Here is a 57,307-nt window from a genome sequence, read left to right as displayed (position 1 = left end):
GAAGGTTAGCGACGGATCGTGATGGAATCGAGATATGTTCGGCCGAATCAGGTAAGTCATCAGCGGCCGCCCGACCTGTTGGGCGGAATCACAAGCGTTCGAGGCGATTTCGGGAGTGCCGAGCCCGGTACGGAGAGAGCTGCTGCGGCACCGCGGTTTTCGGATCCGGCTCTGGCCGTCGCGGACGCGCCGATTTCCGGAAGTATCGGATCGAACCCCGGCCGTCTCGAACGCACCGATTTGCGAAGTATCGGATCAATCCCGGCCGTCTCGAACGCACCGGTTTGTGAGGTGTGTGACGCAGCGCCGTCCGCGCATTTCCGGCGCTGCGTCGAGATCACCCTAGATCCGTTCGCCCCGCCCTGAGAAGCCCCCGCCGACGCCCTCTGGACGGTTCATCGGCACCCGTGCCCATGATTGGGACCTCGCACAAATCGTGTCGGCGCCCCGGCAGAGGGTACCGGTGTCATGAGCCGAGAGCCAGGAGAGTAAACCTGTGAGGTGTCCCATGAGATCTTCTGAACGCCTGTGCGGCGGACAGCACCGCCGATAGCATCGAACGCCGCGCTGCCGCACGGCGTCGCGACGAGTTCGAAGGACTACACCATAAATGAGCGGTACGCGAGAAAAGCTGGACGAGCTGCGGGGACTCCTGGAGCTCGCCGAGGAACCAGCCGGCGAGGCCGGCATCGCGAAACGCAAGAGCAAGGGCATCCCCAGCGCGCGGGAACGGGTGCGCGCACTGCTGGACCCGGGCAGTTTCGTCGAGATGGGCGCCCTGGTGCGCCAGCCCGGCACCTCCGGAGCCATGTACGGCGACGGTGTGGTCACCGGCCGGGGCCGGATCGACGGCAGGCCTGTCGTGGTGATCGCGCACGATCAGACCGTCTTCGGCGGATCGGTCGGTGAGATGTTCGGCCGCAAAGTCGCCAAGGCGCTGGATTTCGCCACGGCCAACGCCTGCCCGGTGGTCGCGATCAACGACTCCGGTGGCGCCCGCATCCAGGACGCGGTCACCTCCCTGGCCTGGTACGCGCTGATGAGCCGCCGCCAGGAGCGGCTGTCGGGCTTCGTGCCGCAGGTGTCGATCATGCTGGGCAAGTGCGCGGCCGGGTCGGTCTACGCACCGGTGAACACCGACATCCTGATCGCGACCGAGAAGTCGTACATGTTCGTCACCGGCCCCGAGGTGATCAAGGAGGTCACCGGCGAGGAGGTGACCATGGAGGAGCTGGGCGGCGCGCAGGCGCAGGCGGCCAACGGCACCATCCACCACGTCGCCGCCACCGAGCAGGAGGCGTTCGACTGGGCCAAGACCTATTTGAGCTATCTGCCGTCGAGCTGCCTGGAGCAGGGCCCGGTCGTCAACCCGGGACTGGAGCCGCAGGTCACGCCGCACGATCTGGAACTGGACTCGATCGTGCCCGATTCCGATCGGGAGGGCTACGACATGCACGAGATCCTGCTGCGCCTGTTCGATGACGGCGACTTCCACGAGATCAGCGCGACCACCGCGCAGAACCTGATCACCGGTTTCGCCAGGGTGGACGGGCGCAGCGTCGGGGTGATCGCGAACCAGCCCCTCGTGCTCGGCGGCGCGATCGACGCGAAATGCTCGGACAAGGCGACACATTTCATCCGGCTGTGCAACGTCTTCGGATTGCCGCTGATCTTCGTCGTGGACACCCCCGGTGTGCTGCCCGGCGTGGAGGAGGAGCGCAGCGGGGTGATCAAGCGCGGCGGGCGGTTCTTCCGCGCGGTGATCGAGGCGACCGTCCCCATCGTGACCGTCGTGGTGCGCAAAGCCTACGGCGGCGGCTACGCGGTGATGGGCTGCAAGCAGCTCGGCGCCGACATCAGCCTGGCCTGGCCCACCGCGCGCATCGCCGTGATGGGTGCGGAGAGCGCGGTGAGCATCGTCGGCAAGCGCCGGCTCGCCGAGGTGCCCCCGGACCAGCGTGCGGCCGCGCGGGACTTCATGATCGAACAGTACAACGCGACCGTCGCCACGCCGTGGATCGCCGCCGAGCGCGGCTACATCGACGCGGTGATCGAGCCCTCGCAAACCAGGCTGGAGATTCGCCGCGCGCTGCGCCTGCTGCGCGAGAAAGAGGCGAGCGCCGAACCGAACCCACGCAAGCACAGCCTCTTCCCGGTCTGAGCAGCCCTGCGGTCGCCTTAGGTTGTGTCACAACATAACTGGGCTTACGTGGTGGAATTTCCGGTGATCCGCGGGGAATCGGGCGGTCCGGCACGCCGATGCCTTAATCTCGGAGGCAGTGCCGGGCCGCTTCGTTCGCCGCGATGTGGTCCGGCACGCGACGTGCCCGCTGTGCCTGTTCCCTACCCTCGCCCGGCGGGCACGCCGCACCGAGGCTCAGCCGTGGCCCCAGGTGAGATCGGCGGCCACCCACTCCGACTCCCATTGCCGTAGCCGCCGCCGATCGAGTCCGCGGCGAACCAGCAGGTAGCTGCCCGCGAGCACGACCGAGACACCCAACACCGCACCGGCGGTGAGCATCACCGCCTTACTGGCGGGCTGGGTGGCCGACGGCGGCTCCACGATCGCACCGGCTTCGTTCAGCCAGATCGGCACGATGGAACCCGGCTCCACCACCGTGGTCGATTGATAGTCGCCGGTGCGCTCCACGCCTTCGGCGTCCTTCCACGACACCCGCGCGGGTATCACCGGCGCGTACAGCGGCGCCTTCCCGGCTTCGACCACGGTGGCGTCGACCTGGCGCAAGCGCGCCGTCTCGGCTTGCACCACGGCCGTTTCCACGCGATACACCCGGCCTCCGACGGTGACCGCCAGCACGGGAACGACGATCAGGAACACCAGGGCGAGCAGGACCGCCACCCCGGTCTGCACGCGGTCTTCCCTGCGGCGCAGCGGGTTTCGGTCCAGACCGACGCGGCGGCACGTCCGGCGGTACATGTTCACCGACGGGGTAGACATGACGGTGACTCCTCGTTACGGAATTCGGCGGTGAGGATGACGAGGGTGTCGAAGAACTCTTCGACGAGGCCGGGCAGACCCATCGGATCCGGACCCGCGGCCCAGCTCTGCAGCGCCGCGAGCAGCATGCCCGCACCGGCGCCGACAGCGACGGCCGGACGTGGATCGGTCAGCGGATCGACGCCGAGCCGCACCGCGATGATTCGGACCGATTCGCGCTGTCCCTCGATGCGGATGCGCTGATAACCGGCGAACAGTTCGGGTTCGTCGTCGAAGCGCTGGAACAGTGCCCAGCGGCGCGCCAGCAGCGCCGCGCGGGAGCCACCGTACTCGGCGGCGAGCCAGTCGTGGACAGCGTTGCGATAGGCGATCAGGGGCGGTTCGGCTGGGGGACGACGGCGCAGCGCCTCGTTGAACAGATGGACGTCTTGATCGACATCACCGAGAATCGCCGCCTCGATGGAGGCGAAATGCCTGCTGAACGTGCGCCGGGTGACACCGGCGCGCAGCGCGATGTCCTCGACGGCCACCGCGTCCAGTCCGCGCTCGGTGAGCAGGTCGAACGCGGCGCGCGACAGCGCCTCACGGCTGCGCCGAGTGCGCAGCCGACGGCCGTCCAGACCGACACCGTCGTCGCCCATGAGCACATGATACCTCTTATTGTCCCGACGGGACAATACTTTGCCCGACCCCGGCATGCGCATCACCTCGCCGAGGAAATGCCCGATCCGGGCAGGTCGAATCACCCCGCCGCGCCGGAACTCGGCGTGTCACGCCCGGCGTTTCCGCCCAGGGCGGCCGATCCGCCGCAAGCGCGCAGCGGTATCCCGCCGAGGCGGAATCCGGTCATCCCCGCATGCGGTCCACGGGTTCATCGACGGTCGGAACGACACCGTCGCGCAGGAGCTGGAGCAGCTCGCGGGAATGCTCCGGCGGCGGCGCGAGCACCAGAAGCTGGTTCAGCACCGCGTAATACACATCCAGGTCGGCGATCTTGTCCAGATAGAGTGCGCTGGTCAGCTGCTGGAGATAGACGATGTCGGGCAGATCGGCCTCCGCGAAGCGCAAGATGGTGAACGCCCCGTCGGTGAGCGCCGGACCGCCCACGTCGTCGGCCAAGATCTGGACGGTGATGTTCGGCTGGGCCTCCATGCGCAGCAGATGGTCGAGCTGGGCGCGCCAGACGGTGGAGCCGCCGATCCTGCGCCGCAGCGCGGCTTCCTCGATGATCACCCAGAGCTGGGGCGGATGCGGGCCGGTGAGAATGTCCTGCCTGCGCATCCGCAGCGCGACACGACGCTCGATCGACTGCTCCGACTCGCCCGGATGGGACAGGGTGAGCAGCGCGCGGGCATACTCCGGCGTCTGCAGCAGCTCCGGGACCGCGCGCGGTTCGTAGCTGCGGATCCGGCGCGCCGCCTGTTCCAGCCCCAGGTAGGTGTCGAACCACTTCGGCAGCCAATCGTTGTCCCGCGCCCACCAGCCCGACGCGTTCGCCTGCTTGGCCAGTTCCAGGTATCGCTGCCGCTCCTCCGGATCGGTCACTTGGTAGAGGTTGAGCAGGTCGACCAGATCACGTTCCCGGCAACCGGTGCGCCCGAGTTCCAGCCTGCTGATCTTCGAATGCGACCCGCGAATGGCCTCGCCCGCGTCCTCCCGGGTGAAGCCGCGGGACTCGCGCAGACGACGCAGGCGACCACCCAGGACCATGCGTAGGACCGTGGGCCCGCCACCGGGCACGGGATTGGCACCGGCCGGCCCGGTGTCCTGTCGGGGCTTCGAAGCACGCATGCCCCGAGTCTGCCATGGACACCCAGTCGTTATCCATGGTCGAAAGTCCCTGTACGGACTGGTATTCGGGTTCGGCCAGGTCCGGCATTCCGGTCAGAACCGACCCGAGGGCCGCTCCACGATGTGCGGCTCGCGCTCGCGCAAGACCGCGACGAGTTCCCGGGTGTACTCCGGCGGCGCGGCGTGCACCGACAGCAGATTCGCCACCGCGCGGTAGGCCGCGAGATCGGCGTCCTTGTCCAGGTACAGCGCGCCGGTGAGCTGCTGGAGATACACGATGTCGGGCAGATCCGCCTCGGCGAAGCGCAGCATGGTGAACGCGCCGTCGGCCAGCGCGGGGCCACCGACATGGTCGGCGAGCACCTGCACCGTGATGTTCGGCGCCTCCGCCGCCCGGAGCAGGTGCTCGAGCTGGGCCAGCCACACCTGCGATCCGCCGATCCTGCGCCGCAGCGCGGCTTCCTCGATGATCAGCCACATCTGGGGCGGGTCCGGCCTGGTCAGGATCTCTTGGCGGCGCATACGCAAGGCCACGCGCCGCTCGATGGACTCCTCGTCCTCGTGCGGGTGCGCGAGCACGAACAGTGCGCGGGCGTAGTCGGGAGTCTGCAGCAGCTCCGGGATGACCCGCGGTTCGTAGCAGCGGATCAGCTGCGCGGCGTGTTCCAGCCCGAGATAGGTGTCGAACCACTTCGGCAGCCAGTCGGTGTCGTGATGCCACCATCCCGAGGTGTTCGCCTGCTTGGCCAGGCGCTTGAACTCGGCGCACTCCTCCTCGTCGGTGACGCCGTAGAGCGCGAGCAGATCGACCAGGTCCCGTTCCCGGAAACCGGTACGCCCCAACTCCAATCGGCTGATCTTGGAGTGCGAGCCGCGGATCGCCTCGCCCGCTTCCTCGAGCGAGATACCGCGCGCCTCACGCAGCCGCCGCATCCGCCCGCCCAGGATCATCCGCAAGGCGGTCGGGCCACCCTCCGCAACCGGAGTCGTTGCGCGAGCGATGGATTCGTTTTGAGGCCGCACTACCGAAGCACGCATGCACCGAGTCTCGCATGCGCCGCGCCCACACTCCAGCACCGCACCCGCCGAATCGCAGTGAATGCGCAGGTGTAAGCACATCCGCAAGATCATCGACAGCAGCGTTGTGACACCTGCTCGGCTCCGGCGAGGCGGCGCTGCGTGTGCTCGACGCCGACGCCGCGCCGGTCCCCGACGACCTCTCGGCAGCGATGGAACGCACCGACGTGAGGATCGGCGATCGCGCAGCGTTCCGCTCTCGCCCGCAAGCCGCGGAAACGGCATGCCTGCCCGGTGTTCACCACGGCAGACGACGGCCAGGTCCGGATACGTCTGGACACCCGGGATGCCGCGATGGCCCGGTCTTCGGCGTGCGATCTCCTGTACGCCGCCGCGACGGCACTGGCACCCGCGCTTCCCGCTGAGGCCGGGCAGACCGGTTCAGCGCAGCAGCACGTCCGCCGTCGCGCGACCGAACAATTTGCGCTCACCACAGGTCGCGGTCAACGCGATGGTGGCGGCACGGCGATCGGGATCCAATTGCTTGACGCGGCCCTGGAATTCGATCGTGCTCGCCTTCGCCGCCTGGACCGGGGCGAAACCGGCGAACCGCACCCCGTACCGCGTCACGGCGGCCGGATCACCGAGCCACGACGTGAGATATCCGGCGCCGAGGCCCATCGTCAACAGCCCGTGCGAGACCACGTCGGGCAGACCGGCGCTGCGAGCGACCACGTCGCTGAAGTGGATCGGATTCGAATCACCGGACACCCCCGCGTAATTCACCAGATCACCACGAGAGATCTGGACGGCGCGCGGCGCGAGTTCCATGCCGACGGACAGGTCCTCGAAAGCGGGAACGGTTCGCGGCGTCCGCGGCTCGTCGGGCGAATCCGGCTGTGCCGTCTCCTCGAAGCACTCGATGAGACCGCTCTCCTCGCCGGTGCTCCGCGCGGCCGCAGCGTCCGACCGGTCGGTGGTCGACTGACCGGTCATGATCACGCCCTCGACCGCCGCGCGCAGATCGGCGGCGATGTCCACCCCGGTCTGCGCCACCGCCGTGGTGTGCGCGGTCTGCAACACTTCCTTGTACTGGTTGCTCAGCACGTTCTTGGTGACCATGAAGTCCTTGTCACCGAACTGCCGGAACGACTCGATGTAGGAGTCGCACCGCACCTCGTCGCCGGCGACCATCGGCCGGTGCAGCTGGATGGACTGTTCGGTCTGCAGCACCTGGCCGAGGTCGTAGCCGCTGAGCACGGACTCGAACATCTTGCGCTGCATCAACATGAGGACGATCGAGGAGAACGTCAACGGCGCGACGAGCCCGTCGAAGCCCAGCCGCAGTGCGGCGTCCTCGTGCCGGTGCGCCGGATGGCCGTCCTGCAGCGCTCGCGCGAACTCCCGGATCTTCTCGCGGCCCACCTCGTACGGGTCGGTCAGGCGGTAGTGCCGCCCGACCAGTGCCTTGGCCTGTTCGGACGCGGTGGTCGTGATGTCGTTCATGTGCCTCTCTCGAGAATCGGGCGTCACCCCGCCCAGACCGGCACACGGTACCGAAGCCGCGACGACGCCGCACAGCACCCTCGCCAGAGCTGGGCATACGAACCGACGGGTCGAAGGGGGACACACAGTGTTCATCGCGATCGCAGGCCCACCGCGTTAACCTGCGCCCTCCCGGCGCCGTCACACGGTCAGCACTCGTCGGGCGCCCGGACCCCCTGCAGCCTGTCGTCCAGCCAGACCATGGCCTCCGGATAGCCGAGCGCTCCCGCGATGATGTGCTCACCGAGCACACTACGGTACACAGCGGGTACCCCGAGACGGCACTGCTCCAGATAGAGATTGCGCGCGCCCTCGGCCGGGATCCAGAACTCCTGCTCCCCGTTGTAGATGTACAGCGGAGTCGCCGACCGCATGCCTGCCATCTTGGTCACCCGATAGATGTCCGCGGCCAGCGCGGAATGCAGCGGATCCGGGAAGTTCGCGGCGATGTCGATCGGCAGCATCAGCAGGCCGATCGCTCCGTAGCTGCTGCCGCACATGTTCTTCACCGGCGAGGTGGCCACCCACTGGGCGAGATTGTTCATCCTGGCCAGGATCTCCGGCCGCTCGCGGCCGATTCCGAAGACCGCGCCCATGAATATCGCGGAGGCGAGATTGCCGTTCATGCTGCGCGCCAGGATCTCGTAGTCGGCGGGCACCCCGCCGAGCGCGGCGCCGACGATCACGTCCGCCAATTCCGGTGCGTAGCCGTCGATCAACTTCACCGCTCCATGCGTCGCGATCGCGCCGCCGGAATAGCCCGCGAGACCGAACTTGGCGGCGCCGAACTCCTCCGGCAGCAGATTGCGCACCGCCCTGATCGAGTCGAGCACCGCGTGACCGGCCACGAACGGTTCGGCGTAAGCCATCGACGGACCCTCGTGGTCCGGGATCAATACGGCGTAACCGCGCAGCGCCGCCACGTGTGTCGTGGGCGGCAGGAAATCGGTGAAGCTGGTGTCCGGGTTGAGCCCGTGCGCGAGTGTGTATCCCGGTGTGCAGGTGCGCCCCAGGGCGTCGATGGGCAGATTGTTCACCACCACCGGTCGAGGCCCTCGCCCCGGCCACGGGGCGGCGGGAACGACCAGCGTCGCGGTGGCATATGACGGCCCGCCGTGCGCGTCCGCCGTGCGGTATTTCACCAGCTGCGCGCGCTGGATCGGCATCAGCATCAACGGCGCGGTCGTCGCGGTCACGTCGCGCACCTCGATGACCTGCCCCTCGGCCAGTTCGTCCAGATTCGCGGGCCGCAGGTCGAAGATCGGGTCGCCGACGGCGGAGGGCAGCGCGGCCGAGCGCAGCGCCGCCAGCGACGGCGACAGCGTAGTCGCCTCGTGCGCAGGGAAATTCGGCTCCGGCAGCGGCGCGATCGGCGGTGGCGGGATCACCTGATCGATGAGCTGTTGCAGGCCGGGCAGCAGGCCGCCGCGCGGCGGTAGCGTGCCCGACACATCGGGCAGCGGCGAGGCGGGCGGCGGCTGCGCGGCGGCGGGGACAGCCAGAACCGAACTGGCGGCGAGCAATGTCACAGCAATGGCACGCGAAATTCTCATGGCACACGCCTCTGGGTGCGAACGGCAACGTCGTCTGGCACCCGGGCGCTCTGGCCGCGACCCTCGAAATGTCCCCTGTCAGACCGAGAGCCAGGACGTCAGGCTACGTCAGCGCCCGTGACTGGACGCAGTAAAGCGTCCGAGTTGTGTTGTCGCGTATCCATATCGCAACAACCGGCCGAGACCCGTATCCGGAGAACGGGTCCCGGCTCGGCCGTCCGCGTAGCGTCGCTCAGCAATTGCTCGGCGCGGGCTCTCCCCGGAAACGGGCGTCCAGCCAGTTCAGTGCCGCGGGAATGCCGAGCACTGCCGCGGTCAGATGGTCCGGAACCGGGATCTCCTCGGTCTGCACCTTGGCACCCGCGGCACACCACCGCTTGTCGGTGTTGACCACCGAGTCGATCGGAATGAGCCCATCGATGGGCGAATGCCATTCGAACACCGGCATCTTGGGCACACCGTCGTAGAGTTCGAGGCTGTTCTCCTCGACCACGGCGCGCGCGGTGTCGTCGTTGATCATCGAAGTCGTCTTGGCGAAGTCCAGCGCACCGCGACCGGCCCCCGTCGAGAGGATGTCATTGGTGCAGCTGTTGGCGATCTGCGCGCGGGCGGCCAGGCCACGCTCGTTCAACTGGTCGCTGAGCGGGAAACGCGTCGGATACTCGCGCTCGAGCCCGAATCCGGCGGCGAATGCGAGCCCGAACACCGGGTGCGGATTCAAGCCGAGCCCCTCGAGCATCTTCACCAGATTCATCGGCACGCCGCCCATGGCCGCGCCCGCGATCTCCAGCTCCGGTGCGTACTTCGGCTGCAGAGCCGCCGCCCACGCGGTGGCCATTCCGCCGCCGGAGTATCCGACCATCGCCACCGGGCTGCGCTGCACCCCGAGTTCGGCGACCTGCTTCACGGCGCGAATCCCGTCGAGCGTGATCTGCCCGCCGAGCTTCGCGGCGCCGTAGGCGAAATTCGGCCCGAGATGGTCGGGCAGCGCGACGCTGTAACCGCGCGCGAGCAGGACGTTCCAGCCCGGCGCCTCACGCACGACCAGATTCGGGTCACCGGTGTAGAGCACCCGTGAGACCGAGCATTCCGAGCCGAGCCCGTTGATGATGTGCTGGAACGACAGCAGCGGCCCGTCGGCGCGGTGCGACTTGGGCGTCAGCACCGTGGTGGTCGCGGCGATCGGTTTGCCCTCCGAGCTCGTCGACCGGAATCGGACCACGGTCACCGTGGTCTCCGGGAAGATCGCCAGCGGAGGCATCACTCGGGTGGCGATCAGGTCGCCGGGCTTGCGGTCGGCGATGTCCGCCGGTGTCGCGTAGAAGGGATCCGGATCGGGCTCGGGGTACAACGGTGCGCTGGTTGCCGCACCGGCCATGCTCGCGACCAGCGTCAGGCCCGCGGCCATCGCTCCGATCGCACGTGCGAGACGTCGTCGCCCCACTCCCCTACCCAGCGAACGTGGGCCCTGACTCATCGACGTGTGCCTCCTGAATCGTTCAACGCTATGAAGCAATCCTTGGCAACATCACGCGTGCAGGACACAACTCGACGCGATCATGTTGACAATTCACAAGTTTGGGGTGACCGGACGGTGATCGCGGCGCGCCCCGGCTGGTGACTGTACCCCACCGACCCGGGTCCGTTCTGTGACATTTCCAGCCGATAACCTGGAACATGTTCTCACCAGTGACGGCCCTCTACCGTCGGTCCTACGGCGCGGCTGCCGCGCCGGCCGGAAGGAGACGGTGGCATGGACGGCACTGCGCGCAGACTCGCTGACCGCGACGACACCCAGGACCCGCCCACCCAGCGGATCACCGTCTACTTCGACGGCCCCACTCCCGACGACGCGCTGATCCTCGAGTACGCGGCGACTCACACCGAAGCGTGGGAGTTCACCTCGGCCGCCGCACACGCCGGGCTCACCGTCACCGTCGACGGCCAGGTCCGTCCCGGCCTGCGCAGGCTACCGTGCCGATCGCTCTGGCGCTGAGTACGCGGGCTCAGGGCCGATCGAGCACACCGCGCAGGAACGCGAGCGCGTCGGGAAACGCTTCCCGCGCCGCGCCCAGATGATCGCCGGGATAGAAGCCCACCCGCAGATCGGTGCCGGAGGCGCGCAGCTCCGCGATCAGCTCGAGCGTCAGCGGCGCGGGCACCTCGAGATCGGTCAGCCCCTGACCGAGATACAGCGGCACGGTGTAGTCGCTCGTCGGTACCCGCAACATCGCGCGCACCGCGGCCAGCAGCGCGGGGTCGTCCAGCGGCCGCGACAGCATGGCGCCGATGCCGATGCCGGACACCTGCGCGTCCGCCTCCACGGCGCAGTCCGCTTCCACGACGCGCAGCACGTCTCGGCCGACCGGTGTCAGGTAGCTGTCGATGTCCAGCTCCGGCGCACTGGCCCGCAATCCGGCCAGCAGCATGCCGAAGTAGGTCGTCGTCTTCTGCAGCGGCAGCCGCGGCAGCCAGGGCCCGGCCAGCGGAAACACCAGATCCAGATTCGACGGGGTGCCGGTCGCGGCCGCACCGCGCAGATCGAGCTCCGGTGCGTCGCCGGGTGCGAGGTGGGCGGTGAACAGCGCCGCGTGCCCACCCTGCGACTGACCGAACACCGCCCAGCGGGTGCCGAGCGAGGGGGCGACCGCTCGTGCGGCGCGTACGCCGTCGATGATGCTGCGGGCCTGCGCGGGACCGTCCAGATACGGATGCACGCCGGGAGTGCCGAGTCCGACATAGTCGGAGATCACGACCGCGTATCCCGCCCGCAGCAGTTCCGGATACACCGACGTCAGGTAGTAGTCCCGGGCCTGCAGCGTGAACGCGCACTCGTCGGCGATCCCTGACGTGCCGTGCGCGTAGGCGATGATCGGCCAGCCGCCCTGCGGCGGAGCACCTTCGGGCAGGTACAGCACTCCGGTGCTCAGCATCGGGCCGCGCGGGCCGCGCGACCAGTACGTCAGCCGCTCGGCGGTGGTGGCTCCCCGCACGTGCAGCCGCCCGGCCAGCTCCACCAGATCGGTGACCGTGCCGGGCGCCTCGCCCACCCGCGCGCCCGCGGGTCCGGCCAACGCGACCGTCACCGAGACCACGACGCCCGCCGCCCCCACCATGATCCGTCCACACCGCACCGACCGACTATCCCCACCCGCGGCCGTAGCGGCAAGCCACCACAATCGGTGGCCCGCCCGGGCGACGTCGCCGTGGCCGCTCGGGCTCGCTAGGCTCGGTTGAGCACGCCGGAAAGCGGTGCCGAGGAGAACACAGGAGGTTCGACCGTGGCGCAGCGGTACCCGCATCGCCTCGTCACCGGGCGCCGCGCCGCAGTGCTGCTCTCGGCAGGCCTGCTGCCACTGGCGGTGGCCTGCGGAGCCGAGGAATCCACGCCTCCGGCGAACACGACCGCGGGCACGACGACGGCCACCCCGACCGCACCGGCGTCGACACCACTGGCCGCCGTACCGTCCGTCGACCCCTACGCGGGACAGCCGCTGGTCGATCACGTCACCTGGACCGAGACGATCGACGGGCCGCGGCTGCTCGTGTTCCCGACGCAGGCCGGTCGGCAGACCACCTTTCCCGGCTCGGACGAACGGGCGTGGCAGGAAGTCGTCGCCCGATCGGCGGACGCCGACGCACCCGGCATGCGCGACCAGTTCGTCTGTCACTGGGCGTGGGCGCGGCTGGTGCAGCCGAACAAGCCGAGCTGGAACTTGGAACCGTGGCGCCCTGCGGTCGGCTACCAGGCCACCGTCGAAGCGCGCTGTAATCCCGGCGGGCCCGAGCGCTGAGCGCGGGCGCCGCCCCGACCGGAAGGAGCGATCCATGCGCGTCGTCATCGCAGGCGGACATGGGAAGATCGCATTGCTGCTCGCCCCCTTGCTCACCGAGCAGGGCCACGAGGTCGCCGCGCTGATCCGCAATCCCGAGCACGCGGACGACGTGCGCGGCACCGGCGCCGAGCCCGTGCTGTGCGACTTGGAAAATGTCGGCACCGACGAGCTGGTTGCGGTCGTAAATGGCTGCGAAGCGGCGATTTTCGCCGCAGGCGCGGGGCAGGGCAGCGGCGTCGAGCGGAAGTACACGGTCGATCTGGGTGGCTCGGTCCGGCTGGCCGAGACGGCCGAGCGCACCGGGGCGCGCCGTTTCCTGCAGATCTCCACGATGGGCGCGGGCCGCCCGCCCGCGGCCGGCTCCGACGAGGTGTGGGCGGCGTACGTCGACGCCAAGACCGAGGCCGAGAACGATCTGCGCGGCAGAGATCTCGACTGGACCATCCTGCGGCCCGGCCGCCTGACCGACTCCCCCGGCACCGGGCTGGTGACGCTCGTCCCGCCCCCGCTCGAGCGCGGCGAGGTCTCCCGCGCCGACGTGGCGGCCGTGCTGGCCGGACTGCTGCCCGCCGCGCCCACCGCCGGAACAACGCTCGAACTGATCTCGGGCGGAACTCCGATTAGCCAGGCAATAGCGCAACTGGCCGACTGAACCGTCGTGAACCTCGCTACCGCCCTTGCCGATTGACGCCAACGGTCACGATGGGAGAACAACCGTGTTCAGTCGTATCGTCTCGATGAAGATCCGCCCCGGTTCCAGAGCGGAGTTCCTCGCGGCCATATCCCGCAGCGCCGACGCGTCGGTACGGACCGAACCCGGCTGTCTGCGCTTCGACATCTGCGCAGATCGGGTGGACCCGCACCGATTCTTTCTCTACCAGCTCTACACCGACGACGAGGCGGCCGAAGCGCATCGTTTCACCGAACACTTTCTCGCCTGGCGGGCCGCGGCGGACCAATTCGTCGAGCCGGGTACACAGATCGACTACAGCACGGACGTCCTATTCGGCCGCGACTGAATTTCGCTCGGCGGGCACCACGTCCGCAAACTTCCGGACGCGAATTGCCTGCGCGCACGTGCAATCGATCGTGCAGATGTGCTTGCATCTGAAAGGTACAGCGACATAAACTCGGTCCCGCAACGCTTTACAGGGGACCACCAGGGAAGGCCGCGTGGGCGAGCCGAAGGCCGAAGCCGCCGTGGGTTTGCCGCCGCCAGTCGAAACAGGGGCGTTCGAATGGAACAACCACTTACCGGCGGTCGGTTCGGATCAACCGACACCGCACTGGCCGACCAGCCAGCGAACGGTAGACATATGAGCACATCGACGGCCCGCAGCGGCCACAGCAATACCGCATCCTCCCGAGAAACCGCCATGGCATACGTTATCGATGCCGTCGAATCCACCGGGGCGGCAACTAGGGACGATTTCGATATCGAGCGAATAGTCACCACCGCGCACGCGATGGCCGACGACTGGGATCTCGCGACATTGCAGTCCGCGACATTCTGGCGAATCGCCTCGAGCTTCATCAAGCAGTAGCGAATCAGCCTCGTCGTCCGAGCCCGGCGAGTATTGAAAATTTTGTGTCACGAGCACTTTTGTCGCGTCGCGCCCGACGCCGGTGCGTATCCACCACGATGCACCGACGCCGGGCTCCGGCCCATGAGGACAATTTTTCCGGCGAACCACCGCCGATGATTACAGCGCGCAAACGAGTGGCCACCTCCGATATCGGAGGTGGCCACTCGGCTCAGCGGGTCTTGCGGCTGTGCGCTACGCCGCCGCGCGATCTCAGCGCCCGGCGGCGTACTTCTCCATGATCTCGATCGACTTCTCCGGACGCTCGGCCTGCACGCTGAGCCGGTCCATCACCGACAGATACAGCGCCAAGTCTTGCCGTCGCTCGAGATAGAGCGCGCTGGTCAACTGTTCGAGGTACACGATGTCCGGCAGTTCCGACTCGGCGAAACGCAGGATGCTGAAGGAGCTTCCCGCCGCGGCGTGCTCGCCCGCGGTGAACGGCAGCACCTGGATCGTCACGTTCGGCAGCTTCGCCAGCCGCACCAGGTGCAGCATCTGCTCGCGATGCACCTGCGGGCCGCCGACAGGCCGATGCAATGCCGCTTCGTCGAGCACCGCCCAGACCACCGGAGGGTCCGAGCGGAAAAGGATTTCCTGCCTGCGCTGACGCACCGCGACCCGCCGATCCGTGTCGGCGTCCTCGTACCCGAGCGCCACGACCGCCCTGGCGTATTCGGGCGTTTGCAGCAGGCCGGGAACAAGATGCGACTCGTAGGTGCGGATCTTGCTCGCGGCCTGTTCGAGACCGAGGTAGGTGCCGAACCACTGTGGCAGCAGGTCGCTGTAGCGATGCCACCAGCCGGGCTCGTTGGCCTGCCTGGCCAGTTCGAGGAACGACTCGCGCTCCTCGGGATCGTGGACTCCGTAGAGGGTCAGCAGGTCGCGGATGTCGCGTTCCTTGAAGCCGGTACGGCCCAACTCGAGACGACTGATCTTGGCGTGCGATCCGCGGATCGCATCGCCCGCTGCCTCGCGGGTGATGTTCCTCTTCTCCCGCAGCTTGCGCAGCTGGCCGCCCAACGCGATGCGTAGCACGGTCGGACCACGTTCCGCGACAACGGATTGCACGTGACCATCGTCATCGGGTTCAGCGATCATCGAGTTCGTCTCCGATACTCCGGGGGTTGCCCACAGTGTGTCACATCCACATGTCGTGAGACACACCGCACCGACCGCTAATGTTACCGCTCAGCTAGTCAAATAGTCGAACTCTCCGGCCTTCGCGCCGCGAACGAACGCATCGATCTCCGGACGGGTGTAGACGAGCACACCGCCCTCCGGATCCCGCGAGTTACGTACCGCCACCTGGCCGTTGGCCGTTTCGGCCACCTCGACGCAGTTGCCGCTCGGATTACTGAAGGAACTCTTACGCCAAGTTCCGACGATCTCGTTGGTGGATGTATCCGACATCTTCCCACTCCTCGGTTACCGCAGTTAGGCGATTCGGTTCGTGCAGATGCACGTTCAAACGTTCTTGCATTTGCACTGACACGGGACGATAGCACGAAGTTCGCCCTCTGCGCGCCCGCAGATTCGGACCATTCGGTCGGGATTGTGAAACGGGGTCGAGTCGACACCGAAACACCCAGATCAGCTCACCGATCCGACCCGCTTGCGGGGAACGAATCTTGTACTGTCACAGTGCACATCGGATGTACCAGTCATTCGCGACACCCCCACGCGCCCACCCGCACGGCCGTGCCGCGGACACCGTTTTTTGCGAGGAGTCCAACCCCATGCCCGAAGACCACAGCCCCCTCATCCGGACCGACATCCCCCACTCCGCGCGGATCTGGAACTACTGGATGGGCGGTAAGGACTACTACGAGATCGACCGCATCGCAGGCGACGCCGGAATCGAAGTCGACCCGGACATCACCACCATGGCGGTGCAGTCGCGCCAGTTCCTCATCCGCGCCGTGCGTTACCTCGCCGGCGAGGTGGGCATCCGCCAGTTCCTCGATATCGGCACCGGCCTGCCCACCATGCAGAACACCCACGAGGTCGCCCAGAGCGTCACGCCCGACGCCCGGATCGTCTACGTGGACAACGACCCACTGGTGCTCACGCACGCGCGGGCGCTGCTCACCAGCACCACGCCCGAAGGCGTGACCACCTATGTCGACGCCGACTACCACGATCCCGAGCGGATCATCGCCGACGCCAAGAACGTCCTGAACTTCAACGAGCCGATCGGCGTGATGTTCATGGGCGTGCTGGGCCACGCGAAGACCTACGACGAACTCCTGCGCATCGTGCATACGGTGCTGGGCGCCGTACCGTCGGGCAGCCACCTGGTGATGTGGGACGGCACCGACGACAGCAAGGCCTATGTCACGCTGTGCGAGAACTACACCGGCACCGGCGGCACTCCTTATGTCCCGCGCCCGCAAGCTCAGATCAAGGCCGTCTTCGACGGCTTGGATCTGGTCGAGCCGGGCTTCGTGTCCATCACGCAGTGGCGCTCGGGCGACACCGAGGTCGGCGAGGCCCGTCCGATCTCCGCCTACGGCGCGGTCGCTCGCAAGCCGTAAGCCCCCTGGACACCAATCCGCAAGCGCCACAGCGGCGGTCGCCGGTCTCGCACCGGCGGCCGCCGCCGTTTTTTCTCTGACCGATCGTGCAGATGTACTTGCATCTGTAAGCGACGCAGGCATAGACTCGAACTCGAAATCGGGGAGGTACGCAGGGAGTTCGAGCCCGCGCACCAGCACGACGACCTCCCCGCCGCATGTTCGGACGCGAGGGGTAGTCGAATGATCGAGCCATTTCGAACTCCCCACCGGGTCGCGGTGATCGATGGCGCCGGTGCCGAATCTCTACGCCGGCTCCCGGCGCCCGAGTTCTCCATGTCCGACTGCGCGGTGGAGCCCCGCGGCCTCACCTACCGGCAGGCACGCGACATTCTCTACGTCCATGAGGTCCACGGCCCGCAGTGCAGGCAGTGGCTGGCGGCCGCCGCCTACCTGTCCGCCGGGCTGGACGACGAGTAGTCCTCATCGCTTGGCGCACAGCTGATTTCGCTTCTGCGCTGATCTCACTCCAGCGCCTCGACGCCGTGCGCCCAACCGCCGGGTCACGATCGCTCTCGCGGGATACGGCGAGCTCCTGATCGATCTGACAGATCACTCCCGGTAGGCACGCACCTTTCGTATAGTGATCGATCGACTCGGGCGCGATTTCTCGCACGCCTGTCGTGGCATTTGGAGCGAACTCGTAATGACCTACTCCGCGTTGGATCTGTCCGCCGACTCGTCCGACTCGGTGCTGGAAATCGGCGGACAGCCGGCTTCGGTGCCCTTGCAGAACACCGACAGTGTGGCCTCGCGCATGGTCGGATACTTCGAGAACTTCATGGCTCCCTGCCGGACGCTGCCCGGGGAGCAATTACGCGGAGACGTCACGCGACTCACCCGCAGCTGCCTCGAGCTCGCTGCCGAGATGTTCGACCGGCGTACCGTGCCGGACGAGCAACAGCTCGGCCCGGTGCGGGCGGCGGCCGCCCGCTGGGCCCGCGAGGGGGTGCCGCTGAGCACCATCCTGCGCGCCTACCACGAGGGCCTGCGCATGGCCTTCGGTCTGGTCACGGCGCGCGCCGAGGCCGACGATGTCGATGAGATACTGGTCGCCGCCGATCTGCTGCTCGAGCTGCTCGAGGCGATCACCGCGGCGGTGTCCGACGCCTATGTCGACGAACAGCACCTGGTCGCCAAGGAACATCAGACGGCGACGCAGACGCTCGCCTCGGCCCTGCTCAGCGGTCGTGGCAGCTCGGCTCTGGCACGGCAGACGGGCATTCCGATCGCGGAGTCGTATCAGGTTGTCGCCCTGTCGGTTCCAGAACATCCGGACGAGTGCGATCCGCGCGTCGACGGAAACGTCGCGGCGCGCCGCAAGCTGCGGCGGTTGCAGTCCGAGCTGGCCACCGTGTTCGCCTCCCGCGCGCTCGCCCTGCTCAGCGCCAAGGGCGGCACCCTGCTCATCCCGTTGGGCGAGGAGGGCGACACCGCCCTCACCGATACGACGCTGGGGCTGCTGGCCGAGGCCGCCGAGGTCCCGCTCACCGCGACCGTCGTGCCGACCGACACCGAGCAGATCCCGGAATCCGCCGATCAGGCACACGAGCTGCTCAATCTCGTGCGGGTGGGCGCCAGACCGCCCGGTCTCTACCAGATGTCCGATCTCGCCGTGGAATACCAGCTCACCCGCAGTGGCCCGGCCACGCGGCGGATCGCGACCATCCTCGACCCGCTCGACGCCCATCCGGAGCTGTTCGACACCATGCGCGCCTACCTCGGCAACGACATGAACCGGCAGCTCACCGCGCGCCAGCTCTACGTGCACCCGAACACCGTCGACTATCGTCTGCGCCGCATCGCCCAGCTGACCTCGATCGACCTGGCGACCTCGGCAGGCATCTCGCAGGCGGCGATCGCCCTGCTGGCCCGGGACCTCGACGGCAGCGTCGCGCGGCGGCTGTGACGCCCGCACCGTGACCCGATCGTGGCCTGTAACGGATTCGTGCTGGTCACCGAGCCGCGAACTTGCGATCCTGGTAGTGCCGCGACGTCTGGATGGTGGAATATGCGAATTTCGGAGATCCTGCGCAGGAAGGGCAGCGACGTGGCCACCGTCGCACCCGACACGACGGTACGCACGCTGCTCGCCACCCTGGCCGAGCGGAACATCGGCGCCGTCGTCGTCTCCCCGGACGGCGACACGATCGCCGGCATCGTCTCCGAGCGTGATGTGGTCCGCAGTCTGCACGCCCGCGGTGCGGACCTGCTGGACACGCCGGTCTCGGCGATCATGACCGCCGAGGTACGGACCTGCGCACTCGACGACCGGGTGGACGGTCTGCGTCGCATCATGACCGACCACCGCATCCGGCACCTGCCCGTGGTGCACGAGGGCAAGCTGGTCGGCATCGTCAGTATCGGCGATGTGGTGAAGAGCGCGATCTCCGAACTGGCGACCGAACGCCAACATCTCGTCGAGTACCTGCAGGGCAAGTACTAGACCTCGCTCACATTGCCCAGGTCGGCCGAGAGCCAATGCTCCGGGCGCAGGAACACCGCGACCTGCTCCCCGTAGGCCTCGGCCGCCTTCAGGTAGGCGTCGACGGTTTCGGCCGGGAGGTACCGCGCGGCCATTTCACGGTGCAGCTCGTCGGTCATCGGAGTGATCCGGGTGACCGAGCCCTCCACACTCACATACCGGACAGTGGGCTCGACGCGCTGCACCATCAGACCGAACCGGCCGGTCTCCCGGAGGTAGCGCATCTTCTGTGATTCCGGGCCGGTCAGGATCCAGATCTCGCCGCCGGGCCGGTACTGGTACCAGATCGGGACCGTCAGCGGGCCACGGCCGGTACCCGCGGCCACCGAGAACGCCGCGACGTGCGGCTGCGCGAGGAACTCTTGACGTTCTTCCACGGTCAGGGGCATGTCCTCCAGGCTAGTCGAAAGCCGTTGTCCACGAGAAAACTTCGTAGTCCGTACCGAAAATGCGTATCGTGGGTGACGTCCGAGTTACCGGTGAAGGGAGCGTCACATTGCGGTCCCCCGCCCCGAGATCGCCGGTGACGCGCGCGGCAGCGAAATCCCGCCCACCCCAGACGCCGCCGTTCGCGCCTGCTTCGGTGCGGTCACTGTTCCCGGCGCTCGCCGACGCGGCCGAGGTCTACCTGGACAGCGCCGCCACCACCCAGAAGCCGCTGCCGGTGATCGAGACCATCCAGCGCTACCACAGCTACGGCACAGCCAACGTGGGCCGCGGCACCTACCCCTGGGCCACCGGACTGACCGCCCGGATCGCCCGCGTCCGGGAGCGGACCGCCGCGTTCATCGGCGCGGAACACCCGGACGAGGTGGTCTTCACCGGCGGCGCCACCGCGGCGCTCAACGCCGTCGCACTGTCCTGGGGACTGGCCGCGCTCGCCGACGGTGATCAAATCCTGTACAACGCGAGCGATCACGCGTCGAACGTGTATCCGTGGCAGCACCTGCGCGGGGTGCTCGCCCGGTTCGGACGCCGGATCGAGCTGATCCCCTACCGGGTGACCGGCGCCGGTGAGGCGGACACCGAGGACATCCTGGCCAAGGTCACCCCGCGCACCCGGCTGATCACCACCGGGCATCTGCACCACGTCTTCGGCGCTGTCAGCACCCTGGAGGAACTGCGCGGCCGGATCGACCCGGCCGTCCTGCTGTGCTTCGACTGCTCGCAGAGCGGCGGGCATCTCCCGGTCGACGTGACCGCGCTCGGCGCGGATTTCGCGGTCTTCGCCGCGCACAAGATGTTCGCAGCGCCGGGCACGGGCATCCTGTACTGCCACCGGCGGGTGCACGACCGACTGGTGCCGTTCCTGCCCGGCGGCAATTCCGGAATCGACACCGACCCGGACGGGCTGCGGCCGGGGCCGATGCCCGCGCTGCTGGAAGGCGGCACGCCCGATATTCCCGGCATTCTCGCCCTCGGCAGTGCGCTGGAGGTGCTGGAGTCGTTCGGTCTCGATGCCGTCGCCGCGCACAACCGTGCCCTGACCCTGCGCCTGATCGACGGACTGCGCTCGGTGCCCGGCCTGGAGTTCCTGCCCGGCCCGGCGTACGCCGCGTGCGAGGTCGGCTACGGGATCGTCTCCTTCACCCTGGACGGGATCTCGGCCACCGACGCGGGATTCGTGTTGAGTGAGCTGGGCTTCCTGGTGCGCACCGGCGCGCACTGCGTTCCCGCCGCAGCCGGCGGCGCGGGCTCGGTGCGCGTCAGCACGCACATCTACAACACGCCCGACGAGATCGACCGGTTCGTCGCGTGCGTGCGGACCATTGCCGAGGAGGTCACGTGAGTATCGACATCCCCCGCTACGACCGGCGGGCCGCGTCCAGAGTGCTGGCCGACTTGGCGCAGCCGGGGCTGTTCACCGCACCGGCCCCCGCTCCCCCGCCGCAACGGCTCGAATTCACTTGCGCCGCACTGGGTCCCGAGCCGGGTAGCCATCTCACCTATTCGCAGCGACTGTACCTGGAACGTTTCATGCGGCCGTGTCGCGCGGATCAGGTGACCAGCGCGACGCACCGAATCGCGTGGACCGACAGCGCGGGCATTCCGAACACCGGGCACTTCCGCGCCGACGGCCTCGGCCCCTCGGTGCCGATCGCGGTGCGCGAGACGGTGCTGGCACTGTGGCGCCAACTGGACACCGATTCCGCTTTCGCCGCGCGCGCCGCGGCGCTCGGACCGAGCGACCACGCGGTGCTGGCGGGGACGACCACCGATCACGATCCGCGCGACATCTTCCGGGTCGGCATCGAGGCGGCGGGACGCGTGCTGACCCAGCACGCACTGCTGGCGGCGCAGACTCCATACCGCGATGCCGCCGAACTCGCCGTGGGCCTACGCGATTCCGGGATATTCGCCGCGGTGGCCACGCGATGGTTCTGGGAGTTACAGGCCTCGACCTATCGGCGCGGCATGATCCCGGCGACCCTCGTCGCACAACCCGACGGCACCGTGCGCTACTCGGCGGAGACGGTGACGACCCTGCGCGCGATGAAGGACGCCACGATCGCCGACGCGCACGCCGTGATGGAGCGCGCCACCACCGGTGAAGGTCTCACGGTCGCGGAGGCGATCGCCAAGTACCACGACGACCTCGACCTGATCTCCCGGCAGTACGCGCTGCTGCCCGCCGGTGTCCATCCCGCCTGCCTGGCGGCCACACCGCATCAGCTCGACAGCGGGCACTACAGCATCCTTCCGCCGCTGGTGGACCGGTTCGTCGCGGCATTCATCGAAATCGCCGGTCGCTGCGAGGTCGCCGAGGTGCGCGCCGAACTCGACGAGGCCGTCGCCGACCGCGCCGCCACCGCCGAGGATCAGGTGTTCTACGTGCCCGATATGACCTGTAAGCACTGCGTGCGCACGATCGGAGGGGTCCTGGAGTCGATGGACATCCGCGTGGTCGAGATCGACCTGGACAGCAAACGGGTGGTGGCCGAGTTCCGCAGCCCGCGCAATCGGGCCCGGGCGTTCGAGGCGATCCGGGACGGCGGCTACAACCCGGTCGCGGAGCGTCCCGACAGCGTGGCGCGGACCTCGGACACCGCGCCGTCGGAAGCCGCCGTATGACGCCGTGGCCGCCGGCATTGCCTGCGAAGCTGCATCCGATCGTCCGCGACTTTCTCGACAGCCCGGACGCCGTGGCGGACACGCTGACGAAATTCGGGTCCCCGGTGCACCTGGTGTTCCCGCAGGTCTTCTCGGAGAATCTGGTCCGCCTGCGCTCGCCGTTGCAGCGGAGCCTTCCCGGGCATCGGATCTGCTACGCGCACAAGGTGAATCAGTCGCGCGCGTTCGTCCGCACCGCAGAACGCGCGGGCGTCGCCATCGATGTCGCCTCATCGCACGAACTGTCCAGTGCCCTCGGCGCCGGATTCGATCGGGCGCGCATCGAGGTCACCGGCCCGAAAGGGGAAGCCTTCCTCCGCGACCTGGTGCAGCGCGGGGTGACGATCAACGTCGACAACCTGTGGGAGTTGCGCCGCATCGCCGAACTCGCCGACGGGCCTGCGGAAATCCGCGTGCTACTGCGGGTTTCCGGTTTCGATCCCGGCCAGGTGAGCCGGTTCGGCGTGCCGGTCGCGCACGTCGAGCAGGCCTTCGACCTGTTGTCGGCGCAGCGGGGGCGCATCGCCTTCCTCGGCTTCGCTTTCCACCTCGACTCCGGCGATCTCGGCGAGCGCGTCCGGGCGGTCGACGCCTGCCTGCGGTTGATCGAGCAGGCCTACGACCGTGGGCTCTCCCCTTCGGTCCTCGACATCGGCGGCGGATTCCGTCAAGTGTTCACCGCCGATGCCGAACGGTTCGACGCCTACGTGCTCGCGCTGCGCGAGTCGCTGCTCGGCCGTGCGGAGCCGATGAGCTGGGGCAGTAATACCTTCGGCTATCACGTCGCGGGCGGCGCCGTGCACGGCACGCCGGTGTTCCACAAGTACGCCAACACCGTCTCCGCCGACCGCATGCTCGCGGATCTGCTCGGCGCGCCGCTGGAGCGGCACGGGGGCCGCACGGTGGCGCAGGTGGTGGGCGACAACCTGCTGGAGGTGTGGCTGGAGCCGGGAAAGGCGCTGGTCGATCACGCAGGCGTCACGGTGGCCGCGGTCGAGTTCGTCAAGGAGGTCGCCGACGGCAGCGTGCTGGTGCATGTCGACCTCAGCCGCGATTCGGTGACGCCCGCCGACCAGGAGGTCATGGTCGATCCGATCCTGCTGCCTCGCACGGGCGTCGGGCTCGACCACACCGGCGAGAACACGGAGGGTCCGGTCGGCGTCTACTTCGCCGGACGGCTGTGCCTGGAGCGAGATCTGATCACCAATCACAAGGTGTGGCTGCCCACCCGGCCCCAGCCGGGCGATCCGGTGGTGTTCCCGAACACCGCCGCCTACCACATGGACCTGTCCGCTGCGACGGCCTCGATGCACCCGCTGCCCGCGAAACTCGCCGTCACGCAAGGTTCCGGCGGGTTCCGGGTCGTCCGCGACGCCGACTACGAACCGGACCTCCCCGGCGAGCCGTCACGACCGCGCGATCTCGCGCCACCCGCCGTCCACGCTGTCACCAGCCCGGTCCGATCCGTCGAGGCCCCCTGATGCGATACGACCACATCACCGAACTCATCGGCAATACGCCACTGCTCCGGCTCGACCCCGCGGTGCACGGGCTGTCGAACGTCGAGCTCTACGCGAAGCTGGAGTCGCACAACCCGTTCGGCTCGGTCAAAGACCGGGTGGCCTGGGGAATGCTCCGCGACGACCTGGCGCAGATCCGCGCGAGCGGTCAGACGCTCATCGAGGCGTCCAGCGGCAATACGGCCAAAGCGCTGCGCGTCCTCGGCGCGGTGTACGGCATCGACCTGCGCGCGGTGACCAACCGGATTAAGGTGGCCGAGGTCCGTGACCTGCTCGAGCTGTTCGGCACCGAGATCGTGGAACTGCCCGGCCTGTCCGAATGCCCGGACCCGACCACGCCGAACGACGTCTACTCGGTGATCGAGGCGACCATGGCCCAGCACCCGGGCGCGTATCGGCATCTGTCGCAGTACACCAACGAGAAGAACATCGAGGCGCACCACGAGGGCACCGGACGGGAGATCCACGAAGACCTCGCGGCCGACGGCATCGGCCGGGTGGACTACCTGATCGGCGGGCTCGGTACCACCGGGTCCACCCGTGGGACCGCCACCTACCTGCGCAAGCATAATCCCGAATTGCGCACGGTCGCCGTGGTTTCCGAGCGGTCGGACTTCGTGCCCGGCATCCGCTCGGAGAGCGAGATGTGGGATGTCGGCTTGTTCCAGCCGGAGTTCTACGACCGGATCGTCACCGTGTCGGCGCCCGACGCCGTGGACGCGACGCTGCGCCTGGCGACCGGGTACGGCATCCTGGCCGGGCCCACCAGCGGCGCCGGTTACGCGGCCGCACTGGACACGCTCGGCGCGCTCGATCTCTCGGCGACCGATCCGGACGACCCGGTCGTGGCCGTGTTCATCGTCTGCGATCGGCTCGAACCGTATCTGTCCTACATCAAGAAGCGCAGGCCGGAACTGTTCGGCCGAGCCGAACGCGACGCCGCGCCGACCGCGACCGAGCTGGCCGAGGTACCGCGTCTGTCGCCAGCACAGCTCGCCGAGCTGGACCGGACTGGACGGCCGACCATCGTGGACAGCCGCGGCGCCATGGCCTACCGGATCGGGCACGTGCCCGGCGCGTTGAACATTCGCGATGACCAGCTCGACGACATGTTCGGGCACGGCATCCCGTTTCCGCGGTCACGTCCCGTCGTGTTCGTCTGTCCGGTCGGAGAACTGTCGCTGCGGTTCGCCGCCCGCGCCCGCCGGGCCGGATACGACGCCTCGAGCCTGGCGGGGGGAATCGTCGCCTGGCGTGACGCGGGACTGCCTTTGGAACGCGGCTGACCTCCCGCAGTCGGGAGCGAGAGCCGTCGTCACCGCTGCGCGGCGGAGAAGCCGGCCAGCAACGGGGCGACCGGACCGCGGTATCCGGCAGCGAGCAGTTCGACTGTGGCGGTGAACAATTCGACGAAGGCCACCGCCGTGCCACGATCGAACAGCGCGGTCGGATAGATGAACACCCCGTCGACGCCCGCGGGCGCGCCCAGCCGGTCGTACCGGTCCACCAGGCCGAATTCGAGATCGTGCTTGGCGCGGACGACGCCGGTGTCGAGTTCGGTGACGGTCAGCCCGCCGTCGCCGCCGTCCCCGGAGCGTACGGCGGCCGCGCCCCGCTGGAGGATGAGCGTCGCCTGGAACAGCGGGCAGGCCGCGTCCTGTAGCAGGCAGCGCTTCAGCCGCTGGGCGGGGGTATCGGGGTGGGCGAACGCGGCCAGCGCCACCCGGCGCACCTGGTCGAGCAGTTCGTCCGTGTCGGCGGCCCGGTCGAGGCGCACGCGCATCAGCACGTCGTCGGCGAAGTTTCCGACCAGATCGTCCAGCAGCCGATGGTCGCGGCCCGCCACCGCCGTGGCCACCGTGACATCGGCGCTGCCGGAGAACGCGCCGACCGCCACCGCGAAAGCGGCTTGCAGCACCATGAACAGACTGGACCCCGCCGCGCATGCGCGTTCGAGCAGCGCGCGGTGCACGTCGGCGCCGAACGCGACGGGCACGAGGGCCCCGGCGCCCGCCGCGCCGGCCCGGCGGATCGGGCGTGGGCGAGCGCAGGGGAATTCGAGTACCGGAGGCCGGCCGGCGAGGGTGTTCGCCCAGTAGCGCAATTGCTGCGTGGCGCGGCTCCATTCGTCGGAGTAGTCGCCGAGCTGGGCGTGCTTCCACAGGGTGTAGTCGGCGTAGTCGACCGGCAAGGGCGTCCAGTCCGGCGCGGCCCCGGCCTGCCTGGCGAGGTAGGCCGTGACGAGATCGCGCAGCAGCGGGGCCACCGAGCGCCCGTCGATCGAGATGTGATGGACCACCAGCACCAGCACCACGTCGCACGGCCCGAGCACGTATAACCGGGCGCGCAGCGGCAGATCGGAGTCCAAATCGAACTCACCTGCGGCGAATTCCGCGATGCGGTGCGGCAATTCGGCTTCGGTGACCGCGACGATCTCGGTCCGCACCCTGGCCTCGGGCGCCGGGACGATCACCTGGGCCGGGCCCGAGGCGGTCTTCGGGTAGCGCGTGCGCAGCGGTTCGTGCCGGGCGACCACGTCGTCTATCGCGGTGACGAGCGCCTCTGTCCGCAGCGCGGGCCCGGACAGGCGCACCGCACGAGCCACATTCCAGTCACCCGAGTTTCCGGCCCGCGCGGCATGCCACATGCGTTCCTGCGCCGGGGCGAGCGGGAGGTGCGCCGGGCGCGGCCCACGGGCCAGCGGCGCCGGACGCCGCGGCGGCGGGAGATGCCGAACCGCTGGTCGCGTGCCGCGCACCCTGGTGCGCCCGAATCCATCGCCGATCGCTTCGGACCAGATCACCGCAGCGGAGTTGTTCACGCGCCGTTACCCTCCACTACCGAACCACTGAAAGACCCGGGGAAGGTAACCGGCGCGAGTAAACCGACAGTTACCACCTCGTGACCGCACGGGATCCGTTTCGGCAAGACCGCGGAGGCCGGGGCGGGTGCGCGCGGCGCGGGGGTGCACCGCCAGGCATTATCGTTGGGCCGTGCAGACAGGTCAGCAATCAGACGACGACGGGGGCCCGCGGATCTGGGGTGGGACGACGCTCACCGAGCGCAGGGAGACGCGGCGGACGGCGTTGCTGGAGGCGGCGCTCGACCTGATCGGCGAGTCGGGCGCGAGCGGGGTCACCATGCGTGCGGTGTGCCGCAAGGCCAACCTCACCGACCGCTATTTCTACGAGAGCTTCGCAGGCCGCGACGAGTTGCTGGACGTGCTCTACCGTCAGGTCGCCGACGAGTTCCTGGAGCCGATGACGGCCTTCGCCGCCACCGACGACCCGTCGCGCGACCGCGCACTGTCGGAGATCCTGGTGGACAAGGTGCTCGCCGACCCGCGCAAATCGCGGCTGTTCCTGGTCGAGCCGTATTCCAGCACCGGGCTCGGGCAGACCACCTTCGCGGTGATGCCGGTCTTCACCCGGATCATGCAGGACCATCTGTTCGGCCACATCGACGACCCGGTCAAGCGCAGGCTGGCGGCGGTGACGATGGCCAGCGGGAACGCGGGCATGTTCTCGGCCTGGCTGAACGGCTCGCTGCGCGCCACCCGCGAGCAGATCGTCGAACACTGCGTCGAGACGCTCACCGCGTACCGCTCGCTCTACCGTTCCTGACCGCACGGCTCGGGCCACCGCCCGGGAGCCGAACCGTCAGTCCCCGGACTGGCCTCGCCAGTACGCCAAGGTGTTCCTGGTCCGAATGGTGGCGGCGTGCGTGGGACCGAGGGCGCGCAACTCCGCCACCAGCAGAACCTCCAGCTCCGCGACGGCGCGGACCAGGTCGCCGTGACGGGCGCGGTAGGCGGCGAGATCGTTGCGGGTATCGAAGGTGTCCGGATGATCCGGGCCCAGCACCCGGAGCCGGTCGGCGAGCAGTTTCTCCAGGTCGGTGATCGCGCCGGGCAGGTCGCCGCTGTCGGCGCGATAGATGGCCAGCCGACCGCGGGTGAGCAGCGTGTCGGGGTGGTCCGGACCGAGCACCCGTAGTCGATCATCGAGCAGGCGGGTGAACTCCGCGCCCGCCCCGGCCAGATCACCGCTGCGCGCGCGGAACGCGGCGAGGTTGTTGCGGGCACCGAGCGTGTCGGGGTGGTCGGGGCCGAAGACGCGCAGACAGTCCGCCACGAGTTGCTCGAACTCGGCGCGGGCGCCGGCGAGATCGCCGCTGTCGGCGCGCCAGTACGCCAGGCTGTTACGGGTGCGCAAGGTGTCCGGATGGTCCGGTCCCTGCACGCGCGCGCGGTCGGCGCGCAGGGTTTCGAAGAGGGCGATCGCCCCGGCGGAATCACCGATATCGCCGCGATTGGACGCCAGATTGTTCCTGGTGCGCAGGGTTTCGGGGTGACCGGGACCGAGCAGGCGCAGCTGGTCGGCCAGCAGGTGCTCGAATTCCGTGCCCGCGCCGGAATGGTCACCGCAGCGGGCGCGGTAGCTGGCCAGGCGGTCGCGGGTGTCCAGGGTGTCCGGGTCGTCGGGGCCGAAGACCCGCAGCCGGTCGGCGAGCAACTGCTCGAAATCGGCGACGGCGCCGACCAGGTCGCCGCTCTCGGCGCGGTGGTAGGCGCGCCGTTCCCGCGTGGTGAAGGTGTCGAGATGGTCCGGGCCGAGCGCTTGGACGAAGTCGGGCACCCAGGCGGCCCACAGGTCACGATCGTCGGCCGACCTGCCGGTTTCCAGCTTCATCAGGAAGTCGACGGCCAGGGCGGAATCGCCGTAGGCCAGGCAGTGCCGAACGGCCGCGCCCCGTGCGTAGTCGGCGGCCCGGTCGGTGTCGTCGGCCTGGATCGCCGCCACGAGGGCGCGGTGCGTGTCCTCCAGGCGCACGCCGTGGCGACGGCATTCCGCGGCCAGCGCGGACAGGAACCCGCTGTGGGACACCCCGAGCGACTCACGGACGCTGCCGGGATGACTCCGGGTGATCAGCGCGCCGAGATTCACGGCGACGTCACGGATCCGGGCGGTACTGAGATCGACGCCGAGCGACAGCAGGGCCGCGTCCAGCAACTCCAACGGCAGCACGGGCCCGGCCCCCGCCGCCACCAGTACGCCGAGCAATGCCGCTATAGCACCGGTCGTTTCGGGATCGGCGCTCCGTAGCGCCGTGTCGACCCGCAGCGCGATGACCCGGTCGAGACCGATTCCGGAGGCGACCGCGCCGTCGGTCAACCCCGCGGCGACCTCCAGCAGGATGCGCGCCACCAGCCAGCCGCCGGACACCACCCGCGAACCGCTCGCGTCGGTCGGTGTCTCGGCCAGCAGCCGCTGGATCCAGCCGATCCAGTCGACCGGACCGATCGGCGCCGTCCCGCGAGCCGAGTCCACCACGGCGGCGATGTCGTCGGCCGCCGGTTCGGCGACATCGATCCGGTGCATGTGCGCCAGCTCCGGGTGGTCTTCGACGCCGGTACCCGGCCGGATGCCGACGATCACCCGCACGTGCCGGAGATCCTCGCGCGTGGTCAGATCCGCGATCGCGGCCACGAGCAGCCGCCTGGTCCCCTCCTGCGGCTGATTGAGTCCGTCCAGCACCACGGTGACCCGGCGGCCCGCGGTGGACAGGCGCGCCAACGGGCGGCGGACCAGGATGTCGAAGATGTCGAACTCGTCCCGGGGGCGATGCGCCCGCGCCGCTCGGGCCGCCTCCCCGAAGCCGGGCAGGCGTGCGTCGAGTTGCACGGCCAGTTCCGCGGCGACCGACTCCACCGAGCTGTTCACCGTCAGGAACACCGCGGCGGTGATGTAGTCCGGGGTCACGGCGAGCCCGTCGACCAGACTGGGGCGGATCAGCATCGCCAGCAGCGTGGACTTGCCAACGCCCGCGGGCCCCAGCACGGCCCGCAGCCGGTGACTGCCCGCGTCGACGATCGCGTCGAGGCGTTCGCGCACGTCGGGCGTGAGTAGCAGACGCCGGGTCAGCTGGTCGACGAACCCGGCGGCGGAGCGCCCGCTCACCGCGTCCCGGTGGCGCGCGGTGTTCGGCACCAGCCACAGCCCCGGGTCGACGCCCTCGGCCGTGGACACCGCGCCGGAACTGAAGGAGAGATGCTGCGGCTGTTGATATGTGCACTGCATCGCGATCGGGTCGACCAGGTCCGAGGGCAGCAGGTTCTCCCCGCGCAGCGGCAGTCCGATGTCGAAGGTGGCGAGCATGGTCCGGGTGAAGCATCCGGAGTACGCGGGCCCGTCGCCCGAGGCGACCAGCAACTCCATCCGGCCGCCCGACTGGGCCAGCAGATCGGTCCATCGGCGCGCCGCGCCCTGCACGCCCTGGCCGGCCTCGCAGGCGTCGACGAGCAGCACCAGCCCGTCGATCGCGGCGCGGTCGAGCCGCTCCCTGATCTCCTGGGTGAGGTGGAAGGCGTTGTGCGAGTTGGGGTCGGCGGGCGAATCGTGGCCGAGCAGGTAGAAGTCCTCCGCGGTCGTCGCCACGCCGTGCCCGATGAAGCCGAGCAGCAGCGTGGCCTGCCGCTCCGATGCCGCCGCGAAGGCCGCGTCGACGGCGGCGAGCAATTGCGCGGCAGTGGGATTGAGCACCGGGCCGTCGAGCTCGGTCGCCGTCCGCCAACCGCCCGCCTGGGTGAGGCTCCCGTACAGCCCGGTGGCGAGTTCCTCGGTGAATCCCAATTCTCCCAGCGCCGCGCATTCCGCCCCCACCACCAGCGCCAGCCGACCTCCCATGCAAGAAACATACCTGCGCCGCCGCGGCCGTTCCGTCCTGCGGTCGAGCCGGGCCCGTATCGAAAGTCGCTGTGCGAGACGTAGGGTGACGATCCGAGACCCAGAAAAGGAGATCGTGGGATGACCGACCCGGTGGTGGGTTTGACGGGTACGCTCACATCGCCGATCCGGGGTGCCGGGATGCTGGGCGAGGTCCTGGTCGCGATTCGAGGGGGAACCGAGCTGTACATCGCACGGGCCGCCGAGCCGATCTCGGCCGGTGCGGCCGTGCTGGTCATCGCGGTCCATCCGGGGCGCGTCGTCGACGTCGTCCCGTGGATTCCGCTCACCCCGGACCCGGCCGGAGAAACCTGAAACAGTAAGGGAGACAGAGGTGCTGGGTTACCACGTGCCGGACCCGGACGAGGCGATGCTGGTCAGCGGCGCCAAGAGCCGCGACAACGCGCCGTTCACAGTGATCATCGGGCGTGGCGCCTGGGTGATTCCGCTGTTCCGCAAGGTGCGCTACCTGTCGCTGGCGATGTTCGAATCCGAGATCAAGGAGCGCTGCGTCACCAAGCAGGCGATCCAGCTCGACGTCCGCGCGGTGATCGCGTTCAAGGTGGCCAACGACACCCAGTCCATCGTGAACGCCGCGCAGCGGTTCCTGTCCGAGCAGGAGCGGGAGATGTCGGTGCTGACCGGGCGGATCTTCTCCGGGCACCTGCGCTCGATCGTCGGCTCGATGACGGTCGAGGAGATCATCCGGGAGCGCCAGAGACTGGCCGACGAAGTGCTCGTCGCGTCGAAAGTCGAGATGAGCAATATCGGCCTGTGGGTCGATTCCTTCCAGATCCAGTCCATCGACGACGGCAACCTCGGCTATATCGCCGCGCTCGCCGCGCCGCACAATGCCGCGGTGCAGCGCGACGCGCAGATCGCGCAATCGCAGGCCGCGCAGGCGGCGGCGCAGGCCGAGCAGGAATCGCAGCGCAGGCAGGCGGAATATCAGCGCGAGACGGCGATCCTGCGCGCGCAATACCAGCGCGATATCGACAAGGCCAACGCGGAGGCGGCGCAGGCGGGCCCGCTCGCCGAGGCGCTGGCGTTGCAGGAGGTGCTCACCGCCCAGGCCGAGCAGGCGCGCAAGGAAGCCGAACTGCGTGAGCAGCAGTTGCAGGCCGAGGTCGTGAAACCCGCTCGGGCCGAAGCGGATCGAGTACGCATCCTGGCCGAGGCGGAGGCCGACCGCACCCGTATCCAGGCCGAGGCGGCCGCGTCGAACAACCGGATCGCGCTGGATCAGTTGTTGATCGAACAACTTCCGGAAATCGTGAAGCAGGCGTCGAACGGCTTGGCGAACGCGAATCTCACCGTGCTCAACGGGCCCGACGGAGTAGGCGAACTGGTGAACGGAATGGTCGGTCAGGGACTGACCGTTTTCAATTCGTTGCAAAAGGCGCTTTCCTCCAACGACGGCGAAAACGCGGGTTAAAGTGGCCGAGTAGCGACGGCGACGAGGAGCGGGTGTTGGTGTCCATCGGGAAATTGGTGTCGTTCGACAGCTCTCGGGGATTCGGATTCATTCGACCGGAGGACGGTGGGCCCGATGTGTTCGTCCACGTCAACGACATCGGTCTGGACGAGGACGAGCTGCGGCAGGGGCGGGTATTCGAATTCGAGGTGACCGAGGGAGACCGCGGACCCAAGGCGGTCAATCTCAGCCTGGTCGGCGGAGCGCCCGCGCCGCCCGCCCGGCACAAGGGCAAGGACAGGCCGGGTTCGGGACAGCTCACCGTCGCCGAGCACAAACGCCTGATCACCGAACTGCTCCTGGACGCCAGCCCCGCGCTCACCGCGGGCGAGATCCTCACCATCCGCGACCGGCTCACCGCGTTCGCCGATCAGCACGGCTGGCTGGAGAACTGACCGGAGAAGTCCACGATCCTGTCGGGGCCCGCGCCTACGATCGAGCCGAGACCGCGGCCACATACCGATGAGTTTGCTCGGCGCGCGCCGTCGGTATGGGTGAGGATCGAACCCGAGGAGGATCGCGTGGACCTACCGGTGATGCCACCAGTGCGGCCGATGCTGGCCAAAACCGCGCCCGCGGTGCCGCGCGAGCCGGGGCTGAGTTACGAACCCAAATGGGACGGCTTCCGCTGCATCGTGTTCCGCGACGGCGCCGATGTGGAGCTCGGCTCCCGTAACGACCGGCCTCTGACCAGGTATTTTCCCGAGGTCGCCGAATTGCTGAAGCAGGCGCTGCCGGATCGCTGCGTGGTGGACGGCGAGATCGTGGTGGTCACCGAGCAGGGCTTGGATTTCGACACTCTGCAGAACCGTCTGCACCCCGCCGCGTCCCGGGTCGCCAAGCTGGCCGCGGAGACGCCGGCCAGTTTCGTGGCGTTCGATCTGCTCGCGCTCGGTGACAAGGATCTGACCGGCGAGCCGTTCACCGAGCGCAGGCGGCTGCTGGAAACGATCCTGGACACCGCGCTCGCGCGCGTCCATCTCACCCCGATCACCCACGATCCCGACGTCGCGCAGGACTGGTTCACCCGTTTCGAGGGCGCCGGTTTCGACGGCGTGATGGTCAAGTCCGACCAGCTCGCCTATATGCAGGACAAGCGGGTCATGTTGAAGGTCAAGCACGAGCGCACCGCCGACTGCGTGGTGGCGGGATTCCGCTGGCACAAGGACGGCGCCGGTGTCGGTTCACTGCTGCTGGGCCTCTTCGATGAGGAGGGGCACCTGCACCATGTGGGGGTGGCCAGTAGCTTCACCGCGGCCCGGCGCAAGGAACTGGTCGAGGAGCTGGCGCCGCTGCGGGAGAACGCGCTGGACAACCACCCCTGGCGGGACTGGGCCGACGCCGCAGCGCAGGCCGCGGCGGACGGCAAGATGCCCGGCGGCGTCAGCCGCTGGACCGGCGGCAAGGATCTGTCCTGGGAGGCGCTGCGGCCGGAGCTGGTCGCGGAGGTGCGCTACGAGCACGTGCAGTCGGGCCGCCTGCGCCACGGCGGCAGGCTGGTGCGCTTCCGCAGCGACCGGACGCCCGAGTCGTGTACCTACGCTCAGCTCGACGAAGTCGCACCGGCGGAATTGAGCACGCTGTTCGGCGAAGGCGCGGCGCGATGACCGAGTCCGTCGATATCGAGACCGACGGCCGGACCGTCACGATCAGCAATCCGGGCAAGGTCTACTTCACCGAGCGCGGCGAGACGAAACTCGATCTGGTGCGGTATTACCAGGAAATCGCCGAACCGTTCCTGAACGTGGTCGGCGGACGTCCGCTGCTGCTGGAGCGCTACCCGGACGGGGCCTCGGGTAAATCCTGGTTCCAGAAGCGGGTGCCGAAATCCGCGCCGGAATGGCTGCGCACGGTGGAGGTGTCCACACCGAACGGCACCACCAGCGACGCCCTCGTCGCGCACGATCTCGCCCATATCCTGTGGGCGGTGAACCAGGGGTGCCTCGGATTCCACGTCTGGCCCAACCGCGCCGACAACCTGGAGATCGCCGACGAGTTGCGCATCGACCTCGATCCCTCTCCCGGCATCACCTTCGCCGATCTCCGGCAGGCGGCGATATGTACCAGGGATCTACTCGCCGAACTCGGTATCGAATCGTGGATCAAGACCTCCGGGTCACGCGGCTTGCATCTCTACTCCGCGCTGGAGCCGAAGTGGGACGGATATCAGGTGCGGGCCGCCGCGGTGGCGCTTGCGCGTGAATTGGAGCGCCGGTATCCGGAGGACATCACCGCGCAGTGGTGGAAAGAGGAACGCGGCAACCGGGTATTCATCGATTTCAATCAGAACGCGCCGCACAAAACGGTTTTCGGGGCCTGGTGTGTGCGGCCGAAGGTCGGCGCGCAAGTCTCGACGCCGATCGGCTGGTCGGATCTGGAGTCGGTGGTGCCCGACGAGCTGACCATCGCGACCGTTCCCACACGCTACGCCGAGTCGGGCGACCCGTGGGCCGACCGTGCGCCCCAGTCCATCGCCCCGCTCTTGGAGATGTCCGAACGGGATATGGCGGCCGGGCTCATGGACGCGCCGTGGCCACCGCAGTATCCCAAGATGCCGAACGAACCGCCTCGGGTGCAGCCGAGCCGCGCGAAGAAGTCCGAATAGCCTCCGCCGCTATTCGGTCCACAGCACCCACGTGCCGCCGCGGCCGTTGACTTCACACACCAGGGCGCGGCCGTCGGCGGTGCGGCCGGTCTTGGCGCCCGAGGCGTCGCACTTCGATCCCGCCTGCTGCACGGCGGTCGCCACGGTGTGCGGGCCCGACCACTGGTAACCGCCCCCGGTCGTCAGACAGATCAGGGTGCCGCCGGTGGCGGCGCTGCCGATCTGCCCGAGCTGGGCCTCGGTGCAGGATGCGCCCTTCGTCACCGGTCCGGGACTCTCCGGCGGCGGCGTGGTCGTCACGGCGGGGCTCGGTGCGGCGGTCGTGGTGGTCGCCACCGGGCGCTCGACGGTCGTGGGCATCGACGCGACGGGTGCGGGTGCGATCGTGGCGGTGCGGTTCATCAGTTCCGGCATCCAATTGCCGGTCAGCAGGACGAACCCGGCCACCGCGGTGATCTCGGCGACGCCGAGCAGCAGCGCGAACATCGCCATGACCCGGCCACGGGGATGGCTGAAGGCGATGAAGCCGAACACGATGGCCACCGGGAACAGGCCGAGCAGCGCCGCCACCAGCGCGACGATCGCGTACGGATTGACGATCGGCGGAATCTCCACGCGTAGCCGTCCGGTCCGGCGGCGGCTCGGCGGCTGTTCGGCCCAGCGTTCGTCCTCGTCCTCGGACCAGTGACCGTCGGGCTCCGGCTCCGACCAGCGGTCATCCGGCTGCGCCTGCGGCCAGCGATCCGTTTCACGCCGTTCTGCCCGTGTCATTCAGGTCCTCTCCACACCGACACACCGTGCAGGAACCTCGGATATTGTCCGGACCCGCCCCGATATACCGACACAGAATAGGACGCGCGACGCGAAAAGTTGATCCGAAGGGTCCGATATTTGTGATCGGGCCGTAATAACAAACTCACCGCAACTCCCGGGGATCTGTTAGCCGAGGCGCATGCTGGTCGACCGGCGACCTGCCCAACTCCACAGATCGAAGGCGGATCAATGACCGATAAGACGACGTCGAGCGGCGGGTACTTGCTGAGCCGACTCGACGGGGCCGGAGATTTGCTCGACGCTCATACCCGGCATCGTGATGTGAGCCCTGCGCGCCCGCGCTGAGGCCGCGCAGCCTTCACTGCCTGCGATCGACCTTGGGCAGCGATTCGGTGACCAGCGTGAGCAACATGTCGCACAACAGGTCGTGCACCTGCTCGCGGGTGAGCGTGCCGCGGGTGATCCATTCGCGGCCCGCGACCTTGACCAGCCCGCCGTAGGCGCGCACCATCGCGCGCAGTTCGGCATCGTGTGCCGAATCGGCGAGGCCCACCATCAGCAGCAGACGTTCGGCCGCCGCGTCGTCGGCCGCGTCGAGGATCTGCTGCACCTCCGGGTCGTCGCCGACGCCCTCGTGGCTGGTCACTTTCACCCAGGTGCTGCCGTGTTCGGCGATGGTGTCCAGCAGCCAGCGCACGCTGGCGTCCACGCGCTCGCGCCAGGAGCCGGTGGGCACGGTCATGTCGTCGAGTTTGGGCAGCGTGACCATCCGCCGCACCACCGCGAGGTAGAGATCGCGCTTGTTGCCGAAGTAGTGGTTGATCAGGCCACGGGCCACACCGGCCCGCTGGGCCAGTTCGGCGGTGGAGACGGCCGCGTACGGGCGTTCGCCGAACATGTCGATGGCGCAGGCGAGGATCTGCGCGCGCCGCTCGTCGGGTTCGAGCCTGCGGCGGCGCGGTAGCGCCGGGTCGGCGCCACCGTCCGCGGTCGTACTCCTGGTATCAGAGAGACCGGGCAATGAGATCCTTCATCACCTCGTTGCTGCCCGCGAGGATGCGCAGGACGCGGGCGCCGGTGTAGAGCTGGGAAATCGGATACTCCGTCATGTAGCCGTAGCCGCCGAACAGTTGCAGGCAGCGGTCAACCACGATACCGAGCTGATCGGTCAACCAGTACTTCGACATGGCAGCGCTGGGAATATCGAGTTCGCCGCGCAAATGCTTGGTGATGCAGTCGTCCAGGAAGGTGCGGGAGACCTTGGCGATGGTCGCGCACTCGGCGAGTTCGAACTTGGTGTTCTGCATGGCGAACAGCGGCTTGCCGAAGGCTTCGCGGCCCTTGGTGTAGTCGACGGTGAGCTGCACGGCCTGCTCCATCATGGCGACCGCGATGATGGCGGTGACCAGGCGCTCCTGCGCCAGCATCTGCATCATCTGGTAGAAGCCCTGGCCCTCGGCGTCGCCGAGCAGGTTGGACGCGGGCACGCGCAGGCCGTCGAAGAACAGTTCGGCGGTGTCCTGGGCCTTGCCGCCGATCTTGTTCAGGATGCGTCCGCGTTCGAATCCGGGGGTGTCGTCGCCGACTTCGGCGAAGATCAGCGAGACGCCGGCCGCGCCCTTGGTCGGGTCGGTCTTGGCCGCGATGATGATGCCGTCGCAGAGCCAGCCGTTGGTGATGAAGATCTTCGAGCCGGTGATGACGTACTCGTCGCCCTCGCGCACCGCGCGGGTCTTGATGTTCTGCAGGTCCGAGCCGGTGCCCGGCTCGGTCATGCCGATGGACAGCACGATCTCGCCGCTCGCCGCCTTGGGCAGCACGCGCCGCTTGAGTTCTTCGGAGCCGAATTCGTAGAGGTAGGGCGCGATGATCGAGCTGTGCACGGGGATGCCCATCGACCCGTCGCCCGCACGCGCCTGCTCCTCGATGATGGCCGCCTCGTGCGCGAAGGTGCCTCCGCCGCCGCCGTATTCGGCGGGAATCGCGGGGCACAGCAGGCCGAGTTCGCCCGCGCGGTTGTACAGCGCGCGATCGGGGTGTCCCTGGGCGACGAATTTCTCCTCATGGGGGACGACTTCCTTCTCGAAGAAGGTCCTCGCCAGGTCTCGTACCGCCTCGACCTCGTCGTCACTCCACGCCGCGCGTGCCATCGCTCGATCCTTTGCTCGCTCCGGTCCGGCTCCGTCGCCGGCTCCGTCCCCAGATTCCCGCACTATTGGCGAGTTGTCAACAAGAGTCGGACGCCACTTCAGGAGCTGTCGGAACACGATCCGGGCCGGTCTGCGCCCCCGCTGTATCGAGAGCAGCGGGCGCCGAGGACAGCGGGAGTACCGAGTGGTCCGGCGAGAACAGCCGCGGGGCCGCGATACCGCCGGTGAGCTGCGCCATAATTCGGCGTTTTACCTTTCCCTCGAGCGGTCAATCCTTCGTACTGTCCGTAGCGAAATTACTGACGTTCGGCACGACGGCGACGTGCCATCGGATCGGTAGCCGGCAGCGAACGAGGCGCAGACATGACCGAACTGCTCGACACCACCGAAACGCCCCGCCCCGACCGCACCTGGACGGTCGACCGCGACGGCGCCGAGCTCGCCGTCTTCGAATGGGGTGACGCGGCCGCCGACCCTTTGGTGCTGGTGCACGGCCTCACCGACACCCACCAGGTGTGGGCCACGGTGGCGGCCCTCCTGGCCGACGGCTTCCGGGTCATCACCTACGACGTACGCGGGCACGGACGATCGGACACGCCCGGCGCGCCGGCGGAGTATCGCCTCGGCCACCTGGCGGCGGACTTCTTCGCGGTGATCGATGCCGCCAGCCCGCGCAAGCCGGTGCATACGTGCGGGCACGGCTGGGGTGCGGTGCAACTGTGGGAGGCGGTCTGCGACGAGCGGGCCAACACCCGCGTCGCCTCGTTCACCGCGATCGCCGGACCTAACCTCGACCATCTGGGCCTGTGGCTGCGCGCCCTGGCGCCGCGCGCCGGACGCGAACTCGGCGACTTGGGCTGGTGGCTGCGGGGAGCGCGCTGGGCGCTCACGCCGGGTCCGATCGTCCGCAGGCTCTACCCGCCGCGGGTGCGCGGCCTGCTGGTGCGGCAGCTGGGCGGTATCTCGCCGTTGCCCGCGCGCGTCGCACGGACCTGGCGCACCGACCTGGTGGCGGGTGCGCGCATCGTGCAGGCCAACCTGCTGCACCACGTGAGCAAGCCGCGGGTGCGGCGGACGGCGGTGCCGGTCCAATTGCTGGTCGACACCACCGACCCGTTCGTCCCGGCCGCCGTCTACGACGCCTCCGTGCGCTGGGTCGACAAGCTGTGGCGCCGCGCCGTCCCCGCCGACCACTGGCTGCCGATCACCGAACCGCTGCTGGTCGCCGAGGCGATCGCCAACTTCGTCGACGATCTTCACGCCGACCGCGCGGCCATCAGCCCGCGCAGCAGCTGACCGAGGGGCGTTCCGGCGCGAACACAGGCAACCGGGCGGTTACCCGGCAGGCGGGTTTGCGACAATGGGCCGGTCGTCTACCCAGCTCTATGAAGGATGTCCCCCGCCGCGATGGCCGAAAGCATGATCGATCCCGAGGACCTCGCGACCTGTCTTCGGGTCCTGGAGCAGGCCGGAAACCTGGAGAAGGATCACCCCGACTCGGTGCTCGTGCAGCGGGCGGTCGGGCACATGTTCAAGAAGCTCAAGCAGCGCCGTCGTTCCGAGGCGCGCGAGGCGGTCTCCTCCGCCGATCGCGCGGTGGTCGCCGCGACCGCGACCGGCTCACCGAACCGGATCGACGACGAGACCGCGGGCATCCCGATCAGCTCGACCGCCGCCGGCGCCAGCGCAGGCACGCTGATCCGCGCGCGTCCCTGCTACATCTGCAAGCAGCGCTACACCCGGGTCGACGCCTTCTACCACCAGCTGTGCCCGGATTGCGCGGCGAGCAGCCACGCCAAACGCGACGCCAGGACCGATCTGAGCGGGCGCCGGGCACTGCTCACCGGCGGTCGCGCCAAGATCGGCATGTACATCGCGCTGCGCCTGCTGCGCGACGGCGCGCACACCACCATCACCACGCGCTTTCCCAACGACGCCATCCGGCGGTTCGCCGCGATGGACGACAGCGCGGACTGGCTGCACCGGTTGCGCATCGTCGGCATCGATCTGCGCGACCCGGCCCAGGTGGTCGCCCTCGCCGACGACGTCGCCGCCCAGGGCCCGCTGGACATCCTGATCAACAACGCCGCGCAGACGGTGCGCCGCTCCCCCGGCGCCTACAGCGCCCTGGTCGATGCCGAATCCGGACCGTTGCCCGCCGGCGCGCTGCCGGAGGTGGTGAGTTTCGGCAAGACCATGCAGGCGCACCCCACCGCGTTGACCGCCTCGCTCACCCCCGCCCTGACCGCCGCCGACGTCGCCGAACTGGCCCTGGTCGCGGGATCCGCGACGCCGGAACGTATTTCGCGCGGGGTGGCGATCGACGCGGGCGGCCTGGTGCCGGACCTCGCGCACACCAACAGCTGGGTGCAGACCGTCGCCGAGGTGGACCCGACCGAACTGCTCGAGGTGCAGCTGTGCAACTCGGTCGCGCCGTTCATCCTGGTCTCGCGGCTGCGCCCGGCGATGGCCGCCGCGCAGGCGCGCCGCAAGTACGTCGTGAACGTCTCCGCGATGGAAGGGCAGTTCTCCCGCGCCTACAAGGGCCCGGGGCACCCGCACACCAATATGGCCAAGGCCGCGTTGAACATGCTGACCCGCACCAGCGCCCGCGAGATGTTAGAGCAAGACGGCATTCTGATGACCGCCGTCGACACCGGCTGGATCACCGACGAACGCCCGCACTACACGAAGGTCCGCCTCGCCGAGGAGGGCTTCCACGCGCCACTGGACCTGGTCGACGGCGCGGCGCGCGTCTACGACCCGATCGTGCAGGGCGAGAACGGCACCGATCTGTTCGGCTGCTTCCTCAAGGACTTTCAGCCCTCCCCCTGGTAGGAGTCCGATCCGGGATCCCGCACGCGGGGAAAGGCTACGCTGGAGGCGTGCTCTACCGGCTGTTGGCCGACGCCACCGTCGCCACGCACTTCGCCTTCGTGGCCTACGTGGTGGTCGGGGGATTTCTCGCGTGGCGCTTCCCGCGCACGATCTGGCTGCACCTGATCGCGGTCTGCTGGGGATTCAGCACGATCGTGGTCGGCTTCGACTGCCCGCTCACGCATCTGGAGAATTGGGCGCGCGAGCGCGCGGGGCTGGCGCTGCTGCCGTCGAGCGGGTTCATCGATCACTACCTCACCGGCGTGATCTATCCCGAACACGCGCTCGGATCGGTGCGCATACTGGCGGCCGCCCTCGTGGTGGCGTCCTGGATCGGCTACGTGTGGATGCTACGCGTGCGGTCCGCCCCGGCCGTCCAACTGCAGGTACCGCACTGATCGCCCTCGGTCCTCAGGCGGACGCCAGGTGGCGCGCGACGAAGCCGGCTACCTCCGCGGCGTGCTCGTCCAGATAGAAATGCCCACCGGGGAAGGTCGCGCGGTCGAATCCGGCACCGGTGTGCGCCCGCCATTCGTCGGCCTGTTCGGGTCGCATCGTCGGGTCCTCGGTGCTGACCAGCGCCGCGATGCCCGCGCGCAGCGGCTCCCCCGGCTGATAGCGATAGGTCTCGACCGCTCGGTAATCGGCACGCACGGCGGGCAGCACGAGTTCGGCGAGGCTCGGCTCGGCGCGCAGCATCTCGAGCGGCGCTGGGTCCGCGGCCAGCCGCACCAGGTCGCCGATGAGGTCGTCGTCGGAGGCCAGGTGCAACCGCCCGGTCTCCTCGAAAGTCGGTGCGGGACGGCCGGACACGAACAGCGTGGTCACCGGCTGCCCGGCACGCTCGAGCCTGCGCGCGGTCTCGAACGCCACGGTCGCGCCCATGCTGTGCCCGAACAGCGACAGCCCCGCGACCCGGCCCTGGGCGAGCACTTCCCGGGCGATCCGGTCCGCGAGCGCGACCAGATCGGTGATCGGGTCCTCGCCCAGCCGGTCCTGCCGCCCGGGGTACTGCACCGCGAACACCGCGACGCCCGGCCCGAACCGCTGTGCGAGATCTCGATAGGCCGTGGCCGATCCGCCACCGGGCGGGAAGCACAGAAGATGCTGCCGCACGACCGCCTCGGATCGCAGAGTCCGCAACCACGCCGAATCGGTGATGGTTCCAGCCACGTTCGGTCTCCCTTCTCCACCGTCGGTCCCGGCGCGAGCCGGACCAGACCACGGTAATCGGCCGCGCCGGTCAGCGACCGAATCGACATCCTGACCCGCCTCTCCTGTGAATTCCGCTCCGGATCGTGGCGCTCGGCGGCAACGGGCCGGAGAGATGGACGATATGCCGGAGCGGAGGAGCCGGTCAGGGCGTGAAGGTTTGCAGGTGGTCCACGGTGACGAAGGTGCTCTGCGGGCTGACCGCGGCGACCGCCGAGCGCAGGGGCTCGAGCCCGCCCCAGTCGCGGGCGGGTTCGGTGAGCGGATGATCGAAGTCGTCCCAGTGAGTGGGCAGCACGTAGCGCGGATTGCCGGTGGCGCGCAACAGGCGCCCGACGTAGTCGGCGATCTTGCCGCCTCCGGCGGGCAGCAGCAGCACATCCGGGCGCAACCCCGCCACTTCCGACTCGATGTAGTTCGAGCCGCCGAAGTCCAGCACGCTCACCCCGCCGCCGCTCACCTCGTAGGCGAGCGTGCCGCCCTCGACGAGATCGCGAATCACTCTGGGCTCAGGGAGATTTCCGCTGCCGAAGCCTGGCCGGGTGCCCGCGAAGGCCACCGTGGCACGTGGTCCCGAAGCAGAATGCAATGAGCGCAGCACCCGGATGGTGTAGCCGTCGAAGCGGAGGACCTCGCCACCGGTGGCCAAGGCGAGCTGCTGCTCCGGCGCGCCCAGCGCGGCCATCAGGTTCAGGTGCGTCTCCGTGCCGAGCACCGTCGCCCCGGTCTTCTTCGCCAGGTACGGCACGTCGGCGAGGTGGTCGTAGTGGCCGTGGGTGACCAGGATGTGATCGGCGCGCAATTCGCCGCTGTCGACGTAACGGTCGATCAGGGCGGTGTCCACGGTGATCGGAGTCTGCGGATCCGCGCCATCGGCGGTGTAAGTTCCGGTATGGAACCTGGTCAGCCACGGATCGATGAGCACGGTCTTGCCGCCGGGAAGGCGGATCTCCCAGCTGTTGTTGCCCCACCACCGCAGCGTCACAGCGCCGGACGGTCCGCCCGCCGAGGCCGGCGCCGCCGCACCGTTGTTCGTGGAATCTGTTGTAGCGCAAGCAACTAGGCCCGCGAGCGCGGCCGCACCCGCGGTCGCGCCGAAGAATTCACGCCGTCCGAGACCTGTCATGCAGGCACCACACCACAAGCTCGGCGTCGGTGTCCAAGACCTACGCGCGCACTCACTGATATCGGAACGGATATCGTCGCAGCGTGGACCAGTTGCGCCAACTCCGGTACTTCGTCGCCGTCGCGGAGGAATTGCATTTCGGGCGGGCCGCCGAACGCCTCGGCATCGCCCAGCCGCCGCTGAGCCAGCGCATCCGCCGTCTGGAGGCCGACCTCGGCGCGCGGTTGTTCGACCGGGACAGCCGCCGGGTCGCGCTCACCGAAGCCGGGCAGATCCTGCTCGCGGAGTCCAAGGACCTGCTGGCCCGCTGGGAACGAACGAAATCGCTGGTGGGCAAGGCGCATCGGGGCGAGATGGACGCGGTGCGCATCGGCGTGCCGCCCGAATTGGCCGGGCGGTTGCTCGCCGCACTGCTCACCGCGTTCGAGGCCAGGGACGTCCGGGTGGACCTGCAGGAACTCACCACCGCCGAGCAGGTCCGGCTGCTCGCCGACCGGCAACTCGACGCCGGGTTGCTGCAACACCCGGTCGACGCGGTCGGCCTGGAACTCGGACCGGCGGTCCAGACGCCACTCGGCGTGGTGCTGCCCCGCGATTCGCCGCTGGCGGCACGGTCGGCACTCGAACTGGCCGACCTCGCCGGGCACGGCTTGGTGATCTTCCCGCGCGCGGCGGCGCCCGGCCTCTACGACGCCACCCTGCGCCGGTGCTGGGAACACGGCTTCCGTCCGACGTCGGTCCAGCACGCGCGCAACCCGGAATTCGTGCTCGGGATGGTGCTCTCCGGTCGTGGCGTGGCCTTCGACCAGGGCATGGTGGCGCAGAAGGAACCACGGGTGGTCTGGCGGCCGCTGCCGGAGGAAGCACTGAGTCACCGGCTGTCGCTGGCCTGGCCGGTCGGCGTGGCGCATCCCCTGGTGGGTGAACTGGCTGAGCTGGTCGTGACGGTCCTGCAGGACGACGGCTCGTCCCGGCCAGCCACGGTCGCGGATTCGCCGCAACGGCCGTGGAACGTCGTCTACGGCAGGCCGTGAACGATGCGGCCGATCGCCTCGACGGCGGCGGCGCCGATGGCGCGATCCACCTCGGGCAACCGCTGCGCCAGCGTCGCCGCGCGCGTGAAAACGGCGACGGCATACCGCGTACGGTCCGGATATTCGACGACACCGATCTCGTTGCGCACCCCGGGCAGCGTCCCAGTCTTGGCCCAGACCTGCACCTCCGGAGGGAAGGCGGCCGCGAGGCGGTACCAGTTCACCTGCTGGCGCATCAGGTCGCGAACCCACCGGCACGCCTCGGGCGCGCCTGCCTGATCGAGGGCGATCAGGGTGAGCAGCCGGGCCATCTCACGCGGGGTGCTCGCGGTGGTCCGCCCCGGGTCCAGCGCCCTGGTGCGCAGCACCTGCTCGGCGGTCAGCTCGGGGAACCGGCGGGCGAATTCGGCCGCGTCGGCCGCGCCGATGTCCTCGGCCATGGACCGCACGACCGCGCGTGGGGGACCGACGACCCGGGTGGCGGTGAGACCGAGTTCGCGCAGCAGCGAGCGCACGTTGTCCAGCCCCACCCGGTCGAACAGCAGGTCGGCGGCGGTGTTGTCGCTGACGGTGAGTGCGAGGTACGCCGCGTCGCGCAGGCTGAACTCGACGTCGTCGGCGCAGCCCGCGGTGCCGACGCCGCCGAGCCGGTCCGCCGCCCGCGCCCGCACCCGGTCGGTGGGGTCCAGTTGTCCCGCCGCCACCTGCCTGGCGAACTCCAGCACCAGCGGCACCTTCACCACCGACGCCAGCACCACCGGCTCGTCCGCCCCCGAGCCCGCCTCGGCGCCACAACCGACGCATCGGGCATACACCCACCCCTCGACGCCTGCGGTCCGAAAGATCTCCTGCACCGGTGCAGCATCCCCGTCCCGAGGGGCGGGTACGGCAGCGGGGGTCGCGCGAGCGGGAGGGCCCCTCAGAGTTCGCCGAGCCGGGTCCGCGCGAGACGCTGTTCGAGTTCGGCGATCCGCTGCCGGTAGCCGGCCAATTCGGTGAGACGCGACCCCATCTCGTCGGTCAGCTGCGCGATCCGGCCGAGGTAGCGGTGCGCGGGGCGATCGGCCCAGTGGGCGCCCGCGCGGCCGTAATCCGCGGCACGCTCGACGTCGCTTGCGGCGACGCCCGCCGCCTTCGCGTCCGTCATCGCCGCCGCCAGCGCCGCCTCGAGCTGCTCGGTGCGCAGTCGCGTCGCCTGATCGTGGCCGCCGGTCCCCAGCGCGGCGCGTTCGGCGGCGAGGTTCTGGATCTCCCGCAGGTACCCGGCGTTCTGGGCGTCCTGGACGGCCATCAGCTCGTAGTCGTGCTTGATCGGCGCGGAGCGGACCCGGTCCGGGATCAGAGCGGCGCGCGGCTGCATGTCGTTGCCGAAGACCGGAATTCGGTCCCGCACAGCGGAGTTAGGTTTCTTCCTGACCACCGGCACCGTGTATTCCGCGCTTCCGGCATAGACGTTCGTCATCGTCGCTCGACCTCACCTATGGCTGCCGCGTGGTGTTCGGTGCGGCCTGCCATGTTCTGCCCTCTGTCCGCACGCGACGGACAGGTCATCGGTTCCGCGCGGCGTCCCGCGCCGGTTGCTGCGGTGCAGCATGGGGATATCCTGGCCAATTCCTCCGGCTTCGGCGCGTGCCACTATCCTCACTGGCGAGAAGGACTCTCCGACAGCTCCTTTCGCGTAGTGCGGTCCTGAAGTCCCGCTCGGCATCGCCACTGTGCGGGACGCCGAGCGCATCCGGAAGACGCCGCCGAAGGCCGCGGGCTCGTCAGCATTTCATCCGCAATCTCGGCGGCACCCGTCCGCGCTTCGGCGGTCGCCGTCCGAGCGCTCTCGGCGGACCCACCCGGACGCGCGCCCGGTTCGATCAGCGATCGTCCCGCCGCATCGACCCACCGCGCACCGGCAGGCGGGCCGTGCTGAGCGGCGATCCGGATCGTCGCAGGTGGCGCGACAGAACGGCGGTGTGGTCCGGAATCCGCGGGCGGCAACGGCTCCGGCCGGGGGGACCACGACACGCGGCCTCTCCGGACCGGCAACTAGGCTGAAGCGAGTGATCACGCACGCACGGCTCGTCCACGACTACGAGGCCGGTATCGGTGTCACCGCCTCGCGCATCTCCCCCTCGCCCGATCCGGGTAGCAATCTCGCCGCGACACTACCGGTCTGGGCGCTGGCCGCCGGTTCGGTGACAGCGCTGACGGCGGCCGCGAACCGCATGCGGACCGCGCGCGGCCTCGACCCGGTGGCGCACCGCATCGATCCGGCCCGTATCACCGCGGCCTTCTCCAGCGAGCGCCTGTTACGCATCAGCGGCCGGTTCCCGACGCCGTTCGCCGAGCTGTCCGGTTTCTTCCCCACCTTCGACGGGTGGGTTCGCACGCACGCGAACTACCCGCACCACCGGTCGCTGCTGCTGTCCGCGCTCGGCCTGCCCGAGTCCGCGCCGGTGGACCTCGTGGTTGCCCAGATGGCCATGATGCGCGCCGCGGACCTGGAGGAACAGGCCGCCGCGCACGGCGCCGTCGCGGTCCGCGTCCGCACCGAGGCGGAATGGGCCGCCAGCCGCGAGGGACAGGCCGCCGCGGCGGGCCCGGTGGTCGCGATCACCTCGCGCGCCGACCGCGGCGAACTCGGATTGCCGTCCGGCGCCGCGCCCTTGCAGCCGCTGCGTGGCGTGCGTGTGCTCGATCTGACCAGGGTGATCGCGGGTCCGGTCGCAACGCGGGCGCTCGGGCTGCTCGGCGCCGAGGTACTGCGGATCGATCCGCCGCAGCTGCCGGAGATCTCCTGGCAGTTCGCCGACACCTGCCAGGGCAAACGCTCCACACTCGTCGACCTGCGCACACGCGGCATCGACGACCTGATCGCCGCCGCGGACGTGCTGATCACCGGGTACCGGCCGGGCTCGCTGGAGCGCGCGGGCGTGCGCGCCGCCGCCCGGCCCGGCCTGATCCACGGACGGGTCTCCGCCTGGGGTGAGTCCGGTCCGTGGGGCGGACGGCGCGGCTTCGACAGCATCGTGCAGGCCGCCTCCGGCATCTCGATCCTCGAGGGTGCGCCCGCGGTGCCGGGGGCGCTGCCCGCGCAGGCGCTCGACCACGCGTCGGGCTACCTGCTCGCGGCGGGCGTGATCGACGCCTTGGCCGCGCGGGCCGACGACGGCGTCGGACGGGACGTGCGGGTGGCCCTGGCCCGCACGGCGGCCTGGCTGCTCGACGCGCCGGACCGTACCCCGGGTCATCCCAAGGCCGCTTTGCCGAGCCCGGCGGAGGCGGTCCGGCACGGGCAGGTCGTCACCGCGCCGCCCGTGCTCGCCGAGTACCCGGATTACGCCTGGCCCGCACCCGCCTACGGCGCGGATCGTCCCGCCTGGCCGCTGCCCGCGCACTGATCGTCCCGCCGGGGCGCCGCGAAAATCCTTTGCGGCGTCCCGGTCACGGGCGATGAAATGGTGCTCCTCGCGTCGTCAGAACCGACATGACGCTCATCGACACCGTTTCCGAAGGGACCCGCGCCGTGGACAGCACGCTCGACCGCGTCGCCGAACCGCTGGCGGGCAAGCGGGAGTGGGTCGGGCTCGGTGTGCTCGCCCTCGCCTGCCTGGTCTACGCCATGGACATGACGGTGCTGCACCTCGCCGTGCCGATGATCAGCGCCGAACTGCGCCCGACCAGCTCACAACTGCTGTGGATCATCGACGTCTACGGGTTCATGGTGGCCGGGCTGCTGGTCACCATGGGCACCCTCGGTGACCGCGTCGGCCGGCGCAAGCTGCTCATGGCAGGCGCGGCGGCGTTCGCGGTGGTCTCGGTCGTCGCGGCGTTCGCGCCGAGCGCGGAACTGCTCATCGCCTGCCGCGCGCTGCAAGGGATAGCGGGCGCCACCCTCGCGCCGTCCACGCTGTCGTTGCTGTTCAGCATGTTCCGCGATACCCGGCAGCGGTCGGTGGCGGTCGGGGTGTGGGTGGGAGCGTTCTCCGCAGGCGGCGCGGTCGGCCCGCTGTTCGGTGGCGTGCTGCTGGAGCGATTCTGGTGGGGCTCGGTGTTCCTGCTCGCGGTGCCGGTGATGGCCTTGCTCCTGATCCTCGGGCCGAAGGTGCTGCCGGAGTACCGCGACCCGGATGCCGCGCGGCTGGACCCGCTCAGTGCCGCGCTGTGCGTCGCGGCGATGATCGCGCTGGTATTCGGCATGAAGAAGATCGCCCAGGACGGGCTCGGCGGCGCCGCGCTGCTCGCGATCGCCGGTGGCCTCGCCGTCGGCGTCGTGTTCGTGCGCAGACAGCTGCGCGGCCGGGATCCCATGCTCGATCTGCGGCTGTTCCGGCTGAGCACGTTCCGCATCGCACTGCTGATCAACATGGTCGGCGTCTTCGTCGCCTTCGGCTACTTCCTGTTCGTAGCCCAGTACTTCCAACTCGTGCTCGGCCTGTCACCGCTGGCGGCGGGCCTGGTGATGGCACCGTCCGGACTCGGCTTCATCGCCGGTTCGCAACTGGCTCCGCAAATCGTCCGGGTGGTCCGCCCGGCCTACCTGATCGGTTCGGGCCTGGCGACCTCGGCTGTCGGCCTGCTGCTGATGACGCGGATCGGCGTCACCGGCGGGGTGCCGCTCGCGCTGGTCGCCTCGGTGATCATCGCGCTGGGCTTGGCCCCGGTGTTCGGCATCACCACCGAGCTGATCGTCGGCTCGGCGCCGCAGGAACAGGCGGGCGCCGCCGCGGGCGTCTCCGAGACGGGAGCGGAACTCGGTGGCGCCCTGGGCATTTCGGTCCTCGGCAGCATCAGTGTCGCGCTCTATCGCGGCGATCTCACCGGCTCGCTGCCCGCCGATCTGCCCGGCGAGGCCGAGCGCTCGGTGCGCGACACCCTGGGCGGCGCGGTGCACACGGCGGCGGGATTACCCGGGGAGTTGGGCGACGCGGTGCTGCGGGCCGCGCGGGAAGCGTTCCTGCACGGAGTCCACGTGACGGCCGGCGTCGCCGCGGTGGCGGCTCTGGTGCTTTCGGCGGTCGCCGTGCTTCGTTTGCGTCACATCCCGGCCGGGGAACTGTCGAGCGAGCACTGATTCTCGCTTCCGGCCAGCGCGGCGACCGCCTTCGCCAGGCGGTCGCCGTCCGGCAGTCTCGTTTCCGGAACGATGGTCTGCAGCACCCCGAGTCCTTGGACGAGCACGAAGTACAGCTCCGCGATCGCCTCGGCCTGGTCTTCGCTGAGCTGCGGGTGTGCCTCCCGCAGGGCATCCGCCATGTCCCGATAGGCCCCGGGCAGGCTCTGAGCGAAGAACTTCTGCGACTCCGGCGACCGGGCGACGCGCACCAGATTCTCCATGCTCGCCAGCATGCTGTCGCGGTTCTCGGTGAACACCGCGGGCATGCCGTTCCACAGCGCGGCGAACGCCGCCAGCGGCGCGGCACCGCTGCCCGCGCGAATCTTCGCCTCCATGCTGTCGCCGATCGCGGTGCCCAGAGTGTCGGTCAGCGCTTCGGTGATCAATTGCTCCTTGGAGCCGAAGTGGTAGCCGATCGCCGCCAGGCTCACACCGGCTGCCGAAGCGATGTCGCGGGCGGTCGCCTTCGCGACGCCACGCTCGACGATGACTTTTCGTGCTCCCGCCAGTAGATCCTCGCGATTTCCCATGCCTCCAGGCTACAACGTCTTAGACAAACGTACTAGACGTATGTCCTACCCGTGCGATCGCCGAGCTACCGGCGACCTCGGCGGCGCGCCCGACCACCGGCTCGCTAGTCTCGTGCCGTGCGGCAGAAGATCATCCTGGACGTCGACACCGGCATCGACGACTCGCTCGCGCTGCTGTACCTGCTCGGCTCTCCGGAGGCCGAGATCGCCGGAATCGCCGCGACCGCGGGCAACGTTTCGGCGGCGCAGGTGGCGGCGAACAATCTGGCCTGGCTGGACGTCTGCCACGCACCCGAGATCGAAGTGGCGCTCGGCGCCCCGGCTCCACTGGCGATCCCGCTGCGCACCACCGAGGACACGCACGGACCGCAGGGCATCGGATACGCCGAGCTACCTGCGTCGGCCCGCCGTCTCTCGCCCCGATCGGCCGCCCGGATGTGGGTGGATCTGGTGCGCGCCCATCCCGGCGAGATCGTCGGACTCTGCACCGGTCCGTTGACCAACCTCGCCCTCGCATTGCGGATGGAACCGGACCTGCCGCTGCTGCTGGACCGCCTGGTGATCATGGGCGGCGCGTTCAACCATCCCGGCAACACCACGCCGACCAACGAGTGGAACGTGCACGTCGACCCGGAGGCCGCCAAAGAAGTCTTCGACGCGTTCGCCGCAGCCCCGGCGAGGCGCAGGCCGATCGTCTGCGCGCTCGACATCACCGAGACCATCGAGATGCGCCCCGAGCACTTGATACGCCTGGCCGAGCGCGCGAAAAGCTTTCCGGTGGAGCATGTCTCGCCGTCCGATCCACTCGGGACCCGCTCGGCCGCGAGCAATCCGATCGTCCGGCACGTCACCGATGCCGTGCGGTTCTACTTCGATTTCCACCATGGCTACCAGCTGGGCTATCTGGCTCATATGCACGATCCGTTCGCTGCCGCGGTGGCGCTGGATCCGGCGTTGGCCCGCGTCCGCCCGGCGACGGTGGACGTGGAGTTGGCGGGCACCATCACCCGCGCGACCACGGTCGCCGACTGGACGGGCATGTGGGGCCGGGAACCCAACGCCGACATCGTGCTCGGCACCGATCCGGAGCTGTTCTTCGATCGCCTGATCGCCCGGATCGGCGACTTCGCGCGGGCCGTGCACCCGCCCGCGGCTCAGGAGGTCCGGTGACCGGCGCGGACGACATGGCCTACCTGTCGACCTTCCGCGCCCGGCTCGGGCTGCCCGGCATCATCGACGTGCACACCCATTTCATGCCCGATCAGGTGATGCGGAAGGTGTGGGCGTATTTCGACACGGTAGGCCCGCTGACCGGCCGCGCCTGGCCGATCACCTACCGCTCCGACTCGGAGGTCCGGTTGAAGACGTTGCGCGACTTCGGTGTTCGCGCGTTCACCGCACTGGTGTATCCGCACAAGCCGGACATGGCGGCGTGGCTGAACGGATGGACCGCCGATTTCGCCGCCCACACCCCCGATTGCCTGCACACCGCCACGTTCTTTCCCGAGCCGCAGGCGGCGAGCTATGTCCGCGCGGCGGTCGAGGGTGGGGCTCGGGTCTTCAAAGCGCACGTTCAAGTCGGCGGCTACCATCCGGGCGACCCGCTGCTGGACCCGGTCTGGGGCCTGCTGGAGGACGCGGGGATTCCGATCGTCATCCATTGCGGTTCCGGCCCGGCACCGGGGGCACACACCGGACCGGAGCCTATTGCCGGTGTGCTACGCCGCTTTCCGCGCCTGCGGCTGATCGTCGCGCACATGGGCATGCCCGAGTACTCCGAGTTCCTCGACCTGGCCGAGGACTACCCGGAGGTGCGGCTGGACACCACAATGGTGTGGACCGATTTCGCCGAAGCCGACGTACCCTTCCCGGTACACGAGCACGGCAGGCTGAGCGCCTTCGCCGACCGCATCCTGTTCGGCAGCGACTTCCCCAATATCCCGCACTCCTATGGTCATTCGATCGAGGCGCTCGAACGCCTCGATCTCGGTGACGACTGGTTGCGCCGGGTCTGCTACCGCAATGCGGCGGCGCTGTTCGGCATCGAATGACCCGCCAGAACCGGCTCGGGCGTGGATTGCCGATCCGCGGCGAGATCTTCCGCAGGTATCGTGCCGCCGCGGGTTCGAACGTGATATCGAAACCGATTCGGGTCGGCGTGGACCTGCTCGCATGGATAGCGACGCTGACCGGGGCGGTCGGGGTCGCATTGCATTTCAACCGATCGTCGTCGCGGCTGGTGGTCTTGGCGGCTTCGGGTGCGCCGTATCTGATGAGCTCCGCACTCGTGGCGGCGGTGGCGTTCGTGGCCGTGCGCCGCCGGCGCGGCGCGGCGGTCGCGCTGGCTGTCCTCGCCATCGGCATATGGACACAGGCTCCGCTGTACGTCGGTCGCTCGGGCGCCGAGGACGGACCGGCGATCACCGTGATGCAGGCCAATCTGCTCTTCGACGGTGCTGATCCGAGCACGCTGGTCGACCAGGTGCGCGCGCGGGGCGTCACGGTGCTCACCGTCAACGAACTCACGCCTGCGGCAGTCGAGGGCCTCGACCGCGCGGGCCTCGACCGATTACTGCCCTACCGGTATCTCGCACCGGGCAGGACCGCGACCGGGACGGGGATCTGGAGCAGCTACCCCCTGTCGGAGACAGTCGAATACGACGGCTTCGTCCTGAATCAGATCTCGGCGACGGCGCTCGTCCCGGACGCCGGACCGTTGACGGTGTTCGCCTTCCATCCGGTGCCGCCGGTGTTCGGCACCGAGGTCTGGGCCGACGAATTGTCCCGCTTGCACGCGATTCTCGAACGATCGCCCGCGGACCGACCCGCGATCGTAGGCGGCGACTTCAACGCCACCTACGATCATCGGCAGTTCCGCGTGATGCTGTCCGGGCGCTTCGGCGATGCCGCCGAACAGGCGGGGGCCGGGCATCTGGTCACCTATCCGACCGACAAGCGCTGGCCGCCTCTGGTCGGGATCGACCACATCCTCGTCGCAGACGGCCGTGCGACCGCGGTGCAGACCGTGGGCCTGCCGGGAGCGGATCACCGCGCGCTGGTGGCGCAGGTCCGCTTGCACGGTGCGCAGCGGTGAGCCATACCGCGACATCGCCGATTCGGTCGGCTCCGGATCCGTCGGGTCAGCGCCCGTCGAAGGCGCGCAGCAGTTCCTCGGCGGCGAGCGCGGCGGTCAGGGTGCCGTCGCGAACCTGTTTCTCCACCTGCGCCCGGATGGCTTTCACCTCCGGGTTGTCGGCGAGCCTGCGCAGCAACTGGTCGTGCACCATGGTCCAGGTCCAGTCGACCTGCTGGCGCCGCCGCTGCGCGTCGAATTCCCCGGCGTCGGTGAGCACGCGGCGGTGTTCGAGCACCGTGTCCCAGAACCGGTCCAGGCCGTTGCCTTCCAACCCGCTCATGGTCAGCACCGGTGGCCGCCACAGCGCGTCGTGCGGGTGGATCAGGCGTAGCGCACCGGCGAGCTCCCTGGCGGCGGCTTTGGCTTCGACCTCGTGTTTGCCGTCCGCCTTGTTCACCGCGACCAGGTCGGCGAGTTCGAGCACGCCCTTCTTGATGCCCTGCAGCTGGTCACCGGTCCGGGCCAGGGTGAGGAAGCAGAACACGTCGACCATGTTCGCGACGGTGACCTCCGACTGACCCACTCCGACGGTCTCGACCAGGATCACGTCGTATCCGGCCGCTTCGAGCAGCGCGATGGTCTCACGCGTCGCCTTGGCCACGCCGCCGAGCGTGCCCGCGGTGGGCGAGGGCCGGATGTAGGCGTCGCGTTCCACCGCCAGGCGCGCCATCCTGGTCTTGTCGCCCAGGATCGATCCGCCGGTCCGGGTCGAGGACGGGTCGACCGCGAGCACGGCGACCCGGTGCCCCTGCCCGATCAGGTACATGCCCAGCGCGTCGATGAAGGTCGACTTGCCGACGCCGGGAACGCCCGTGATGCCGACGCGGTGGGAGAGCGGGCTCCCCGAGCCCGCCTCCGGCGAAACCTTCAGCAGCAACTGCTGCGCCAGCGCCCGGTGATCGGCCCTGGTGGACTCCACCAGCGTGATCGCCCGCGCCAGGGCGGCCCGCTCGTTGGCGCGGACCGCCGCGGCGAGGGCGTCGATGTCGATCGTCCGGCGCGCGGCCACCTTCGGGGTGTCCCGCGCCGCGGAGCCCGCTTCGCTCATTCCGTCGCGGCGCCGCTGCCGAGTTCGTGACCGAGTTCGGCGCCGAGCTTCTTCAGCAGGTCGATGGCCGCGTCCGCGATCACCGTGCCGGGCGGGAAGATCGCCGCCGCGCCGGCCTGGTAGAGCTCGTCGAAGTCACCGGGCGGGATCACGCCGCCGACGATGACCATGATGTCGGGGCGTCCGACCTCGGCCAGTGCCTGCCGCAGGGCGGGCACCAGCGTGAGGTGGCCGGCCGCCAGCGACGACACCCCGACGACGTGCACGTCGTTGTCGGCCGCCTGCTGCGCCACCTCTTCCGGGGTCTGGAACAGCGGGCCCACGTCGACGTCGAAGCCGAGGTCGGCGAAGGCCGTGGCGATCACCTTCTGTCCCCGGTCGTGACCGTCCTGACCCATCTTCGCGACGAGGATGCGTGGCCTGCGGCCCTCCGCCTCGGCGAATTCCTCGACCAGCTCACTCGCCTTGGTGATGTTGGTGACCTTTCCGGCCTCGTCGCGGTACACACCGGAGAGCGTACGGATCTCCGCCTGGTGCCTGCCGTACACCTGCTCCAGCGCATCGGAGATCTCGCCGACGGTGGCCTTGGCCCTGGCCGCGTCGATGGCCAGCGCGAGCAGGTTGTTCACCATGCCGCCCTCGGAAGAGGCCGCGGCGCGGGTCAATTCGGCCAGTGCCCGCCGCACCGCGTCGGGGTCGCGCTCGGCGCGCAGCCGCCGCAGTTTCTCGATCTGCTCGGCGCGCACCCGCGAGTTCTCGACCTTGAGGACCTCGACCTGCTGATCCTCTTCGACCTGGTACTTGTTGACGCCGATCACCGGCTGCTGACCGGTGTCGATGCGCGCCTGGGTGCGCGCGGCGGCTTCCTCGATGCGCAGCTTCGGGATACCTTCGCCGATCGCCTGCGCCATGCCGCCGTGCGCCTCGACCTCGGCGATATGCGCGCGGGCGCGGTTGGCCAGCTGGTGGGTGAGCCACTCGACGTAGTACGAGCCGCCCCACGGGTCGATCGGGCGGGTGGTGTTGGACTCCTGCTGGATCAGCAGCTGGGTGTTGCGGGCGATGCGGGCGGAGAAGTCCGTCGGCAGCGCCAGCGCCTCGTCGAGCGCGTTGGTGTGCAGCGACTGGGTGTGGCCCTGGGTGGCGGCCATCGCCTCGATGCAGGTGCGCGCGACGTTGTTGTAGGCGTCCTGCGCGGTGAGCGACCAGCCGGAGGTCTGCGAATGGGTACGCAGCGACAGCGATTTCGCGCTCTTCGGGTTGAACTTCGCGACCAGCTCGCTCCACAGCAGGCGTCCGGCGCGCAGCTTGGCGACCTCCATGAAGAAGTTCATGCCGATCGCCCAGAAGAACGACAGCCGCGGTGCGAACTTGTCGACCTCCATGCCGGCGTCGATGCCCGCGCGGATGTACTCGACACCGTCGGCGAGGGTGTAGGCCAGCTCCAGATCGGCGGTCGCGCCCGCCTCCTGGATGTGGTAGCCGGAGATGGAGATCGAGTTGAACTTCGGCATCTTCGCGCTGGTGTAGGCGAAGATGTCGGAGATGATCCGCATCGAGGGCTTCGGCGGGTAGATGTAGGTGTTGCGGACCATGAACTCCTTCAGAATGTCGTTCTGAATGGTTCCGGCCAGCTGTTCGGGGGCGACGCCCTGCTCCTCGGCGGCGACGACGTACAGCGCCAGGATCGGCAGCACCGCGCCGTTCATCGTCATCGAGACGCTGACCTGGTCCAGCGGGATGTGGTCGAACAGCTGGCGCATGTCCAGGATCGAGTCGATGGCCACGCCCGCCATGCCGACATCACCCTGCACGCGCGGGTGATCGGAGTCGTAACCGCGGTGGGTCGCCAGATCGAAGGCGACCGACAGACCCTTCTGGCCCGCCTGCAGGTTGCGCCGGTAGAAGGCGTTCGAGTCCGCGGCGGTGGAGAAACCGGCGTACTGGCGGATGGTCCACGGCTGGTTGACGTACATGGTGGGGTACGGCCCGCGCACGAACGGCGCGACGCCGGGCACGCTGTCGAGCGGATACCCCTCGGCCGCAATGGCATCCCGGTCGGCCTTGGTGAATACCGGTGGGACGTCGATGCCCTCGGGTGTCGCCCACACCAGCTGTTCGGGGGCGTACTGGTTGGCCGCCGCGGCGGCACGCACGTACTCCGTGACCTGCGCCGCGTCGACCGCGGCGGGCTCCGGTGCGCGCTCGGCCAGCGGCACGTCGGCGAAGCTGCCGATCACGTGCTTGATCTCACGAGTAGTCATCAGGCTCCCACCTTCTCCAGCAGGCCGGACAGCGCGGCGACGGCGTCGATGCGCGCGGCGAGGAATCCGTCCGGGCGCTGCGCGTCGTCCAGGTCGGCGACGGCTTTCGCCGCACCGGCCAGCAGCACGGTGGACACACCCGCGGCGCGCAGTTGCTCCACCGCCGCACCGGCTTCGGATCCGTAGCGCGCGTCCGAGCCGCACAGCACCGCGATCGGCGCCCCGGCTCCGGTGGCCGCCGCGGCGATCGCGTCCACCGCGAGCGGACCGGGATTGATCGACTCGATGCCGCCCGAGGCCAGCAGATTCGCGATGAAGGTGACCCGTACGTTGTGCTCGGCCACCGACCCGAGCGGGACCAGCAGCGCCTTCGGCCGCGTGCCGTGTTCGGCGAGGAACGCGTCGGAGCGGTCACGCAACCGCTCGAACGCGGCGCCGTAGCGGGCGACCCGGCCGCTGCGCCGCGCCGCCTCGGACAACGGCTGCTCGGCCAGATTCGGGAATTCGTTCACGCCGGTGACGGCGGTCTTGCGGTGCGCGACATCGGTGTCGCGAGCAGCCTTGGTGGCGGCTACGCGCTCGGCGAGCAGATCGGATTCCAGCGCGGCGAGGTAGCCACCGGCCGCCTCGATCTCTTGGAGGAACTCCCACGCCTTCGCCGCCAGCGCGGCGGTGAGGTCCTCGACGTACCAGGAGCCCGCACCCGGGTCCAGCACATGACCGAGATGCGATTCCTCGAGCAGCAGCAGCTGGGTGTTGCGGGCCATGCGGTCGGCGAACGACTTCGAGACGCCGAGCTCACCGGGCGGCAGAGCGGAGTCGAACGGCAGCACGGTCACGGTGTCGGCGCCGCCGATGCCCGCGCCGAACGCCGCGAGCGTGGTGCGCAGCATGTTCACCCAGGGATCGCGTTGGCTCATCATGGCGGCCGAGGTAACCGCGTGCTGGGGGGCTCCGCCGAAATCCGGTGCGCCGCAGACCTCCGCGACCCGCGCCCAGAGCTGCCTGGCGGCACGGAACTTCGCGATGGTGGCGAACTGATCGTCGGTGGCCGCGAGCCGGAACTCCAGTTGTCCCAACGCGTCGGCGATGTCCACGCTCTCGGTCAGCGACCGGAGGTATGCCAAGCCCGCGGCGACGGCCGCGCCCAGCTCCTGCGCGTCGGAGGCACCGGCGTCGTGGAAGACGGTGGCGTCCACGGTGATCGCGCGAACCGTCTCCGCCCGCTGCGCCGCCTGTCCGGCGAGCGCGACGGCTTCGGCGAGGCCG

Annotated in this window: 53 protein-coding genes; 29 read left to right on the top strand and 24 right to left on the bottom strand. The window is 69.1% G+C overall.

The features are described 5' to 3' along the window. Positions 1–610 precede the first annotated feature (610 nt). Complete coding sequence (locus ON19_RS12590; protein WP_043690457.1) at positions 611–2,161, top strand: acyl-CoA carboxylase subunit beta; 1,551 nt, start codon at positions 611–613, stop codon at positions 2,159–2,161. A 216-nt stretch (positions 2,162–2,377) separates the two neighbouring features. On the opposite strand, the gene ON19_RS12585 is transcribed toward ON19_RS12590, so the two are convergent. The 7 genes from ON19_RS12585 to ON19_RS12555 all read right to left on the bottom strand — a co-directional run bounded on the left by ON19_RS12585 (position 2,378) and on the right by ON19_RS12555 (position 10,273). Further along, positions 2,378–2,959, bottom strand: coding sequence for an Rv1733c family protein (locus ON19_RS12585; RefSeq protein WP_157229680.1), 582 nt, complete (start codon positions 2,957–2,959; stop codon positions 2,378–2,380). After that, entirely contained in the window at positions 2,941–3,600 is a 660-nt protein-coding gene (locus ON19_RS12580; RefSeq protein WP_051168795.1) for a TetR/AcrR family transcriptional regulator, read from the bottom strand. The genes ON19_RS12585 and ON19_RS12580 overlap by 19 nt, the downstream gene beginning before the upstream one ends. 205 nt (positions 3,601–3,805) lie before the next feature. Beyond that, positions 3,806–4,750 (bottom strand): Sco1979 family transcriptional regulator, encoded by a 945-nt coding sequence (locus tag ON19_RS12575; protein ID WP_043690452.1) that lies wholly within the window; start codon positions 4,748–4,750, stop codon positions 3,806–3,808. Positions 4,751–4,843: 93 nt separating this feature from the next. Continuing rightward, positions 4,844–5,788: a Sco1979 family transcriptional regulator gene (locus ON19_RS12570; protein ID WP_043690450.1), complete on the bottom strand. Its 945-nt coding sequence runs from the start codon at positions 5,786–5,788 to the stop codon at positions 4,844–4,846. 420 nt (positions 5,789–6,208) lie between these two features. Next, a complete protein-coding gene (locus tag ON19_RS12565; protein ID WP_043690448.1) occupies positions 6,209–7,273 on the bottom strand; it encodes a fused (3R)-hydroxyacyl-ACP dehydratase subunits HadA/HadB in 1,065 nt (354 codons plus the stop codon). Positions 7,274–7,461: 188 nt separating this feature from the next. After that, positions 7,462–8,865 carry a lipase family protein gene (locus tag ON19_RS12560; RefSeq protein ID WP_043690445.1) on the bottom strand — a complete coding sequence of 468 codons (1,404 nt, stop codon included), beginning with the start codon at positions 8,863–8,865 and terminating at the stop codon, positions 7,462–7,464. Between the two features lie 232 nt (positions 8,866–9,097). Continuing rightward, a complete protein-coding gene (locus ON19_RS12555) occupies positions 9,098–10,273 on the bottom strand; it encodes a lipase family protein (protein WP_043690441.1) in 1,176 nt (391 codons plus the stop codon). 345 nt (positions 10,274–10,618) lie between these two features. Between ON19_RS12555 and ON19_RS12550 the strand changes: the two genes are divergently transcribed. After that, positions 10,619–10,861 carry a hypothetical protein gene (locus tag ON19_RS12550; protein WP_043690438.1) on the top strand — a complete coding sequence of 81 codons (243 nt, stop codon included), beginning with the start codon at positions 10,619–10,621 and terminating at the stop codon, positions 10,859–10,861. A 10-nt stretch (positions 10,862–10,871) separates the two neighbouring features. Here the strand turns inward: ON19_RS12550 and ON19_RS12545 are convergent, their stop codons facing one another. After that, positions 10,872–11,981, bottom strand: a complete 1,110-nt coding sequence (locus ON19_RS12545; RefSeq protein WP_043690436.1) for a lipase family protein — start codon at positions 11,979–11,981, stop codon at positions 10,872–10,874. Between the two features lie 165 nt (positions 11,982–12,146). On the opposite strand from ON19_RS12545, the gene ON19_RS12540 reads away from it, so the two are divergent. The 4 genes from ON19_RS12540 to ON19_RS12525 all read left to right on the top strand — a co-directional run bounded on the left by ON19_RS12540 (position 12,147) and on the right by ON19_RS12525 (position 14,245). After that, entirely contained in the window at positions 12,147–12,659 is a 513-nt protein-coding gene (locus ON19_RS12540) for a DUF2599 domain-containing protein (protein WP_043690434.1), read from the top strand. 34 nt (positions 12,660–12,693) lie between these two features. After that, positions 12,694–13,353: an SDR family oxidoreductase gene (locus ON19_RS12535; RefSeq protein ID WP_043690430.1), complete on the top strand. Its 660-nt coding sequence runs from the start codon at positions 12,694–12,696 to the stop codon at positions 13,351–13,353. Between the two features lie 64 nt (positions 13,354–13,417). Further along, positions 13,418–13,720: a putative quinol monooxygenase gene (locus ON19_RS12530; RefSeq protein ID WP_043690427.1), complete on the top strand. Its 303-nt coding sequence runs from the start codon at positions 13,418–13,420 to the stop codon at positions 13,718–13,720. Between the two features lie 297 nt (positions 13,721–14,017). Further along, complete coding sequence (locus ON19_RS12525; protein ID WP_043690423.1) at positions 14,018–14,245, top strand: hypothetical protein; 228 nt, start codon at positions 14,018–14,020, stop codon at positions 14,243–14,245. Positions 14,246–14,497: 252 nt separating this feature from the next. Here ON19_RS12525 and ON19_RS12520 read toward each other — a convergent pair whose 3' ends face one another. Together ON19_RS12520 and ON19_RS12515 are read right to left on the bottom strand one after the other, a co-directional pair. After that, positions 14,498–15,385: a Sco1979 family transcriptional regulator gene (locus ON19_RS12520; protein ID WP_051168794.1), complete on the bottom strand. Its 888-nt coding sequence runs from the start codon at positions 15,383–15,385 to the stop codon at positions 14,498–14,500. Positions 15,386–15,475: 90 nt separating this feature from the next. Further along, positions 15,476–15,697 carry a DUF397 domain-containing protein gene (locus ON19_RS12515; RefSeq protein WP_043690419.1) on the bottom strand — a complete coding sequence of 74 codons (222 nt, stop codon included), beginning with the start codon at positions 15,695–15,697 and terminating at the stop codon, positions 15,476–15,478. Between the two features lie 326 nt (positions 15,698–16,023). Here ON19_RS12515 and ON19_RS12510 point away from each other — a divergent pair, with 326 nt between their 5' ends. From ON19_RS12510 to ON19_RS12495, 4 genes are all read left to right on the top strand, one after another. Continuing rightward, on the top strand, positions 16,024–16,821 hold the full coding sequence (locus ON19_RS12510; RefSeq protein WP_043690415.1) for an SAM-dependent methyltransferase: 798 nt from the start codon (positions 16,024–16,026) through the stop codon (positions 16,819–16,821). Positions 16,822–17,043: 222 nt separating this feature from the next. Then, the gene (locus ON19_RS12505; RefSeq protein ID WP_043690411.1) at positions 17,044–17,280 is read left to right on the top strand and encodes a hypothetical protein; all 237 of its coding nucleotides are present in this window, start codon (positions 17,044–17,046) and stop codon (positions 17,278–17,280) included. A gap of 226 nt (positions 17,281–17,506) precedes the next feature. Continuing rightward, positions 17,507–18,769, top strand: coding sequence for a PucR family transcriptional regulator (locus ON19_RS12500; RefSeq protein WP_051168793.1), 1,263 nt, complete (start codon positions 17,507–17,509; stop codon positions 18,767–18,769). 102 nt (positions 18,770–18,871) lie between these two features. Further along, entirely contained in the window at positions 18,872–19,306 is a 435-nt protein-coding gene (locus ON19_RS12495) for a CBS domain-containing protein (protein ID WP_043690408.1), read from the top strand. On the opposite strand, the gene ON19_RS12490 is transcribed toward ON19_RS12495, so the two are convergent. Next, positions 19,303–19,734 carry a pyridoxamine 5'-phosphate oxidase family protein gene (locus tag ON19_RS12490; protein ID WP_043690404.1) on the bottom strand — a complete coding sequence of 144 codons (432 nt, stop codon included), beginning with the start codon at positions 19,732–19,734 and terminating at the stop codon, positions 19,303–19,305. The two genes, ON19_RS12495 and ON19_RS12490, sit on opposite strands and share 4 nt — an antisense overlap. Before the next feature lie 194 nt (positions 19,735–19,928). Between ON19_RS12490 and ON19_RS12485 the strand changes: the two genes are divergently transcribed. The 4 genes from ON19_RS12485 to ON19_RS12470 are packed head-to-tail and all read left to right on the top strand — an operon-like array spanning position 19,929 to position 25,262. Further along, positions 19,929–21,134, top strand: coding sequence for an aminotransferase class V-fold PLP-dependent enzyme (locus ON19_RS12485; RefSeq protein ID WP_255218379.1), 1,206 nt, complete (start codon positions 19,929–19,931; stop codon positions 21,132–21,134). After that, on the top strand, positions 21,131–22,417 hold the full coding sequence (locus tag ON19_RS12480; RefSeq protein WP_043690397.1) for a heavy-metal-associated domain-containing protein: 1,287 nt from the start codon (positions 21,131–21,133) through the stop codon (positions 22,415–22,417). Before ON19_RS12485 ends, ON19_RS12480 begins: the two co-directional genes overlap by 4 nt. Next, positions 22,414–23,937 carry a type III PLP-dependent enzyme domain-containing protein gene (locus ON19_RS12475; RefSeq protein ID WP_083899326.1) on the top strand — a complete coding sequence of 508 codons (1,524 nt, stop codon included), beginning with the start codon at positions 22,414–22,416 and terminating at the stop codon, positions 23,935–23,937. Before ON19_RS12480 ends, ON19_RS12475 begins: the two co-directional genes overlap by 4 nt. Beyond that, entirely contained in the window at positions 23,937–25,262 is a 1,326-nt protein-coding gene (locus ON19_RS12470) for a pyridoxal-phosphate dependent enzyme (RefSeq protein WP_043690394.1), read from the top strand. Before ON19_RS12475 ends, ON19_RS12470 begins: the two co-directional genes overlap by 1 nt. A 29-nt stretch (positions 25,263–25,291) precedes the next feature. Here the strand turns inward: ON19_RS12470 and ON19_RS12465 are convergent, their stop codons facing one another. Continuing rightward, the gene (locus ON19_RS12465; RefSeq protein WP_051168792.1) at positions 25,292–26,797 is read right to left on the bottom strand and encodes a condensation domain-containing protein; all 1,506 of its coding nucleotides are present in this window, start codon (positions 26,795–26,797) and stop codon (positions 25,292–25,294) included. Positions 26,798–26,969: 172 nt separating this feature from the next. Here ON19_RS12465 and ON19_RS12460 point away from each other — a divergent pair, with 172 nt between their 5' ends. Next, on the top strand, positions 26,970–27,599 hold the full coding sequence (locus ON19_RS12460; protein WP_051168791.1) for a TetR/AcrR family transcriptional regulator: 630 nt from the start codon (positions 26,970–26,972) through the stop codon (positions 27,597–27,599). A gap of 36 nt (positions 27,600–27,635) precedes the next feature. Here ON19_RS12460 and ON19_RS43280 read toward each other — a convergent pair whose 3' ends face one another. Further along, the gene (locus ON19_RS43280) at positions 27,636–30,662 is read right to left on the bottom strand and encodes a tetratricopeptide repeat protein (RefSeq protein WP_051168790.1); all 3,027 of its coding nucleotides are present in this window, start codon (positions 30,660–30,662) and stop codon (positions 27,636–27,638) included. A 120-nt stretch (positions 30,663–30,782) separates the two neighbouring features. Here ON19_RS43280 and ON19_RS12450 point away from each other — a divergent pair, with 120 nt between their 5' ends. From ON19_RS12450 to ligD, 5 genes are all read left to right on the top strand, one after another. Beyond that, the gene (locus ON19_RS12450) at positions 30,783–31,016 is read left to right on the top strand and encodes an NfeD C-terminal domain-containing protein (protein WP_043690391.1); all 234 of its coding nucleotides are present in this window, start codon (positions 30,783–30,785) and stop codon (positions 31,014–31,016) included. Positions 31,017–31,035: 19 nt separating this feature from the next. Next, positions 31,036–32,136, top strand: a complete 1,101-nt coding sequence (locus ON19_RS12445; protein ID WP_043690390.1) for an SPFH domain-containing protein — start codon at positions 31,036–31,038, stop codon at positions 32,134–32,136. A gap of 38 nt (positions 32,137–32,174) precedes the next feature. Continuing rightward, positions 32,175–32,570, top strand: a complete 396-nt coding sequence (locus ON19_RS12440; RefSeq protein ID WP_372478694.1) for a cold-shock protein — start codon at positions 32,175–32,177, stop codon at positions 32,568–32,570. Between the two features lie 126 nt (positions 32,571–32,696). Continuing rightward, on the top strand, positions 32,697–33,782 hold the full coding sequence (locus ON19_RS12435) for an ATP-dependent DNA ligase (RefSeq protein WP_218006398.1): 1,086 nt from the start codon (positions 32,697–32,699) through the stop codon (positions 33,780–33,782). Beyond that, the gene (gene ligD, locus ON19_RS12430) at positions 33,779–34,780 is read left to right on the top strand and encodes a non-homologous end-joining DNA ligase (protein WP_043690388.1); all 1,002 of its coding nucleotides are present in this window, start codon (positions 33,779–33,781) and stop codon (positions 34,778–34,780) included. Before ON19_RS12435 ends, ligD begins: the two co-directional genes overlap by 4 nt. Before the next feature lie 9 nt (positions 34,781–34,789). Here ligD and ON19_RS12425 read toward each other — a convergent pair whose 3' ends face one another. From ON19_RS12425 to ON19_RS12415, 3 genes are all read right to left on the bottom strand, one after another. After that, the gene (locus tag ON19_RS12425; RefSeq protein ID WP_043690387.1) at positions 34,790–35,551 is read right to left on the bottom strand and encodes a DUF4190 domain-containing protein; all 762 of its coding nucleotides are present in this window, start codon (positions 35,549–35,551) and stop codon (positions 34,790–34,792) included. A gap of 361 nt (positions 35,552–35,912) precedes the next feature. Then, positions 35,913–36,575, bottom strand: coding sequence for a TetR/AcrR family transcriptional regulator (locus tag ON19_RS12420; RefSeq protein WP_043690386.1), 663 nt, complete (start codon positions 36,573–36,575; stop codon positions 35,913–35,915). After that, entirely contained in the window at positions 36,559–37,704 is a 1,146-nt protein-coding gene (locus ON19_RS12415) for an acyl-CoA dehydrogenase family protein (RefSeq protein WP_043690385.1), read from the bottom strand. The genes ON19_RS12420 and ON19_RS12415 overlap by 17 nt, the downstream gene beginning before the upstream one ends. A gap of 363 nt (positions 37,705–38,067) precedes the next feature. On the opposite strand from ON19_RS12415, the gene ON19_RS12410 reads away from it, so the two are divergent. The 3 genes from ON19_RS12410 to ON19_RS12400 all read left to right on the top strand — a co-directional run bounded on the left by ON19_RS12410 (position 38,068) and on the right by ON19_RS12400 (position 40,979). Next, positions 38,068–39,000 (top strand): alpha/beta fold hydrolase, encoded by a 933-nt coding sequence (locus tag ON19_RS12410; protein ID WP_043690384.1) that lies wholly within the window; start codon positions 38,068–38,070, stop codon positions 38,998–39,000. Positions 39,001–39,111: 111 nt separating this feature from the next. Beyond that, positions 39,112–40,542, top strand: coding sequence for an SDR family oxidoreductase (locus ON19_RS12405; RefSeq protein WP_043690683.1), 1,431 nt, complete (start codon positions 39,112–39,114; stop codon positions 40,540–40,542). A gap of 47 nt (positions 40,543–40,589) precedes the next feature. After that, positions 40,590–40,979 (top strand): DUF2784 domain-containing protein, encoded by a 390-nt coding sequence (locus ON19_RS12400; RefSeq protein WP_043690383.1) that lies wholly within the window; start codon positions 40,590–40,592, stop codon positions 40,977–40,979. Positions 40,980–40,992: 13 nt separating this feature from the next. Here the strand turns inward: ON19_RS12400 and ON19_RS12395 are convergent, their stop codons facing one another. Both ON19_RS12395 and ON19_RS12390 read right to left on the bottom strand, forming a co-directional pair. After that, positions 40,993–41,754, bottom strand: a complete 762-nt coding sequence (locus tag ON19_RS12395; protein ID WP_043690382.1) for a thioesterase II family protein — start codon at positions 41,752–41,754, stop codon at positions 40,993–40,995. A 184-nt stretch (positions 41,755–41,938) separates the two neighbouring features. Continuing rightward, the gene (locus ON19_RS12390; protein ID WP_043690381.1) at positions 41,939–42,919 is read right to left on the bottom strand and encodes an MBL fold metallo-hydrolase; all 981 of its coding nucleotides are present in this window, start codon (positions 42,917–42,919) and stop codon (positions 41,939–41,941) included. 83 nt (positions 42,920–43,002) lie between these two features. On the opposite strand from ON19_RS12390, the gene ON19_RS12385 reads away from it, so the two are divergent. Then, complete coding sequence (locus tag ON19_RS12385) at positions 43,003–43,953, top strand: LysR substrate-binding domain-containing protein (protein ID WP_043690379.1); 951 nt, start codon at positions 43,003–43,005, stop codon at positions 43,951–43,953. Here the strand turns inward: ON19_RS12385 and ON19_RS12380 are convergent. Both ON19_RS12380 and ON19_RS12375 read right to left on the bottom strand, forming a co-directional pair. Then, positions 43,938–44,807: a serine hydrolase gene (locus tag ON19_RS12380; RefSeq protein WP_043690377.1), complete on the bottom strand. Its 870-nt coding sequence runs from the start codon at positions 44,805–44,807 to the stop codon at positions 43,938–43,940. The genes ON19_RS12385 and ON19_RS12380 overlap by 16 nt on opposite strands. Positions 44,808–44,872: 65 nt before the next feature. Continuing rightward, positions 44,873–45,415 (bottom strand): hypothetical protein, encoded by a 543-nt coding sequence (locus tag ON19_RS12375; RefSeq protein WP_043690375.1) that lies wholly within the window; start codon positions 45,413–45,415, stop codon positions 44,873–44,875. Positions 45,416–46,004: 589 nt separating this feature from the next. On the opposite strand from ON19_RS12375, the gene ON19_RS12370 reads away from it, so the two are divergent. Further along, a complete protein-coding gene (locus ON19_RS12370; protein WP_083899325.1) occupies positions 46,005–47,345 on the top strand; it encodes a CoA transferase in 1,341 nt (446 codons plus the stop codon). Between the two features lie 86 nt (positions 47,346–47,431). Next, positions 47,432–49,018: an MFS transporter gene (locus ON19_RS12365; RefSeq protein ID WP_083899324.1), complete on the top strand. Its 1,587-nt coding sequence runs from the start codon at positions 47,432–47,434 to the stop codon at positions 49,016–49,018. Here the strand turns inward: ON19_RS12365 and ON19_RS12360 are convergent. After that, positions 48,982–49,590 (bottom strand): TetR/AcrR family transcriptional regulator, encoded by a 609-nt coding sequence (locus tag ON19_RS12360; RefSeq protein WP_051168789.1) that lies wholly within the window; start codon positions 49,588–49,590, stop codon positions 48,982–48,984. The two genes, ON19_RS12365 and ON19_RS12360, sit on opposite strands and share 37 nt — an antisense overlap. A 117-nt stretch (positions 49,591–49,707) precedes the next feature. Here ON19_RS12360 and ON19_RS12355 point away from each other — a divergent pair, with 117 nt between their 5' ends. From ON19_RS12355 to ON19_RS12345, 3 genes are all read left to right on the top strand, one after another. Then, on the top strand, positions 49,708–50,760 hold the full coding sequence (locus ON19_RS12355) for a nucleoside hydrolase (RefSeq protein ID WP_043690373.1): 1,053 nt from the start codon (positions 49,708–49,710) through the stop codon (positions 50,758–50,760). Between the two features lie 14 nt (positions 50,761–50,774). Continuing rightward, entirely contained in the window at positions 50,775–51,641 is an 867-nt protein-coding gene (locus ON19_RS12350; protein ID WP_043690669.1) for an amidohydrolase family protein, read from the top strand. An 80-nt stretch (positions 51,642–51,721) separates the two neighbouring features. Continuing rightward, positions 51,722–52,684, top strand: a complete 963-nt coding sequence (locus tag ON19_RS12345; protein ID WP_043690666.1) for an endonuclease/exonuclease/phosphatase family protein — start codon at positions 51,722–51,724, stop codon at positions 52,682–52,684. A gap of 46 nt (positions 52,685–52,730) precedes the next feature. Here ON19_RS12345 and meaB read toward each other — a convergent pair whose 3' ends face one another. The 3 genes from meaB to ON19_RS12330 all read right to left on the bottom strand — a co-directional run. Next, entirely contained in the window at positions 52,731–53,774 is a 1,044-nt protein-coding gene (gene meaB, locus ON19_RS12340; protein WP_051168788.1) for a methylmalonyl Co-A mutase-associated GTPase MeaB, read from the bottom strand. Continuing rightward, positions 53,771–56,038 (bottom strand): methylmalonyl-CoA mutase, encoded by a 2,268-nt coding sequence (gene scpA / locus ON19_RS12335; protein WP_043690371.1) that lies wholly within the window; start codon positions 56,036–56,038, stop codon positions 53,771–53,773. Before scpA ends, meaB begins: the two co-directional genes overlap by 4 nt. Then, a partial coding sequence (locus ON19_RS12330) for a methylmalonyl-CoA mutase family protein (RefSeq protein WP_043690369.1) occupies positions 56,038–57,307 on the bottom strand: 1,270 nt, incomplete at its 5' end. The genes ON19_RS12330 and scpA, both read right to left, overlap by 1 nt.

It is taken from the genome of Nocardia abscessus NBRC 100374, assembly GCF_000308455.1.
Taxonomy (GTDB): domain Bacteria; phylum Actinomycetota; class Actinomycetes; order Mycobacteriales; family Mycobacteriaceae; genus Nocardia; species Nocardia abscessus.
This window is presented reverse-complemented; position numbering and strand designations above follow the sequence as displayed.

Coding starts and splice junctions, on each gene's coding strand:
- ON19_RS12495 (WP_043690408.1), top strand. CDS start 18,872: ATGCGAATTTCGGAGATCCTGCGCAGGAAGGGCAGCGACGTGGCCACC.
- ON19_RS12365 (WP_083899324.1), top strand. CDS start 47,432: ATGACGCTCATCGACACCGTTTCCGAAGGGACCCGCGCCGTGGACAGC.
- ON19_RS12405 (WP_043690683.1), top strand. CDS start 39,112: ATGGCCGAAAGCATGATCGATCCCGAGGACCTCGCGACCTGTCTTCGG.
- meaB (WP_051168788.1), bottom strand. CDS start 53,774: ATGAGCGAAGCGGGCTCCGCGGCGCGGGACACCCCGAAGGTGGCCGCG.
- ON19_RS12570 (WP_043690450.1), bottom strand. CDS start 5,788: ATGCGTGCTTCGGTAGTGCGGCCTCAAAACGAATCCATCGCTCGCGCA.
- ON19_RS12350 (WP_043690669.1), top strand. CDS start 50,775: ATGGCCTACCTGTCGACCTTCCGCGCCCGGCTCGGGCTGCCCGGCATC.
- ON19_RS12550 (WP_043690438.1), top strand. CDS start 10,619: ATGGACGGCACTGCGCGCAGACTCGCTGACCGCGACGACACCCAGGAC.
- ON19_RS12500 (WP_051168793.1), top strand. CDS start 17,507: ATGACCTACTCCGCGTTGGATCTGTCCGCCGACTCGTCCGACTCGGTG.
- ON19_RS12585 (WP_157229680.1), bottom strand. CDS start 2,959: ATGTCTACCCCGTCGGTGAACATGTACCGCCGGACGTGCCGCCGCGTC.
- ON19_RS12390 (WP_043690381.1), bottom strand. CDS start 42,919: ATGACAGGTCTCGGACGGCGTGAATTCTTCGGCGCGACCGCGGGTGCG.
- ON19_RS12580 (WP_051168795.1), bottom strand. CDS start 3,600: ATGGGCGACGACGGTGTCGGTCTGGACGGCCGTCGGCTGCGCACTCGG.
- ON19_RS12510 (WP_043690415.1), top strand. CDS start 16,024: ATGCCCGAAGACCACAGCCCCCTCATCCGGACCGACATCCCCCACTCC.
- ON19_RS12490 (WP_043690404.1), bottom strand. CDS start 19,734: ATGCCCCTGACCGTGGAAGAACGTCAAGAGTTCCTCGCGCAGCCGCAC.
- ON19_RS12425 (WP_043690387.1), bottom strand. CDS start 35,551: ATGACACGGGCAGAACGGCGTGAAACGGATCGCTGGCCGCAGGCGCAG.
- ON19_RS12505 (WP_043690411.1), top strand. CDS start 17,044: ATGATCGAGCCATTTCGAACTCCCCACCGGGTCGCGGTGATCGATGGC.
- ON19_RS12555 (WP_043690441.1), bottom strand. CDS start 10,273: ATGGCCGCGGGCCTGACGCTGGTCGCGAGCATGGCCGGTGCGGCAACC.
- ON19_RS12590 (WP_043690457.1), top strand. CDS start 611: ATGAGCGGTACGCGAGAAAAGCTGGACGAGCTGCGGGGACTCCTGGAG.
- ON19_RS12545 (WP_043690436.1), bottom strand. CDS start 11,981: ATGGTGGGGGCGGCGGGCGTCGTGGTCTCGGTGACGGTCGCGTTGGCC.
- ON19_RS43280 (WP_051168790.1), bottom strand. CDS start 30,662: ATGGGAGGTCGGCTGGCGCTGGTGGTGGGGGCGGAATGCGCGGCGCTG.
- ON19_RS12560 (WP_043690445.1), bottom strand. CDS start 8,865: ATGAGAATTTCGCGTGCCATTGCTGTGACATTGCTCGCCGCCAGTTCG.
- scpA (WP_043690371.1), bottom strand. CDS start 56,038: ATGACTACTCGTGAGATCAAGCACGTGATCGGCAGCTTCGCCGACGTG.
- ON19_RS12515 (WP_043690419.1), bottom strand. CDS start 15,697: ATGTCGGATACATCCACCAACGAGATCGTCGGAACTTGGCGTAAGAGT.
- ON19_RS12535 (WP_043690430.1), top strand. CDS start 12,694: ATGCGCGTCGTCATCGCAGGCGGACATGGGAAGATCGCATTGCTGCTC.
- ON19_RS12360 (WP_051168789.1), bottom strand. CDS start 49,590: ATGGGAAATCGCGAGGATCTACTGGCGGGAGCACGAAAAGTCATCGTC.
- ON19_RS12415 (WP_043690385.1), bottom strand. CDS start 37,704: ATGGCACGCGCGGCGTGGAGTGACGACGAGGTCGAGGCGGTACGAGAC.
- ligD (WP_043690388.1), top strand. CDS start 33,779: ATGACCGAGTCCGTCGATATCGAGACCGACGGCCGGACCGTCACGATC.
- ON19_RS12575 (WP_043690452.1), bottom strand. CDS start 4,750: ATGCGTGCTTCGAAGCCCCGACAGGACACCGGGCCGGCCGGTGCCAAT.
- ON19_RS12475 (WP_083899326.1), top strand. CDS start 22,414: ATGACGCCGTGGCCGCCGGCATTGCCTGCGAAGCTGCATCCGATCGTC.
- ON19_RS12470 (WP_043690394.1), top strand. CDS start 23,937: ATGCGATACGACCACATCACCGAACTCATCGGCAATACGCCACTGCTC.
- ON19_RS12520 (WP_051168794.1), bottom strand. CDS start 15,385: ATGATCGCTGAACCCGATGACGATGGTCACGTGCAATCCGTTGTCGCG.
- ON19_RS12525 (WP_043690423.1), top strand. CDS start 14,018: ATGAGCACATCGACGGCCCGCAGCGGCCACAGCAATACCGCATCCTCC.
- ON19_RS12375 (WP_043690375.1), bottom strand. CDS start 45,415: ATGACGAACGTCTATGCCGGAAGCGCGGAATACACGGTGCCGGTGGTC.
- ON19_RS12565 (WP_043690448.1), bottom strand. CDS start 7,273: ATGAACGACATCACGACCACCGCGTCCGAACAGGCCAAGGCACTGGTC.
- ON19_RS12450 (WP_043690391.1), top strand. CDS start 30,783: ATGACCGACCCGGTGGTGGGTTTGACGGGTACGCTCACATCGCCGATC.
- ON19_RS12410 (WP_043690384.1), top strand. CDS start 38,068: ATGACCGAACTGCTCGACACCACCGAAACGCCCCGCCCCGACCGCACC.